The following is a 55,562-nucleotide window of genomic DNA, read 5'->3' on the forward strand; positions in this document are numbered from 1 at the left end:
CGACGGCGAGCCTTTGCCGGCAATCCACAGGGCCCAAAGGGTTGGCCAGAGCAGCAGATAAATGCCGATCGGCTTGTCCATCCGGGTCAACTGAATGAAGTCCCACGCGCGCGGGTTCAAGCGGTTAAGGGACTTGAGCAGGCTCTGATACATCAGCAGTTCTCCGGATGGGCGCGGGCGGCGCTCCACAGGCTCGGCAGGAAGATTTCCGCGACCAATACGCTCAGCGCGCCACGATCAAAACGCGAACGACGGCCCCACAGCTCAGGCGCCTTCACGTCTGGCGGCAACCATTGTTCAGGGTAGTGACAAACTTCGAGGGCGCGACGCTGGAACGCCTGATCGCAAAACAGCAATTCGCCCAGCGAACGGCTACCCAATTCATCCATGTGCAAGCCGTCGCCTTGCAAGGCGGCGCGCGACGCCACGCTGCGGGCAAACACCCAAGCCTCGCCGTGACCGCGCAAATACACCTCGCGCACCCAGCCTTCGCTGCCTTCGGCCAACTCCAGCGCCGCGCATTCGTCGGCGCGCAGAGTGTCCCAGCCTTCGAACAACGGCGTGACGCTGAAGCCATCATCGGACAGCCGGGTCAGTCGGCGGGTGAGGGAGCCTTCGTCGAACAGCCAGTCGAGGGTCACCGAGTCGGGGAGGGGCGTCAGTCGGCTTTGGGTCAGCCAGAGCGGGGCCGGGCAGGCATTTGAATGTTGCACAATGAGTCATTATTGGCCGCAAATGAGGCGGCGAGCTTACCATGGCGAGCTGCGATATTGATTGATCCGGGTCGCCGTTGCGCCGAACAGGCTTGCATCTGCCCGGCTCCATCAGTACAAAACGCCCTGAGCCGGATGGCAGCGCAACACCCATCGACCGTCCGCGCCGGCACCACGCCTGAACCCTGAGGAAGTACCTGAATGAAAAAGTGGCAATGCATCGTCTGTGGCCTGATCTACAACGAAGCCGAGGGTTGGCCGGATGACGGCATTGCGCCGGGCACCGCTTGGCAGGATGTACCGGCAGACTGGCTGTGCCCGGACTGCGGCGTCGGCAAGACGGACTTCGAAATGATCGAAATCAACTAAGCAAGAAAAACAAAGGAGTAAGGCATGAGCGCACCTGTCGTCATCGTTGGCACTGGCCTGGCGGGCTACAACCTGGCCCGCGAGTTTCGCAAGCTCGACAGCGAAACCCCGCTGTTGCTGATCACTGCTGATGACGGCCGCTCTTACTCCAAGCCGATGCTCTCCACCGGTTTCGGCAAGAACAAGGACGCCGACGGCCTGAGCATGGCCGAGCCGGGCACCATGGCCGAGCAGTTGAAGGCCGAAGTGCGCACGCACACGCGCATCAGCGGCATCGACGCTGGCCACAAGCGCCTGTGGATTGGCGAGGAGGCGGTCAGCTATCGCGACCTGATTCTCGCCTGGGGCGCGGAAACCGTGCGTGTGCCGATTGAAGGCGATGGCAGCGATCTGGTGTTCCCGATCAATGATCTCGAAGACTATGCGCGTTTCCGCGCCGCTGCGGCGGGCAAGCGTCGGGTGCTACTGCTCGGCGCTGGCCTGATCGGCTGTGAGTTTGCCAACGACCTGATACTTGGCGGCTACGAAGTGCAACTGGTGGCGCCGTGCGAACAAGTCATGCCGATGCTGCTGCACCCGGCCGCTGCGGCGGCGGTGCAGGCCGGGCTGGAAAGCCTTGGTGCGAAATTCCACCTCGGCCCGGTACTGACCCGCCTGCAAAAAGTCGCCGACGGCCTGGAAGCGCACCTGTCCGACGGCCAGGTCATTCCTTGCGACGTGGTGGTTTCGGCCATCGGCCTGCGCCCGCGTATCGATCTGGCGGCGGCTGCCGGCGTGCAGGTCAATCGCGGCGTCGTGGTCGACCGGCACCTGAAAACCTCCCACGCCAATATTTACGCCCTGGGCGACTGCGCCGAGGTCGACGGATTGAATCTGCTGTACGTGATGCCCCTGATGAGTTGCGCGCGCGCGCTGGCGCAAACCCTGACGGGTAACCCGACCGCCGTGAGCTACGGCCCGATGCCGATCACCGTGAAAACCCCGGTGTGTCCGCTGGTCGTATCGCCGCCGCCACGAGGCAGCGAAGGCGTCTGGACTGTAGAAGGGCAGGGCGCCGACATCAAAGTTCTGTGCCACAGCGCCGACGGCCAATTGCTCGGCTACGCGCTGACCGGCGCCGCGGTGATGGAAAAACTCGCCCTGAACAAACAGCTTCCGGCGCTGCTGGCGTAAATACCGGTCGTTCTGTCGGAATCACCCCGCTTTTGCCCCTACAAAGGTCGCGTGGAGACTGGCGCCGCCGGTATCCGCGTGCCATTCTCACTCCCGTCTGCCGCAGAGTAGAGCCTGCGGCGCCTTGGGCGCTGTTCCAACGAGAACAGCACGGACATAACAACAAAAAACCGTCAAAGGGGCTTCACTAATGCGTAAACCAGAACTCGCCGCTGCAATCGCTGAAAAAGCAGATCTGACCAAAGAACAGGCCAACCGCGTACTCAACGCCGTTCTCGAAGAAATCACCGGCGCTCTGCACCGCAAGGACAGCGTGACGCTGGTCGGCTTCGGCACCTTCCTGCAACGCCACCGCGGCGCCCGCACCGGCAAAAACCCGCAGACCGGCGAACCGGTTAAAATCAAGGCCAGCAACACTGTTGCGTTCAAGCCAGGCAAATCGTTGAAAGACAGCGTAAATCCTTAATTGCGGCGAACTCCTCGAATAACGGGGAGAACCGCTGAAAAAATGGGCACACCGATTGCGGTCGGGTGCCCATTTTTTATGCCTGCCTATTTGTTATGGCCTGCAGCAATAATAAAGCCACGTAATCAATTGCATTGGTTGGCTATCGATCTGCCTCACACTTAAATCAATACCCTATATATAAAAGCCATCATAGTGATGGCACTTTTGCCATTGTTGGTTGTCTCGCTGTGGATTGTTGAAACAACACTGAAATCTTTCGGAATCATCCTACATCCGTTTTTTTCAAAACCCGTCATGCTCCGCGCCATTGTCGTCGGCCCCGGTCTTCGGTGATCACCGCAGATTGGAACGATCGCTCTAAATCAGGGTTTTCAGGTGTTTCGTGCAGCTGCGTATATAAGAAGACGGCATCGGGGATTCCCTGACTGAATATAGGGAAACCTCCTACAACAAACAAAGAACAGTTCGTCTTGTTGTTTAATCAGATGCTTGCTAGTGGCCATCATAGTGATTACGATGCGCCCACTTGAAAGAGCACATCTCAATTGGATGAGTCGTTTCACCGCTCTTCGATACTGTCCCGCGCCGCGGTAACTCCAATAGGCGCCTGACTGTAATCCTTAATAAAGGCCATGGATGTCCTACTCAAGCAAACTTTCCGCCCATTACCTCGAACTCGCTAAAGTCTCTGTTTCCAAAGAGAATTTCGCGGGCGAAGACGTTCGTTTTTCGAGCGAATTCGAGGCCTTGGAAAGTGAGCTCGCCAAAGCCTCGTCGATGCACGAAAGCGGGCAGATCGACTGGCTGAAAATTCGCGAAAACAGCGAAAATCTGCTGCGTACCCAATCCAAGGATTTACGTGTCGGCGCCTGGCTGACCTGGTCGCTGTACCAGCGCGAATCCTTCCCCGGGCTGCTGGCCGGTCTCGGTCTGCTGCACCATCTGTCGGAAAACAACTGGGCCGACGTTCACCCGCTCAAACCCCGTACTCGTGCCGCCGCCATCGGCTGGCTGGTACCGCGTCTCGAGCAAGTCATCACCGAAAACATTGCGATCAAAGAGCAGTTGCCGATGTTCCGGCAGCTCTCCGAGCACCTGTCCGGCCTTGAAGCCGCGTGTGCCGAGCATCTGGGCGATGATTCGCCGTTGCTGCTGCCGATTTCCCGTCGCCTGAAAACCATGATCCAGCGCGCGGCCGACAACCAGCCGGCCCCCGGTGTAGTCGGTGCGGCGGTGGCGCAGGTCAAACAGGCCGCGAGCCAGTTGCTCACCCCCGGCGCACCGATCGACAACGAACGAGATGCGCACAAAGCCCTGCGCGCCCAACAGGAAAGTGCCCGCCCATTGTGTGCCTGGTGGCTCAAGCAGAAGGCTACCGACCTGCGCGCCCTGCGCCTCAATCGCACGTTGCTGTGGATGACCATCGACGCGGTGCCCGAGCGCAACGCCGAGCAGATCACCGTGCTGCGCGGTTTGCCGCTGGAAAAACTCAAGCTCTATCAGGACCGTTTCGATCAGGGCAAATACGCCGACCTGCTGGTGGAACTGGAGGCGAGCCTGGCGAAGGCGCCGTTCTGGTTCGATGGCCAGAGGATGGTCTGGGAATGTCTCCAGAACCTCAACGCCGAGCTGGCAATGCGCGAAGTGGAAATCCACTTCGCGCTTTTGGTTCAACGGCTGCCCGGCATTGTCGAGTTGCGCTTCCATGACGGCGCGCCGTTTGCCGATCCGTCCACCCGGGCGTGGATCGCCGCCAACGTCATGCCGCACCTGCAAAGCGCCAGTGCGCCGCGCAAGGTCGAAAGCGAAAACGTCGAAACCCAGCCAGCCTGGGAAAAGGCCCTCGAAGAAGTCCTGCCGCTGCTGCGCAAGGAAGGCCTGAAGCCTGCCGTGCAGACCCTCAAGCAGGGTTTGCAATCCGCTCACGGCGGCCGCGAACGTTTCTTCTGGCAGTTCGCCCTCGCGCGCCTGTGCTTCATGGCCAAGAAATACGAACTGGCCAAGAACCAGCTGGAAACCCTCGATCAGACATTACAGGACTCAGGCCTGCACGCCTGGGAGCCCGATCTTGCATTGGAAGTGCTGCATCTACTGCATAGCTGCTGCGAGTTGTTGCCGCAGAACCATGCCGTACGTGAACGCAAGGAAGAGATTTATCGCAGGCTGTGCCACCTCGACCTCGAAGTGGTACTCGAATAGGCCCCAGGGCCACAACCGCAAGGAGAAAAGCCATGGCCAAAGAAGGCTCGGTAGCCCCCAAGGAACGCATCAACGTCACCTTCAAACCCGCCACCGGCGGTGCTCAGGAAGAGATTGAACTGCCGCTGAAGCTGCTGGCAATCGGTGACTACACCCACCGCAAGGACGATCGCAAAATCGAAGATCGCAAGCCGATCAGCATCGACAAGATGACCTTCGACGAAGTGTTGGCCAAGCAAGAGCTGGGTCTGACGCTGAGCGTGCCGAACCGTCTGCAGGAAGATGGCGAGGCCGACGAGCTGGCTGTGCAACTGCGCGTCAATTCGATGAAGGACTTCAACCCGGCCAGCCTGGTCGAGCAAGTGCCTGAGCTGAAAAAACTGATGGAACTGCGCGATGCGCTGGTGGCCCTCAAAGGCCCGCTGGGTAACGCACCTGCGTTCCGTAAAGCGATCGAAGGCGTGCTCGCCGACGACGAATCCCGCGGTCGCGTACTCGGTGAGCTGGGCCTGAACGCCGCAGCCCCGGACGCCTGAGACTCCAGCCAAGGAAGCCAACACAATGAGCACTAGCGCAGCACAAGAGAAGAGCGCCGCCAGCGGCGAATACAGCATTCTCGACAGCATCATCGCCGAAACCCGTCTGACTCCGGACGACGAAGCCTACGACATCGCCAAGCGCGGTGTGTCGGCGTTCATCGAAGAACTGCTCAAGCCGCAGAACAACGGTGAGCCGGTCAAGAAGGCCATGGTTGACCGCATGATCGCCGAGATCGATGCCAAGCTCAGCCGTCAGATGGACGAGATCCTGCACCACCCGGATTTCCAGGCGCTGGAATCGTCGTGGCGTGGTCTGCAGTTGCTGGTTGACCGCACCAACTTCCGCGAAAACATCAAGATCGAAATCCTCAACGTCTCGAAAGAAGACCTGCTGGACGATTTCGAAGATTCGCCGGAAGTCATGCAGTCGGGCCTGTACAAGCACATCTACACCGCTGAATACGGCCAGTTCGGTGGTCAGCCGGTGGGCGCGATCATCGCTAACTACTACATGTCGCCAAGCTCGCCAGACGTGAAGCTGATGCAGTACGTGGCCAGCGTTTCGTGCATGTCGCACGCACCGTTCATCGCTGCCGCCGGCCCGAAATTCTTCGGTCTGGAAAGCTTCACCGGCCTGCCGGATCTGAAAGATCTGAAAGACCACTTCGAAGGCCCGCAATTCGCCAAATGGCAGAGCTTCCGTACTTCGGAAGACTCCCGCTACGTTGGCCTGACCGTGCCGCGTTTCCTGCTGCGTAACCCGTACGATCCGGAAGAAAACCCGGTCAAATCGTTCGTGTACAAGGAAACCGTTGCCAACAGCCACGAGCACTACCTGTGGGGCAACACTGCTTACGCGTTCGGCACCAAGCTGACCGACAGCTTCGCCAAATTCCGCTGGTGCCCGAACATCATCGGCCCACAAAGCGGTGGCGCGGTTGAAGACCTGCCTCTGCACCACTTCGAAAGCATGGGCGAAATCGAAACCAAGATCCCTACCGAGGTTCTGGTTTCCGACCGTCGTGAATACGAACTGGCCGAGGAAGGCTTCATCTCCCTGACCATGCGTAAAGGCTCCGACAACGCGGCGTTCTTCTCCGCCAGCTCGGTGCAGAAGCCGAAGTTCTTCGGCATCAGCGCAGAAGGCAAGGCCGCAGAGCTGAACTACAAGCTCGGCACCCAACTGCCGTACATGATGATCGTCAACCGCCTGGCTCACTACTTGAAAGTGCTGCAGCGCGAGCAACTCGGTTCGTGGAAAGAGCGTACCGACCTCGAGCTGGAACTGAACAAGTGGATCCGTCAGTACGTTGCCGACCAGGAAAACCCGAGCGCCGAAGTGCGTGGCCGTCGTCCCCTGCGCGCTGCGCAAGTGATCGTCAGCGACGTTGAAGGCGAGCCGGGCTGGTACCGCGTGAGCTTGAACGTGCGTCCGCACTTCAAGTACATGGGTGCCGATTTCACCCTGTCGCTGGTTGGCAAGCTGGACAAAGAGTAAGAGCGACTCATGGACGGATACGGCAGCCTGTTCGAACGCCTCAATGGCGACGCGCAACTACGCAAGGGCAACAGCCTTGAGGCTTGTGCCATGGCGTCAGTGGCTGCCCATCTGGCCAAAATGCTCAGCACCCGGGCCGGCAGCGTGCAAACGCTGTCCGACTACGGGTTGCCCGATCTCAATGACATGCGTCTGAGCCTGCACGACTCCCTGAGTCAGGCCCGTCTGGCCATCGAAAACTTCATCGAAGCCTACGAGCCGCGCCTGAGCAACGTGCGTGTCATTTCCCTGCCGCGTGACCACGATCAACTGCGTCTCGCCTTCAGCATCGAAGGCCTGCTGGAAGTTGAAGGGTTCAAGCGTCAGGTCAGTTTTTCCGCGCGCCTGGATGGCAGCGGTCAAGTGAAGGTGAATTAGGACCATGCGAGGGAGCGCCGTGAATTTAGGTCTTTTGGCAAAGTTGGGGCGTAGCGCTTTGCTGTTTCTAGCCCTGACGGCCACTGTCCTGATTTCAATTGCCTGTTACGTGAAAACGACGGCAGCACGGCTGGCTCACGAGTACTCGATTGTCTGGAACGGCAATGGTACGTGCTCCATCCGTTCCTACATTCCGCAGTACTCAGCCATCGGCATACCGGGAAAGCTTTTCAAGCTATTCGCCAGCGAAGCATTTTTCCGCGTTTACGCAAAAGACGGCACGCTGCTTAAGTCGTCCGAATGGCTGCTCTGGCAGAACGAGTTCACCACCGATGAACGCTCGCAGTGGGTATACGGTCACGCGATCTACCCGACAGCGACGGGTTACGAGGGCTGGAATATTCCGGCGTGTGCTCAAGAAATGAACAGTCATCAAGCCAAGGTCAACTAAGGAGAACCCCGATGTCTGGCAAACCCGCGGCACGTGTATCCGACCCCACCGCTTGCCCGCTCCCCGGTCACGGCACCAATCCGATCGCCGCCGGTTCCGGCGACGTGTTCTTCGACGGCCTCGCGGCCGCCCGCCAGGGCGATGCCTCGGCGTGTGGTGGTGCGATGTCGGGAGGTTTGGCGACCACTGTGTTGATCAACGGCAAACCTGCCGCGACGGTTGATTCGGTGGGTACGCATGGCAACAAGGTTACGGCTGGATCCGGGACGGTGATTATCGGGAATTCGCATTCGCCGGCGCCGTTTGTGCCGCCGTTACCGGTCATCATCCCTGGAATATTCAATCGTGTCTTTGAATTCAAAACCGCAGATGGAAGAACGGTTGAAAATTTAAACTACACCATGCGCTCTGATAGCGGGATTGAGAAAATAGGTTCAACGTCAACAGGCATGTCAGGTGGTTTTTCAACTGGAAAGACGGCAGAGCCTGTAACTATATACATTTCGGCGGACTAGTAGGTATGGAGACCATAATCAACATCGATGGTGTCGCTTACACCTTTGTGACTCAGGATCAGGTGACTACACTTAAAGTTCTTGCCGAAACAACTGAGAGCAAGGATACGAAGCCTAAGACAGTTGATCTTCCGTTGGCCTGGATTATTACGCGAAAAAGTGGAGTGCCTCTCTTCGCTTTGAAACCGGGTAAGGATGACTCTCCATTCAGAATCATCACCGCGGAGAAACTGTACGCAGAAAAGGGTCAGTGGTTCGAACCGTTAGCCAGATATTACAGAGAACTTATCTGGATCAATCCAGAAACAACGCAGGCCGGAACAGAGTCGAATACGGCTTATAAACATGTTACCTGGCAGGAGCTGATCGATTTTGCAATTGTTGACCGCTTTTCCTTCACGTTTCACTCCGGAATGCCGGGTGACTGGAAATTCCGTGCCGTGGGCGGTGCTGAGTTTTTGATGGTGTTCATGGAGGATAAACCCTATTGGACTGATGGCATTGGCCAGGTGCCGTTTGCGGTTAACACCTATAGAAAGTATCTGCGAGAAACAAAGCAGGTAGAGCTCGCAATAAAGATGGCTGGTGAAACCGGTGTGACTTGGGGCGACGGCAAAGCCTATACCGGAGCAGAGCGAGGACCGAAAGACGTCTACGATAACTTCATCATATTACGAGGGATATTGTGGGCAAAAGAAAACTGCAAGTTGGTTGTGAAAAAAGACACGGTATACGATAAAGGTATCCCGCACACAATTGAACTTACTGATGCACCCTATGTGCCAGTATCAAATGCGAAATTGATAAATCCAATTTCGCAAGGCGATATGGATCAGTACGGGACTTGGAATAAATGAAAGCTCGCCGCTTAATTGGCTGTATTCCGCATCTAATAGTGTGTGCTCTGTACGTTCCGCTGCATAACTACGGTGTCGACTTATATATCGGAGTGTATGGTGGATTGACATCGAGAGGTATCGGCATCGGTATGACGCCGGATCTAATGGTTCAGTATTTTGTGGTGATGAACGCTATAACTTTTTTTATCCCCAAGCTGAAATTAAAAGTCCTCTGTGTCTCATTTATGCTTGCGCTTATCTTGTACTATTTTTTGCCTCACTACCCCGTCCGCGCGATGGCTTACACATTGATGGGTGGTGTCCTGACTTTTGCGGCGATTTTCGCTGGTCAGTTAATCGATCGCCTTTTTTTTTCAAAAAGAGAAATTGAAGCATGACTGTCGGGCGTCATTGCCGACATTGCCCGCGGGGAGTTCCTAGCCCGCATGAACCGTTCTGCTGTTTTTTCAAATGAGTTCCACTACCAGGCAGGTAACCCGTGTCGTTTAACCACTACTACCAAAGCGAACTCACCGCACTGCGCCAACTCGGTCGCCGTTTCGCCGAGCGTAGTCCGGCGCTGGCGCCGTATCTGGGGCAGGCCGGGCGGGATCCGGATGTGGAGCGGTTGCTCGAAGGTTTTGCGTTCCTCACCGGGCGGCTGCGCCAGAAGCTCGATGACGAGCTGCCGGAACTCAGCCATTCGCTGATGCAGTTGCTCTGGCCGAACTACATGCGCCCGCTGCCGGCGTTCAGCATTTTGCAGTTCGATCCGCTCAAGCGTTCCGGGCCGGCGTTGCGCGTCGAGCGCGATACGCCGATTGAAAGCAAGCCGATCGAAGACGTGCGTTGCCGCTTCCGTACTTGTTACCCGACTGACGTGCTGCCGCTGGATCTGGCCGCGCTGAATTACTCGGTGAAGGGTGACGGCTCGCTGCTCAGCCTGCGTCTGGAAATGAGTGCCGACGGTCACCTCGGTGAGCTGGAACTGAGCAAACTGCGTCTGCACTTTGCCGGCGAGCGCTACATCAGCCAGATGCTCTACCTGAGTCTGCTGCGCAATCTCGAAGGCATCGAACTGATCCCGCTCGACGGTGCCGGCAAACCGATCGATGGCGTCAGCGGCAAGCCGATGGCGTTCAAGATTCCCGGTGATCGGGTCAAACCGGTGGGTTTTGCCGAAGAAGAAGCGTTGATCCCGTATCCCCTGAACACCTTCCGTGGTTATCGCTACCTGCAGGAATACTTCGCCTTCCAGGACAAATTCCTGTTCGTCGACGTCAACGGTCTGGACATCATCAACGCGCTGCCGGAGGACACCCTCAAGCAGATGCGCGGCCTCGAATTGCGCTTCGATATTCGCAAGAGCGGCATCATGCGCATGCGCCCGACGCTGGATAACGTGAAGCTGTTCTGCACGCCGATTGCCAACCTGTTCGCCCACGACGCTTTGCCGATTCGCCTCGACGGCAAGCAGGACGAATACCTGTTGCTGCCAGCGGAATACGATCTGGAAAACTGCGGCGTGTTTTCGGTGGAAACCGTGACCGGCTGGAAGCCCGGCGGCCTCGGTTATCAGGAGTACGTGCCGTTCGAATCCTTCGAGCACGACCCGAGTTTCGACGTGCCCAACAGCCGTCCGCATTACAGCATCCGCCAGCGTTCGTCCTTGCTGCACGACGGCCTCGACACCTACCTGAGCTTCGGTATTCGCCATACCGAAGCCCACGAAACCCTGTCGATCGAGCTGATGTGCACCAACCAGAACCTGCCGCGCAAGCTCAAGCTCGGCGACATCTGCATGGCCAGTGAAGAGACGCCGGAGTTCTTGAGCTTCCGCAACATTACCCCGGCCACTTCCAGCTTCGCGCCACCGCTGAACCGTGACTTCCTGTGGAAGCTGATCAGCAACATGTCGCTTAACTATCTGTCGCTGGCCGACGTCAATGCGTTGAAGGTGATTCTCGAAACCTACGACTTGCCGCGCTACTACGACCAGCACGCGGAGAAGGTCAGCAAACGCCTGCTCGGCGGCCTCAAGCACATCAAGCATCATCACGTCGACCGCTTGCACCGTGGGTTGCCGGTGCGCGGTTTGCGCACCGAACTGACCATCGACCCGGAAGGGTACATCGGCGAAGGCGACCTGTTCGTCTTCGCTTCGGTTCTTAACGAGTTTTTCGCGCTTTACGCCAGTCTCAACTCATTCCATGAGCTGCGCGTAAAAAGCACACAGGGAGAGGTGTACCAATGGACACCACGTATGGGCCTGCAGCCCCTGCTTTAAGCGGGCTGACCAAGGTAATACGCGAGTACTCGCTGTTTCAGGCCGTGCTGCTGGTGATCGACCGGCTGCGCGAGGCACACCCGCACCTGAGCGAAGACGATCTGTACGACCACGTGGAGTTTCAGGCCAACCCGAGCCTGGGCTTTCCGCGCAGCGACGTCGATCGTGTGGAGTTTTTCGAAGAGCACGGGCAGATGCGCGCGCGCATGCGTTTCAACCTGATCGGCCTGGTCGGCTCAGGTTCGCCGCTGCCGGCGTTCTACGGCGAACAAGCCCTGGGCGATAGCGAAGACGGCAACCCGACGCGCAACTTCCTCGACCTGTTCCACCATCGCCTGCAACGGCTGATGCTGCCGATCTGGCGCAAGTACCGCTACCGCGCAAGCTTCCAGAGTGGCGCGATCGACCCGTTCTCCTCGCAGCTGTTCGCCCTGATCGGCCTCGGTGGCGAAGAGATCCGCAAGGCCAAGGAACTCAACTGGAAACGCCTGCTGCCGTACCTCGGCCTGCTCAGCTTGCGGGCACACTCGGCGGCGCTGATCGAAGCCGTGCTGCGTTACTACTTCAAGCACGAAGACCTGGTCATCGAGCAGTGCATCGAGCGCCGCGTAGAAATTCTCGAAGAGCAGCGCAATCGTTTGGGTCGTGCCAACAGCATGCTCGGTGAAGACCTGGTGCTCGGCGAACACGTGCGCGACCGCAGCGGCAAATTCCGCATTCACATCACCGAACTCGACTGGCAGCGATTCCATGAATTCCTGCCGATCGGTTTCGGTTACCAGCCGCTCTGCGCGCTGGTGCGGTTCACCCTGCGTGACCCGCTCGATTACGACATTCGCCTGGTCCTGCGCCAGGAAGAAATCCGCGAACTGCGCATCGGTGAGCAGAACGCCTGTCGCCTCGGTTGGACCAGTTGGCTGGGCCGCGAAAAAGCGGACGGCGTGGTAACCCTGGGCAGCAAAATTCATTAAGGACGTGAGCCATGATCAACGTAGACCTGCAACAACTCATCCAGGCGCTGGACGCCGAAACCCGTCGTGATCTGGAACGTTCTGCTGAGCGTTGTGTGGCCCGTGGCGGCAGCAAGATCCTCGTCGAAGATTTGATGCTTGGCCTGCTCGAGCGCCCGAACGGCTTGCTGTCGCGTGCACTGCAGGATGCAGACGTCGACGCCGGTGAACTGAGCGCTGCGCTGCAATCGCGCGTCGAGCACAGTGCATCGCGCAATCCGGTGTTCGCCCCGGAACTGGTGCAGTGGCTGCAAGATGCGCTGCTGGTGGCCAACCTCGAACTGGGCCAGACCCAGGTCGAAGACGCGGCGCTGATCCTCGCGCTGCTGCGCAATCCGATGCGCTACGCCGGCAGCCGTTATCAGCCGCTGCTCGCCAAGCTGAACATCGATCGCCTGAAGGAATTTGCCCTGTCGCAACAGGAGCAACCGGCGGCCAACGGCAAACCAGCGGCGCAGGGCGAATCGCTGCTGCAGCGCTTCACCCACAACCTGACCCAACAGGCCCGCGACGGCAAACTCGACCCGGTGCTGTGCCGTGACGGCGCGATCCGGCAGATGGTCGACATCCTCGCCCGTCGCCGCAAGAACAACCCGATCGTCGTCGGTGAGGCCGGTGTCGGCAAGACCGCCATCGTCGAAGGATTGGCTTCGCGCATCGCCGCCGGTGAAGTGCCGCAAGTGCTCAAAGGCGTTGAACTGCTGTCGCTGGACATGGGCCTGCTGCAGGCTGGCGCCAGCGTCAAAGGTGAGTTCGAACGTCGTCTTAAAGGCGTGATCGACGAAGTCAAAGCTTCGCCAAAACCGATCATTCTGTTCATCGACGAAGCCCACACTTTGATCGGCGCTGGCGGCAACGCTGGCGGTTCCGACGCGGCCAACCTGCTGAAACCGGCACTGGCCCGTGGCGAACTGCGCACCATCGCCGCGACCACCTGGGCCGAGTACAAGAAATACTTCGAGAAAGACCCGGCGCTGGCCCGTCGTTTCCAGCCTGTGCAACTGCACGAACCGACTGTCAGTGAAGCGGTGACCATCCTCCGTGGTCTGGCCCAGGTTTACGAGAAGAGCCACGGCATCTATCTGCGTGATGACGCGGTGGTCTCGGCTGCTGAGCTGTCTGCGCGTTATCTGGCCGGTCGGCAACTGCCGGACAAAGCCGTCGACGTTCTCGACACCGCTTGCGCCCGCGTGCGCATCAGCCTCGCCGCTGCCCCGGAAAGCCTTGAGCGCCTGCGTGGCGAACTGGCTGAAGGTGGCCGTCAGCGTCAGGCCCTGCGCCGCGATGCCGAGGCCGGTCTGCTGATCGACCACGAAGCGCTGGATGCACTGGAAGCTCGTCTCGACGAAGCCGAAGACGAAATGGTCGCGCTGGAAACCCTGTGGACTGAACAGAAACAACTGGCCGAGCGCCTGCTGGAACTGCGTCAGCAACTGGCCAAGGCCCGCGAAGCCGCCGCCGTCGAGCCGACCGTCAACGTTGAAGAAGACGCTGAAGGCACGGTGATCGAAACCATCGCCGCTGAAGTTGAAGAAGGCCAAAGCGTCGAAGCGCTGGAAGCCCAGCTCAACGAAACCCACAGCGCCTTGACCGCCGCACAGGTCAAGGAGCGTCTGGTCAGCTTCGAAGTGTGCCCGCGCCTGGTTGCCGAAGTGATCAGCGCTTGGACCGGCGTGCCATTGGCGCAACTGGCTCGCGAACACAACGCCAAAGTCGCCAGTTTCGCCACTGACCTGCGCACGCGCATCCGTGGTCAGGAACAAGCCGTGCACGCCCTGGATCGCTCGATGCGCGCCACCGCTGCCGGCCTGAACAAACCTGACGCACCGGTGGGCGTGTTCCTGCTGGTCGGCCCGAGCGGCGTCGGTAAAACCGAAACCGCACTGGCCCTCGCTGACTTGCTGTACGGCGGTGATCGTTTCATCACCACCATCAACATGTCCGAGTTCCAGGAGAAGCACACCGTTTCGCGCCTGATCGGCGCGCCACCGGGCTACGTCGGTTACGGCGAGGGCGGCATGCTCACCGAAGCGGTGCGGCAGAAACCGTACTCGGTGGTGTTGCTCGATGAAGTCGAGAAGGCTGACCCGGACGTGCTCAATCTGTTCTACCAAATCTTCGACAAAGGCGTGGCCAACGACGGCGAAGGTCGCGAGATCGACTTCCGCAACACGTTGATCCTGATGACCTCGAACCTCGGCAGCGACCGCATCAGCGACCTCTGTGAAAACGGCGCGCGGCCAACCGCCGAAGTGCTCGAAGAAACCATTCGCCCGGTGCTCAGCAAACACTTCAAACCGGCGCTGCTGGCGCGGATGAAAGTAGTGCCGTACTACCCGGTCGGCGGCCCGGTATTGCGCGAGCTGATCGAGATCAAACTCGGTCGCCTCGGCGAGCGTCTCAATCGTCGTCAGCTGGATTTCAGCTGGTGCCAGAACCTTGTCGATCACCTGTCCGAGCGTTGCACGCAAAGCGACAGCGGTGCGCGCCTGATCGACCATCTGCTCGATCAGCACGTTTTGCCGCTGGTTGCGGATCGTCTGCTCGACGCCATGGCCACCGGTGAAAGCCTCAAGCGTGTGCATGCCACGCTCGACGGCGAGTCCAGCGTGACGTGCGAGTTCGCCTGAGGTGGGTGTGATGTTCACTCAGGTGCCGCAGCCACTGGTCTATGCCGAAGCGTTGCTGGCGCAGTTCGCCAGTCTGTCGCGGGCGGCGGACGGTGCTGCGTTGCTGGGTGACTTCGTGCGTGGGTTGGCCGAGTTGAGCGGTTGCGAATTGACGCAGCTGTATCTGCTCGACGCCACCCACACGTGTCTGGGGATGAACGCCGAATGCCTCGACGGCGCTCTGCAACCGCGTGAATCGGCGAGCCTGCCGGCGGATTACAACGGTGAACAACTGCTGCAGTTTGCCCTGTGCCAGAACCGCGTGGTGTGCCTCGACGACTTGAGCGGCAGCTTGCACGAAACCAGTTTCCTGCCGGCGGCGACCTCGCCGTGGCAGTCGCTGCTGTGCGTGCCGCTGGTCAATCAGCACAAGGCTGTCGAAGGTCTGCTGCTGTGCGCCAGCCGTCGTCGTACCAACCTGCAAGGCTTCGCCGATTCTCTCGGCCAGCTCGGCTCGTTCGTGCTGGGCCAGTTGCATTTGCTGCAACGCCTGCGTCAACCGCTGGCGGAATCGGCAACAGTGGCGCGCAGCGTGCCGAGCATCAGTGGCTATGGCTTGATCGGTAAAAGCGCGGCGATGCGCCAGACCCATTCGCTGATCAGCAAAGTCCTGCACAGCCCGTACACCGTGTTGTTGCGCGGTGAAACCGGCACCGGCAAGGAAGTCGTGGCGCGGGCGATTCACGATTGCGGCCCGCGTCGGTCTCAGGCGTTCATCGTGCAGAACTGCGCGGCGGTCCCGGAAAATCTGCTGGAAAGCGAGTTGTTCGGCTATCGCAAAGGCGCGTTCACCGGCGCCGATCGCGACCGCGCCGGCCTGTTCGATGCGGCCAATGGCGGCACGTTGTTGCTCGACGAGATCGGCGACATGCCGTTGTCGTTGCAGGCGAAGATCTTGCGCGTGTTGCAGGAAGGCGAGATTCGTCCGCTGGGCTCCAACGACACGCACAAAATCGATGTACGCATCATCGCCGCAACGCACCGCGATCTGTCGACGCTGGTCAGCGAGGGCAAATTCCGCGAGGACTTGTACTACCGCCTCGCGCAATTCCCGATCGAACTGCCGGCGCTGCGTCAGCGTGAAGGCGACATCCTCGAACTGGCCCAGCACTTCGCCGAGAAGACCTGCACGTATTTGCAGCGCGACCCGGTGCGCTGGTCGAGCGCGGCGCTGGAACACCTGTCCGGCTACAACTTCCCCGGCAACGTGCGTGAACTCAAGGCACTCGTTGAGCGCGCGGTGCTGTTGTGCGAAGGCGGCGAGTTGCTCGCCGAGCATTTCTCCCTGCGCATGGAGGCAATGCCGGAAGACAACAGCCACTTGAATTTGCGTGAACGCCTCGAGCAGGTCGAACGCACGTTATTGCTCGATTGCCTGCGCAAAAACGACGGCAACCAGACCCTCGCCGCCCGTGAACTGGGCTTGCCGCGACGCACGCTGCTGTATCGGCTCGGCCGTTTGAACATCAATCTGGGAGATTTCGATGGGTAGGCAAAACTTCATCGAAATCCCCACAAAAACCAATTTCAGCGCCGCCCGCAAGGGTCGGCGCTTTGTGCTTTGTCTACACCTGGAGACCCTCTGATGTCTGTTCGTCACTGGCACGCTGTCCTGCTGACCCTCGTCGTTCTATGCGGCCTTGGCGGCTGTAGCGGCAATTACAAATTCAACGACAACGACTATCGCCCGTTGGGTGATCCGCAAGCGGTCAATCGCGGCAAGTGACCGCAAGGAGCATCAAACATGGAATTGGTTTTCGAAATGCTGAACACCAAGCAGTTCGTGCCCACCGAGTTGTGCCAGAAGACCTTTAAACAGGCCGGCGGCGTGATCGGGCGGGGCGAGGACTGCGACTGGATCATCCCTGACCGCAAGCGTCATCTGTCCAATCACCACGCGATTGTCAGTTACCGCGAGGGCACGTTCTTCCTCACCGACACCAGCAGCAACGGTGTTCAGGACGGCGAGAGCGGTGCGCGTCTGCACAAGGGCGAACCGGTGCGCATCGAGCACGGCAGCACCTACGTGCTGGGTGATTTCGAAATTCGCGCGCGGCTGGTGCGCGACCCGGCGACCTTCGACGGTGAAGTCGGCCGTCCACGCGCTGCCGGCAGCATCATTCCCGATGACGCGTTTCTGGATCTCGATCCGCTCAATGCTCTCGAACAGCAAGAGCGTGTGTACTCGGAAATCGACGAACTGCTGGCGCCGAACACCAAGCCTGAGGATTCCCGTCAACGCGCCGACTACGCGCGCATCGACATGGAAAGCCTGATGGTGCCGGAGCTGATTGCAGCCCCCGTCGAACCTGAGCCCGCTCCGGCACCGAAAGCCGTTGAGCGTCAAAGCGAAGGTTTCTGGGATCATTTCGGTGCGGCGCTGGGTGTCGACGTCAAAGGCCTCAGCCACGACGAACGCGAAGCCCTGGCGTTGAACGCGGCGCGCTTGCTGCGCCAAAGCATCGGCGGTTTGCAGCAGAGCCTGCGCACCCGTTCGGAGCTGAAAAACGAACTGCGTCTGGCCCAGACCACCGTGCAAGGCACCAACAAGAATCCGCTGAAATTCGCCGTCGATCCGAGCGAAGCGCTGCAGATTCTGTTGCAGCCAAGCAAGCCCGGCCATCTGCCGGCCGAGCAAGCGGTCTCCCGTGCGTTCCGCGATCTGCAGGCGCATCAAGTTGCACTGCTGACCGCCAGCCGCGCCGCCGTACGCGGCACCCTGGAGCACTTCTCGCCGGAGCAACTGACCCTGCGTTTCGAGCGCGACAACAAGCCGTTGATCGCGACATCGGGCGGGCGCTGGAGAGCGTTCGGCCGCTATCACCAGGCGCTGCGTCAGGACGATGACTGGAGCGAGCGTCTGCTGGCCCGCGACTTCGCTCAGGCCTACGAAGAACAGATCCGCCTGATCTCCACCCTCCACACCGACCACCAAGGATGATGCGCATGTCTCGCCGCTCGACCGCTTTTTTCAAGACGCTGACTGCGCTCACCGTGCTGGTGCTGCTCGCCGGTTGCTCGTCGCTGTCGCCGTACTCGAAAGTGACCAAGATCAACCTGAAGCTGACCGGCAGCGATCAGCTCAACCCGGATCTCAACGGTCGGCCGTCGCCGATCGTCGTGCGCCTGTTCGAACTCAAGCACCCGGTGACCTTCGAGAACGCTGATTTCTTCAGCCTTTACGAACGCGCCAAGGAATCCCTCAACCCGGATCTGGTGGCCAGCGAAGAACTCGAATTGCGCCCGGGTGAAACCGTGGAGATGAAGCTCAAGGTGGAAGAGGGCAGCCTTTATGTGGGCGTCCTCGCCGCTTACCGCGACTTGCCGGACACCCAATGGCGCCACACCGTTCAGATCACTCCGCTGGAAGTCACCGAAGTCGATCTGACTCTGGACCAGACCGGCATCCGTAACACCAATCAAGTGCTCGCCAAGGCGGATGACTGATCATGAATACCCATAAAGTCATTTGGCAGGAAGGCATGCTGCTGCGGCCGCAGCACTTCCAGCACAACGATCGTTATTACGATCACCAGATGAAAACCCGCACGCAATTGCTGGGTGGCTACACCTGGGGTTTCCTCAATCTGGAGATCGACCTGCAGTTCCTCAACATGGGCAAACTGGTGATCAGTGAAGCCTCGGGGATTCTGCCGGACGGCAGCCTGTTCGAACTCGGTGGCAACACCGAGCCGCTGGCGCTGGACGTACCGCCGAACACCGGCAACACACCGATCTACCTGGCGCTGCCGCTGGTCACCGGTAACCACATCGAGTCGCGCCGTCCGGAGCAATCCGATGTGCTCGCGCGTTACACCGCGTACGACGCCGAAGTCGCTGATTCCAACGCCGGCGACGATTCCGCCAGCCAGGTCAGCTGCGGTCGCCCGGACTTCAAACTGTTGCTCGGCGAGCAGCAGAGCGATCAGGCCTACGTCAAGCTGAAGATCTGCGACGTGCTCGACACCACGCCGGACGGCGTGATCAGCCTCGACCCGGATTTCGTGCCGACCTACATTCAGGCCCACGCCTCCAGCTATCTGCTGTCGTGCCTGAAAGAAGTCATCAGCATGCTCAACCACCGTGGCGACACGATTGCCGAGCGCATCCGCTCCAACGGCAAGGTCGGCGGTGCCGAAGTCGGCGACTTCATGATGCTGCAACTGATCAACCGTACCGAACTGCTGCTGCGCCACTACCTCGGCCTGGAGCAGGTGCACCCGGAAGAGTTGTACCGCACGCTGCTGACCATGCTCGGCGATCTGGCGACCTTCTCCGGCGAAAGCAAACGCCCGCGTCTGGACAGCCGCTATTCCCACGCTGACCAGGGTGGGAGCTTCCGCAAACTGATGGAAGCGATTCGTCAGGTGCTGTCGATGGTGCTCGAACAGCACGCCATCGAACTGATCCTGCAAGCGCGTCAGTACGGCATCATCGTCTCGCCGTTGCACGACCACAAACTGCTCGGCTCGGCGTCGTTCGTGCTGGCAGCGAGTGCCAACTGCGACTCCGAAGAACTGCGCCATCGCTTGCCGGCGCACCTCAAGGTCGGCCCGGTGGAGCGTATCCGCCAACTGGTCAACCTGCACTTGCCGGGGATCAAGGTCAAACCGTTGCCGGTAGCACCGCGGCAGATCGCGTTCCACTCGAACAAAACCTATTTCATCCTCGAACTCAGTTCCGAAGACCTGGCACAACTCGAGCGCTCCGGCGGTTTCGCGTTCCATGTGTCCGGCGAATTCGCCGAGCTTGAACTGAAATTCTGGGCCATCAGGAACTGACCGACATGATCAAGGAAACGGATTACAACCAGGACGACAAAACCGTCCTGCTCGATCGTCAAGGCCACGGACCGGCAGCCAGTCCGCTGACCGACTTCGCCGCGCCGCCGCGTTTCGAGCAACTGGAAGAACGCATGATCTACGCCGCGCGCCTGCGCCCGGCAGAAGCGTTCAACATCAGCCTCAATTCGCTGGTCGCTGCTTCGTCCGAACTGCTTTCGGAAGTGGTGCGCCTCAAGCACAGCGAAACCCGCGAAGATTTGTACGCGCTCAACGAGCGCCTGACCGCCGGGCTCAAGCTGTTTGAAGTACGCGCCCTGCACAACGGTGCCGAAAGCAGCCAGGTGATGGCCGCGCGTTACGTGCTCTGCACTGTGGTCGACGAAGCTGTCGTGACCACACCGTGGGGCAACGAAAGCGAATGGTCGCAGATGAGTCTGCTGAGCAGCTTCCACAACGAGACCTTCGGTGGCGAGAAGTTCTTCCAGTTGCTCGATCGCCTGTCGAAAAACCCGGTCAAGCACTTGCCGATGCTCGAGCTGATGTACCTGTGCCTGTCCCTCGGTTTCGAGGGCAAGTACCGCGTGCAGGCACGCGGCATGCTCGAACTTGAAGGCATCCGCGATGCTCTGTATCGGCAGATCCGTCAGTTGCGTGGCGACGTGCCGCGCGAGTTGTCGCCGCACTGGGAAGGCTTGAACGATCAGCGTCGCAACCTGGTGCGCATCGTGCCGGCGTGGATGGTGGTGTTGTTCACTTTCGTCTGTCTGGTGGTGATGTATTCAGGCTTCGCCTGGGTCTTGGGCGAGCAGCGCGACACCGTTCTGCAACCATATCAGCCGCTTGATCCGGCCGCGGTGCAACCGCAGTCGCAGCCGTAAACAGGGACGTGTGATGAAAAAGTTTTTCAAGAAAGTCGGCGCCTTCCTGCGCCAGACCTGGGTCTGGACCTTGCTGCTGGTGCTGTTCGTGGCGCTGCTGGTGTGGTTCGTCGGCCCGTTGTTGGCGGTTGATGACTACAAGTTCTGGGAGAGTGCGACCGCGCGCTTGCTGACCATTGCCGTGCTGTTCCTGATCTGGGGCCTGACCATGGTCTTCGTCAGCTGGCGCGCGGGTATCCGCAAGAAAGCCGAGGAAGAAAGCGAGGACGGCCAGGACCGCATTCGCCGCGAAGAGCTGATCGACGAAGAACAGAAGGAGTTGAAGGCGCGCTTCAAAGACGCGCTGAAAACCCTGAAGACTTCCAGCTTGTATCGCGGCCGCAGCGAGCGCTGGCGCAGTGACTTGCCGTGGTACCTGCTGATCGGTCCGCAGGCCTCCGGCAAGACCAGCCTGCTGGACTTTTCCGGTCTGGAATTCCCGATCAACAAGATCGACCGCAAGCTGACCCGCGACACCCTCGGCACCCGTCATTGCGACTGGTACTTCGCCGATCACGGTGTGCTGATCGACACCGCCGGGCGCTACATGACCCAGCCTGACGCGGAAGTCGACGGCAGCGCCTGGACCACCTTGCTGGAACTGCTGCGCAAGCGCCGTCGCGGGCGTCCGTTGAACGGCGTGCTGGTGACCATTCCGGTGGAAACCCTGCTTGGCGGCAGTGAGCAGGACATCGATACCCTCGCACGCCAGGTTCGCGGCCGTCTGCAAGACGTGCATCAGAAACTGCACGTCGACGTGCCGGTGTACCTGGTCCTGAGCAAGGCTGACAAGCTGCTCGGCTTCGACGAGTTCTTCGATCAACTGACTCGCGAAGAAAGCGATCAAGTGCTCGGCACCAGTTTCCGCAAGGATCAGGTCGGCACCGACGTCGCTGTGCTGCGCAACGAGTTCGAAGAACTGCTGCGTCGCCTCAACAGCCAAGTGATCATGCGCATGCACTCCGAGCGCGATACCCAGCGCCGTGGCCGCATCCTCGACTTCCCGCATCAATTGGGGCAGATCGGCGAGCGCCTGTGCCTGTTCGTCGACATGGCGTTCACTGGCAACCGTTATCAGCGTGCCACGCAACTGCGTGGTTTCTACCTGACCAGCGCGCCGCACCTGACCCAAGAGATGGATGCCACCACCGCCGGCATCGGCGCCAGTCTCGGCATGAGCGCCGGCGTGCTGCCGACCCTGCGCAGCGGCCGTTCGCGTTTCATCCATCACTTGTTCAGCCAAGTGATTTTCCCCGAAGCCGATCTGGCCGGTCTGGACAAGCGCGAACGCAGCCGCATCCATTGGGGCCAGCGTGCGCTGTACGTCGGCGCACTCGCTTCGCTGGCGCTGTTCGGCATGCTCTGGGCCGGTGGTTTCTCGGCCAACTACGAGCGCCTGGAAAACCTGCGCAATCTGGCGCAGAACTGGACGCAGCAGCGCACGGCTTTGTCGCCGCGTGATGACGCCATGGGCGTACTGAAAACCCTCGACACCAGCTACGCCGCGACCCAGGTCTTCCCGAAAAAAGGTGACGTGTCGTATCACGAGCGCGGCGGTCTGTATCAGGGTGAAGACGTCAATCCAGTGGTCAAAGAGGCTTACGAGCGCGAGCTTGAAAAGCAACTGCTGCCACGGGTGGCGACCATGCTCGAAGGGCAGATCCGCGCCAATATGAAGGACCGCGACCGCCTGCTCAACAGCCTGCGTGCGTACCTGATGTTGAACATGAAGGATCGTCGCGATGCCGCGTGGCTCAAGGACTGGGTCGCTACTGACTGGTCGACGCGCTATACCGGCAACACCGCCGTACAGAACGGTTTGAGTGCGCACCTCGATCGCCTGCTGAAGCAGCCGTTTATCTACCCGCTGAACGACCAATTGGTCACTCAGGCGCGTCAGGTATTGCGTAGCGAATCGCTGGCCACGGTGGTTTACCGCATGCTCCGCGAGCAGGCGCGCAACCTGCCGGACTATCGCTTCAGCCAACACCTCGGTCCACAAGGCTCGCTGTTTATCGGCACCGAATACGTGATCCCGGGTTTCTACACGCAAACCGGTTATCAGCAGTATTTCTCGGTGCAGGGTTCGGCGCTGGTCACCGACATCCTGCGTGACAACTGGGTACTGGGCGAAGGCGCAGGCATCAGCGACATGGACTTGCGTCGCCTGATGGTCGAGCTGGAGCAGCTGTACTTCCGCGACTACGCCAACTACTGGAGCGAAGCCGTTGGCCAGGTTGCCCTGCCGCCGATCAGCGATGCCGGTGAAGGCGCCGAGCAACTGGCGGGCCTGACCTCGGCCAACTCGCCGGTGCTGGCATTGCTCACTGAAGTGCGTGAGAACACCCGCTTCCAGGCCGCTGCAGACCCTGTCGAAGAAGCTGGCGACGCTGCTGATGCGCTGGCTGGGCAGAAAGGCAAACTGGGTAAGGTTGGCAAACTTGCCGCCGCCGCCGCGGACAAGGCTTCGGCCCTGAACGTGGCGAAGACCCTGCCGGACACCGCGAAGAAGTCGCTGCAACGCCGCTTCGAACCGCTGCATCGCTTGCTCGATGACAACAACGGCCCGGCGGCGGACCTGACGCCTGCGCTGAGCGCGCTCAACGACCTGCAACTGCAACTCGCCGGTCTGGCCCGTTCCAGCACACCTGAACAAGCCGCGTTCGAAATGGCGAAAACCCGCATGAGCGGCCAGCGTGATGCGCTGACCAACCTGCGCAATGCCTCCGGTCGTTTGCCGCGTCCGCTCAGCGTGTGGTTCAACGTGCTGGCCGAAGACTCGTGGCGTCTGGTGCTTAACGATGCTTACCAATACCTGAACGGTCGTTATCAAAACGAGCTGTACAGCGTGTATGGCAAAACCATCAGCAAGCGTTATCCGTTCAGCGCCAGCAGCACCAGCGACGTAGCGATCAGCGATTTCCGTGAGTTCTTCCGCGCTCAAGGCACCGTCGACCGCTTCTTCGACAGCTACCTGCGTCCGTTCGTCAGCGGCGATCCGGGCAACTACCGCATGCGCAGCGTCGACGGTCACAGCTTGCCGGTATCGAAGATGTACCTGGACCAGATGGCAGCGGCGCTGACGATTCGTCAGAGCTTCTTCTCGATCAACCCGGCCGAGCCGACCGTGCAGTTCAAGCTTGAGCCGTACACCCTCGACCCGGCGGTCAGCCGTTCCGAGTTCAAGTTCGGCGACAAGACCATGGAATACCGCCACGGTCCGATCCTGCCAATGTCGTTCAAATGGCCGACCGATGCTGAAGACGGTCGTACCAGTCTGGTCATGGACAAAATGGCCGGGCGCCCGATCGGCATCGAGAAGAACTCCGGCCCATGGTCGCTGTTCCGCCTGTTCGACCTGATGCAGACCGAGTACCTGACCGGTCGCGACGTACTGGTGCTGAAAGCCGACGTAGGTGGCCTGCGCGCCAACTACCTGCTGACCAGCCAGCGCACGCCAAACCCGTTCGACATGGGCGTACTGCGCACCTTCCGTATGCCGGTGCAGCTCTGATGCTGGTGGCCAGTGCCTGGCGCAGCGCGGCGCGTACCGACCCGGGCAAGGTGCGGGCGCGCAACGAAGATGCCTTCCTCGACTCGCCACAGCAGGGGCTGTGGGTGGTCGCGGACGGCATGGGCGGTCATCAGGGTGGCGACATCGCCAGTCAGTTGATCGTCGCCAGCCTGGCTGAACTGCCGCAACACGAGGACTTCGACGAACGCCTCAAAGCCATCCGCCAGTGCCTGCACTGGTTGAACCGGCGTTTGGGGCAGGAGTTGACGGTCACCGCCGGGCGTCACGACAGCATCATGGGCAGCACCGTCGTCGCGCTGCTGGTGGAAGGCAATCGCGCAGCCTGCATCTGGGCCGGCGACAGCCGTTGCTACATGTGGCGTGGGCAGCGGTTGTATCAGCTGTCCAAGGATCATTCGCTGCAACAGCAATTGATCGACGAACAGCAAATGAGCGTCGAACAAGCGGCGGCACACCCGGCGGCTCAGGCGTTGACCCGAGCCGTCGGCGCCGCCGAACAACTGACCCTGGATGTCCTCGAACTCGAGGTTTATCCGGGCGATGCATTTTTGCTCTGCAGCGATGGTTTGTATCAGGGCCTGAGCAGCGATGCCCTCGGCAACGCCCTCAGCCTCAGCGCGCCGCAGGTGGCGCTGGAACGTTTGTTCGACGGCGCCCTGCGTGGCGCCGCGCGTGACAACCTGACAGCCGTGGTGATCCGCCAATGACTGAAATCGAATCCTCAGTCGATGAATTGCTGATGAGCGAAGAACAGGCCAACAACCTGACCTACTTCGCCTTCGCCAAGGAAAACAAGGCAGAGCCTTTGCTGGCGCCAACCAAGGCCAGCATCGGTGCACTGCCGGATGTACTCGCCGGTCGCTACCACCTCGAGCGTCTGCTCGGGGCCGGTGGCATGGGCGCCGTTTACCGGGCAAGGGATCTGCTGCACGAACAGTTCGGCGATCCCGATCCTTACCTTGCGCTGAAAATCCTCAGCGAAGAATTTGCCGAATCGCCGGACGCCAGTGCCTTGCTCTACAGCGAGTTCGCCCTGACCCGACGCCTGCGCCACGACAACGTCGTGCGTGCGCACACTTTTGAAGTCGACACCGACTGCCAGCGGGCCTTCATCACCATGGAATACATGCGTGGCCTGACCCTGGACAAATTGCTCTGCGAGCGGCCCCTCGGCCTGCCGTGGCAAGAACTGCGCGACATCGTCCTGCCGCTGCTCGACACGCTGGCCTACGCCCACGGTCGCGGCGTGCTGCACGGTGACATGAAACCGAGCAACGTCATGCTCAGCGAAGACGGCTTGCGCCTCTTTGACTTCGGCCTCGGTCAGGCAGAGGAGGGTGTGATGCCCGGCCTGCCGCATCTGAGTCGCGAACGCTTCAACGCCTGGACCCCGGGCTACGCCGCCCCCGAACTGCTTGAGGGCCAACCGTTGTCGGCCAGCGCGGACGTGTACGGCGTGGCCTGCGTGATCTACGAACTGGCGGGCGGCAAACACCCGTTCCGCCGCTTGCCCTCGACTCAGGCGCGCGATGAGCACCTGGAGCGCGAACTGCAAGCCCCGGCGAACTTACCGAAACACGGCTGGCCAGCGCTGCGAACCGCGCTGAGCTTCGACCCGGCAGAACGCACCATCACTGCCCAACAATTGCGTGACGCCTTGGGCGCCACTTCGTCCTGGCTGCAACGTCTGCGACTTCGGGCGTAACGGATGACATTCGAACAGGGAGCACTTTATGTTCAACCCAGCTAACGAAACCCACTTCAGCCTCAAGGTCGAAGACTACGTCGGCGACCTGCAAGTGCTGTCGTTCACCGGCACCGAAGGCATCAGCCAGCCGTTTCGTTTCGACCTCGAACTGGTCAGCGAAAACCCTGATCTGGACCTTGAGCAACTGCTGCACAAGCAGGCGTTTCTCGCATTCGATCCACAAGGCTCGGGCATCCACGGCCAGATCTATCGCGTCGCCCAAGGCGATGCCGGCAAGCGCCTGACTCGCTACAAAGTGTCGATGGTGCCGCAACTCCAATACCTGCATCACCGCACCAACCAGCGCATCTACCAGCAGATGTCGGCGCCGAAAATCATCGCGCTGATCCTTGAAGAGCACGGCATCAAAGGTAACGCCTACAGTTTCCAGCTGAGTCAGCCGTGCCCGGATCGCGACTACTGCGTGCAATACGACGAAACCGACCTGCACTTCGTCCAGCGCCTGTGCGAAGAGGAAGGCATTCACTACCACTTCCAGCACAGCGAAAAGGCCCACCTGCTGGTGTTCGGCGACGACCAGACCGTGTTCCCCGACCTCGGCCAGCCAACCGCGTACGTGCAGGGCAGCGGCATGGTCGCCGAAGAACCGGTGATCAAAGGCTTCAAACTGCGCCTGGAAACCCGCACCAGCCGCACCACGCGCCGCGACTACGACTTCGAAAAACCGCGCCTGCAAATGGAAGCGGCGTACAAACCCGAAGGCGAGAGCACTGAGCCAGATCTGGAAGACTACGACTACCCCGGCCGCTTCATCGACCGCGCGCGCGGTAAGTTCCTCAGCCAGCGCGCCCTCGAACGCCACCGCGCCGACTACCGTCAGGCCGAAGGTCGCGGCGACCAGACCAAACTGGTCAGCGGCCACTTCATGGCCATGTCCGACCACCCGCGCAGCGAGTGGAACGACCTGTGGCTGCTCACCGAACTCTTCCACGAAGGCAAACAACCGCAAGTCCTCGAAGAAGGCGTGACCAGCGACACCACCGACAACAAAGACGACTTCCACCAAGGCTACCGCAACACCTTCCTCGCCACCCCGTGGGACGTGTTCTACCGCCCGGCCCTCGAACACCCGAAACCGCGCGTACTCGGCAGCCAGACCGCCATGGTCACCGGCCCCAAAGGCGAAGAGATCCACTGCGACCAATACGGCCGCATCAAGGTGCAATTCCACTGGGACCGCGAAGGCCTCGCCGACGACAAAACCAGCTGCTGGCTGCGCGTCTCCAGTTCCTGGGCCGGCGACCGGTACGGCGCCATCAGCATCCCGCGCATCGGCATGGAAGTCCTCGTCACCTTTCTCGAAGGCGACCCCGACCAGCCCCTCGTCACCGGCTGCCTGTACCACAAGGAAAACCCGGTGCCTTACGCCTTGCCGGCGAACAAGACTCGCAGTGTGTTCAAAACGCTTAGCTCGCCGGGTGGCGGTGGGTACAACGAACTGCGCATTGAAGACAAGAAAGGTGCCGAGCAGATCTACATTCATGCGCAGCGGGATTGGGATGAGAACGTTGAGCATGACCAGAAGATTCGGGTCGGGAATGAACGTCACGATACGGTGGTTAAGAACACCTACACCGAGCTGAAGGCTGAAGAACACCGCACCACGATCTCCGACCGCAAGGTTGAAGCGAAGCTGGATGATCACCTGACGATTGGGCAGAACCAGCATGTGAAGTTGGGGACTGCGCAGCTGACGAGTGTGGGGAAAGAGATTCACCTTAAGGCAGGGGACAAGATCGTTATTGAGGCGGGGACGGAGCTGACCATTCTTGGGGGTGGGAGCTTTATCAAGCTCGATGGCGGTGGGGTGACGGTGGTTGGGCCGGTGATCAAGATCAATGCGGGTGGTTCTGCGGGATCGGGGACTGGCATTGGGATTAAACCGCCGGTGCTGCCGGGTGCGGCGGATAAGGATAAGGCGGGGAGTTTGATGGATCAGGCGATTGCGAACGCGCCAGAAGAGCCGAAACCTAAAACAAAGTACCTGTTATCGCTGTGACGTCAGCGCTCAATGGATTTGAAGAATTTATTAAATATGGATCACACCTATGTTGATTAGCCCTCCATTTCTTCCAGCTCCGACGGCCGGAGAGACTGACGAAGCGTATTTGAATCGAGCAATGCTGTGTGGAGAGCCGGGTGATGGCTTTTTCCCGATCAGCTTTGATTTGAATTGGCACGGGGGGACTCACCTAAAAGCGCCCCCTTTGGCTGGAAAAGTACTTCCGGTCCGGGCCATTGCTGACGGAAAGCTAGCCTATTTCCGTCAACCAACTCCGGTAGATACTGCCGACGATGCGCCTTTGAACTATGGCGGATGGACAGATAACGGCTGTATTGTCCTGCGACATGAAACAGAAATTGGCGAAGGTGAAAGTTCGAAGGTCGTTTTTTATTCAATTTACATGCATCTTTCGAAAATATCGTTGGTAAATCCAAAAGTTGATATGCGGGTTTATCGGAAAGATATTATTGGTGAGTCAGGAAAAATCTATGGCGTGCCAAACAAGATTCATTTTGAGATCATTGCGGATGATACTCAGATACCACATCTGTTCGGTCGAACTGAACGTGAGCTTATGTATCAAACCAAAGCTGGTCGCACAGATAGCTGCTGGGGCGATATGCATTTTTATTTACCGCCAGAAGTAATAGGCTATTCGCAGCCCGCAGCTAATTGGACTGATCAGAATAGTGCAGGCGATTGTCTGGCTCGGCCACCAGAAGACTTATTCGTACGTATGCATTACGAAAAAGGGCAATGCGTTTTGAGTACTTACACGCTTGAGGGTAAGTGTATTGGTGAACATAAAGAGAGCGAAGGCTTCGAATACGACCTGTTTGAAATTGCTGGCTCTCGTTACCCTGCTTGCCCAAGCGCAGGTTATGAAATGCTGCGATTCGGTCGAGTACTAGGTCCCGATTCCCTTACTCCAACCAATGCGGCACATTGGAGACAGGTAGCACTACCAACAGGGGTGGCTTGGTTCAACTTAAACGCTAGCACTGTAACCTGTTTCAGCGACGCGGATTTTCCGCATTGGCTAGGTTGGATATTAATTGATGACGATACCGATGAAGACAGCCACTGTCAGTCGCCCTATCTAAGAGCATTGTTGAAGCTAGATGAGGATCCGCTATTTCCCCCATCTCGTAGTATTGTGGAAATTTCCAAGTCGCCAGATTTTAAACATGCACCAGCAAAGCCAGAAGAAGAGCACGTTTATAGTAAGAGTTTTAGGATTAAAAAGCACAACCAAGAAATAATTCAAAAGGAAGAGTCTCGAAAACAATTGGAAAAATGCATTTTTAAGTTTCCAAGCGAGTGGGGGCGTGAAAATTTTGATACTCGATATGGCTGGCTTTTGAGCGACTCCGAGCTAGGGCCAGCGATGCCTAAAATTGATTACAATCAGTTAAAGGAGCATCAAAAGGCGATGGCCTTCTGGGAGGATGCAGGCCTGAAGGATATTAAGGCAAAGCACTGGCACTTCCCTCCAAAGGAATTTATTCATGTGTTTAGGAAATGCGGTTGGTTGAGTGGTGAGGAACTAACTCAATTGCTTCCGACTAGCGCTCTGCGGATAAAGGATTCAAACTTGGTTTCAGAAGGCGTTACGTTGAGTGCAGTAGCGCAACAAAATATTGGGGATCTGAAACGTCCTTTAAATAAGGCTTTGCAGAAGTTTTTGGTTGCCAATAGTACATTGCGGATGGCTGCTTTTTTTGGGAATGCCACTCAAGAAACCCAATGGCTAGGGAAAATGCATGAAAATAATAGTAGCGCGAAATATTTTCCTTGGGATGGTCGTGGGTTACTGCAGTTAACATGGCCTGGAAACTATGTAAAGTATTGGAAGTTCCGTGGTCGCAAAGTGCCCTCTCCATTAGTAAGCGCGCTTACAGCCGCGCATAAGTCTGCGGATAACACCGGTAGTAACAGCCACCTTGCTGATAGTCAGCTGACGCCCAAAGGGCTGACTGCAGAAATGATTCGTTGGCGTGACGATGTAGAAAAGAAACCAGTTGATGCTACCAACAGTGCGGGAGCTTATTGGGCTTGGACGCAGGCAGCCAAATTGGCTGATAAAAGTCCTGTGATGGAACGAGTTGTTAGAGAATCCGGCGGGAAACAATTTGTGTACTATAGTTGTGAGGTTTTTGGACAGGTTGCCGCAACTGTGAATTTTGGTAGTCCGGTTCATGATGTAACTAAAATCAACAAAGTAAACGGAATAATTGCCCGCAACCAAGCGTATACCAACGCTTTGGTGGTTTTAACTGAGCAGATGAACTTTCCAGACGCTAGTGGAAAAATTAGTGAGCTCCCAGATCCGTTTAAGGCGAGGAGACAGTGATGAAGGTTTGGTTGATTGTTTTGGTTCTTTCATTTTCGTCGATCTCGTTCGCTAATGAAGCAAATGTGAAGTCGTCGGTCATATTTGCAGATCTCAATGTGTGCAAATTTAAAATGAATAATTTGTACGGAGGTGATTATGAGGTGGATAAGGAAGAAGTGCCTGCGCTCTTATTTTATTCGAAAGTTATTAAGCCTAATTCTAGGCGGCCGATAAAAGTCGATTTGAAATTTCGATGTGTGGATCCCGCCGATGCCCAAACTTTTGCTAACTTTTCGGGTGGGAAAATGACTGACAAAGGATGGGTCATGAGTTTGGATCCAGATGTTGCGGCTGACACGTCCATGCATAATACTTTTTATGTATTAAAAGGGAAGAACTGGGAAGGTCCAGCGATATCTCAGGACGTTACAAATGGTGAAGAGGAGGACCGAACGCGTGGGTTTGGATTCTGCATCCCCCATGGATCTGCTGCACTTTGTGGAGGTGGAAATGTGGCCTACTTGAATGATCTAAATGGCTCTGCGTTGAAGGAGGTCATTAAGATGGTTGAAACTATTGAGTTTGTTGAGTGAGGATCTAAGGTAGAGGAAGGATTTGTTTGCAGTTGAATTTGATAGGAAAGAATTTCGGAAATGGGGACAGACCACGGTTTTAGTAATTGCCCGAAAAATTTGGTCTGTCCCCTTTTCTATGGATGTGTAACTTATGAAATATTTTTTGCTGTTGATTGGTTTGCTACCCGGAATTGCATGGTCTTCTGTGGGAGATATCTGTAATCCAGAACAAGACTCGAAAAGTTTTATTTCTGATTGGAATCTTGGTAATAGTAAGACAAAAGTATTGTCAATGCAGGATGGAAAAGACTTTTTAGTTGATCACGGCAGTATTGTATATGCCGGTGACTTGAATAATGACGGTAATGACGATTTTATTTTTGAAGCGTCAACAGGCGTTGGTTCAAGTGGTGATCGAGTGTTTAGCTTCCTGCTTCAATGTCATGGCTATCTTAAACCACTCGGTGCTTCGTACTTTGCCAAAGTTGAAGTCCTGGAGCCGGAAAGTGAGCAAAAAAACGTATTTAAAGACATAAAAATTTATTCTTATAAACGAAACTCAAACGGGAGTATCCAGCGAAAAGGTGGTGAGCCTCTGATGACACCTCATATTTGGCACTTCAATCCTGATTCTCAAAAGTATGAGGGGGAGTCTGAATAAGGTAGAGGTATTCTGAAACCAAAAAAGGGAGCAGGTTTATTTTAATGCGCTCAGCGGCTTTGATTTTGGTGAGATGTTTAAATAAATCCCTCCCGTTATGGATAGTTTAAATGAGATTTTTCTGGGTGCTCGCGTTTTTTGCGAATACTGCCAACGCTGCCCCTGTAGATGTATGTGCTCCGGCAGATGGTGCTAAATATTTTTTATCCCAGTGGACGGAAGGTGTACGTGATTTTGATTTGCTTTCTCGAATTGAAGATGAAAAATTTTCAATTGAGGAAGGAAAGGTTGTCACTAGTGAAGATATCAATGGTGACGGAGTGAAAGATTTTATTTTTCTTTCATATTCAAGTGCCGGGTCGAGCGGTGATTTTATTTATGAATTTCTAATTCAATGTCGTGGCTTTTTAAGAAACGTTGGTGGTGAGTATTTTGCTGATGTGAAGGTTCTCGATACTCATCCAAAAGATAGTCTATTTAGAGATATTAAAATCTACTCTTATAATAGGGATAAGCAAGATCAAATTATGCACAGGGATGGTAAGCCACTAACAACCTCTCACATTTGGCATTTTAACCCGGAAACTAAGCTGTATGAAGGTGAGTCACGGTAGCGCATAGAGAAAATGGACTGTTGTATTCTATGTAAATAGTTTGAATAAATTCGATAGATTTGTTTGTCGAGTGAAAAGCAGTGAAAAAAATGAGGGATCTAATCGTCCCTCTTTTTGCTGCATAAATAAATTTGTCCGCTCGTTGATAACAACTCTGCATTTTTTACTTGAGAGGTCGTTCATCGTTAACGAGTTTTGATAAATATGAAAAGTCATGTTTTTGTTTTTTGCGTTATTCCCTTTCGCCGTCCACAGCGCAGTCACCAGCGAATCACTCTGCTTCGAACTATCCGTGTGGGAAATGGGGACATGGGAAATGGGGACAGACCACGGTTTTAGTAATGACCCGAAAACGTGGTCTGTCCCCTTTTTTTTGCTCATCGACAAAAAAATGAACGGACTTCCCGCGCGCAGAGACGTTTTTACTAATGTTCAAGCTGTAGTTATGAATCTATTATATGAAAACGCTGATGCTGGAGAAGAGTTGTTGCCAATGCCATCATTTGTAAAAAGGCAGAAAAAATGAATAAATTTATTTTTTTGTATCTGTTAAGTTCGTTTTTGTTTGTGCATGCTAGTGATAGCGTAGTTGTGCAAAGTAAAGGTTGTGTCATGGAGGTAAATGAATCTCCTGGTGTTTTGTTTTTCAAGACTGATGATGATATTTCATTTGTTAAGTACAAATATAAAGATGGTAGAACAGAAAATGTACAGATGAACTGCGTAGCGATGAGTTTTCCAGACGCGGTAGCTAGCGGCTTTGTACAGGAGGCCGACGGATTGAAGATTGGTACGGGAATGCAGCCGCTGTCAAAGGCTAGTCGTGTTTCTGGGGTTAATTGGTCCGGCTGGGAAGGAATATATTATTCTAACTCATACTGCTTTACTGCCGTATTGGAGGCTGGCACTGATCATGTTTTTATGATAGAGGCCTGTGGCGACGAAGAAGATGTTAAAACTACCAGAAAGCGTATGTTGTCGTTACTTAAAGGCTCAAAAACTTATCATGTTGAATATGAAGGTGGATAGGTAATGAGTGATACAGGGGCAGACTACGTTTTAGTGTTGGACAGTGAATCATGGTCTATCCCTATTTTTGCTTTTGGATTATTTTTAATGTCGGTTTTTTCGATGGCTCAGTCACAGCCTTTAAATATATGTGGAGTTTCAATTCCAGATATCCCAGGTTTTAAATTGAACGTTAAACTTGAAGATGGTATTTGCTATGGAGAACTGGTCTCGAACGTAAGCTTAAGGCCAGATATTTTGACAGAGGAGAATGTTTTTTTAATTGAGCCTGTGGAGTTTGAGAAAAGCCTGGCTGCATCTGGCCGCTTTGATAGCAATGGTAAATATAAATACAGCTATGCTGCTGATGACGCTTTGCAACAAGGGTCAGAAACGGGAGAGGTGGATCTTGCTCATTCGTCAGCGTCGGGCTCCGCCGCAGTCAGAGTATTAATGTCCCCTTTTATGCTTTGGGACTCTGAAAAAGACAGAGCTGCAGCTGAGAGTAAGTACTCGGTGAGAAAAAAGGGGCTGTGGTTCGACTGTTTCTATGGGTTAAAAGGCGTGAAAGATGCAACTGTCAAGTTTTCTGCATGTGTGCCTAGGTCGAACCTGAAAAGTGATCCTAAGTTATCTGATATTAGATCTTCATTTGAGGCTATGACACCGAGCAAAAATTAGTAGATACAGGGGGGTAGGGGGACGAACTGTCAACTTAATCCGTCCCCCTCGTTCCGGTTACGTTTTCGCTTCCTGCCTCGCCGCTATCAACTCTTCCATGTGAGAGGGGACGGATTTATTTGTTGCGCCAAAATTCTTTGATTTTGAGGCGGATCGTAAACGTATCCGTTTCGATGGTGGGAAAATTTCTTCGATGGCTGATTCAATGAAAAATATATATTCGCTCCTTGGCTTTTTACCGTTAGCCTTTTTGCTTTTCAGTTCGGTGGCATTTTCTGCGAGTTTCGACTGTGGCAAAGCTTCGACGGACGTAGAAAGGAAAATTTGTAGTTCTCCTTCTTTGTCCGCAATGGACGAAAAGCTCAGTGAGGTCTTCAAACCGATAAAAAATCGGCGAGCTTTACAAATAATCGAAAGTGATTGGCTTGAGTCAGAGCGTAATTCTTGTGAGTCAGTCGAGTGTTTAGAGGAAGCTTATGTTCAGCAGATAAGCTTTCTCACACCGGTTTCTATTGCGCCTAGGCCGACTCAGAAAGATATTAAGTTAATGTTGGGTGATAAGCCGTACACACAGTTTGAGCGCTCATGGAAGGTCATTGATTTAGCATGGATTCCCAATGAAAAAGGGGCTGTCGAACGATTTTTGATCTCCGCTGAAACAATTTCAGGCATGTTGCATGTCATCGTGTTTGAAGGGCATTTTGATGCGGCGATGATTGCGTACCGGGGTAATCTATATGAGTACGTTGATCGCAACGACAGGCCGGTATTGCACACGATTGCGAAAGATATCGGTTTTGATGGTGCTCTGAGTTTGGGTTCAAACGACGAAGGGAAAAGGTTCGCGGGAATCATGGATGGGGCGTTTTACTATCGACAGCAGCTCTCCAAGAATCAGCTGCGGGGGATGGTTTATAAGCTCGGTTCAAAATCCCCGCCAGTGGAAAGCAGTTTGCTGTTCCAGCAGTGGCCAAATACTGATGAAAATGCTGTTAGTGGTTTGACATTCGGTTGGGGTGGTGAGTATGGAAAATTGCAAGCGTACTACTCGCACACTTCAGGGTATGAAACGATAGCGCAGGCTGGTCGGCCCGAGGCCGGTTGGAATATATATGCTCCGATTTGGAGCAAGTCACGGCCGACGTTCTATTTCAAGAATGGTGATGAAACTATTTGGCGTGCCAATGTTGCGGATAAGACGTTAACAAAAATTGCGAAGGCTAGTGATGAAGGAATGATCCAGAATCCTACCCCTGTCGATATTAATGGGCGCGAAGCAGTCGTTTATCTGAATGGATCTACTCTGAAAATGGCTATCTCCCTTGAAGAATAAGCACGACTTAAAAATACACTTTCGCAAAATATTGTTGGAATTTGCCTTGAGTAAATATCTTATTCCGGTGCTGCCCGCCGTGCTGATTGGTGGTTTATCTCTGTTGGGGGGACATGCATTTGCTGACGATGCATGTGCCGATATCACTACGAGCTCTCAGAGGGAAAGATGTTCTGTGAGTGCCAAGGTTGCTGCAGATAAGCAGTTGAATACCAGTTATCAAGAACTGATGGTTCGGCTCGAGGGTGGGTATCAAACTGATCCAGTTCTTGCGGCGAGCCAAAAGGCAACGGTTCAGGAGGCTCAGCGCGCCTGGATCAAACTGCGCGATACCGATTGCCAGGTCGATGCGTTGGAGACGGAACCGGGCTCTTCGGCGCATGTGGCAGCGGTGAACAATTGCATCGCCAGCATGAGTCGTGATCGGTCAGCGTTTCTGGACAATATCGCGTCCGATACCGGGGGTGGCCCGACAATTGGACGTGGCTCGTGCCCTACGCAAGACTTTGCACAGTTTCTTCCAGCATTCTCCGCTAATGCCGAATCGCAGAAGCGACTAACTGCGCAGGCCGTGAAGCTGCTGGTATTAAAGGGGACGTCGGATATAGGGCGGATTGTGACTTACGTTACTGCGGAGGTGGGGCGCGATATGGCGTTTCCCTTAATGGTGGCCGTGCCCGATGGGAAAGTGGAAGGAATAGAGATCGAGAAGGTGGATGACCGCCACGTTAACGTTGTGGATAAACGCGCTGGCAACAGCAATATCAAGATTTTCAACTTTTCGCGGAAGTCCTGCTGGACGCTTGATGGGGTTGAGGACTGGTCGATTCCTGAAAAAGAGCTTTCTGTAGCCAGCACGCGGAAAATGAGTCGTGCAGAGAATTTCTGTTGGCAGCGCGGACAAGGATTTGCTGGCTTGGGCGGCCTTGAGCAATACCGGCTGACAGGAGAACTTTTTGAGGCGACTTTGGAAAATTACCTGTGCGCGGCCGCTTCAGGCGATCCTATATCTAGTTCGGCTGCGGCCGGGCTGAGTCTGTCGGGTATGGCCCCGCAATTGGAATACGGCAAAGTTGAGGCTCTTTTCAAAGCAGCGGCCGTTGATTCGCCGAGCGGTGCTGAGTCGTTGGCTGGCTTCTATTGTTTTGGCAATGAATTGGCCGGTTCAGGACCCTGCCAGCGCCCGCTGGACGTTGAAAAAGAGTTGATTCGTGCTACCACCATGGGATCAACGCATGCATTCGTTTCGTTAGGCGATTATTGGAAAAGCGGCGATCTAGGAAAGAAAGATACTCCTCGCGCCTTGGCCTGTTATCAGCTTGCTGCCGACAAAGGTAACGACTCGGGTATCAATGCGATTAAGCGACTTCAGTCCGAAGTGGCCGAACCGATAGTGGCCAGCAGCTGCTTTTAGTGCGGTTAAGTGAAGAAGGGCGTTTACAGCGCCCGACGCCTTTTCACCGCGATGTGATCAAACGCGTTCCGCCATCATGGCTAACGCGTTTTCATATGCGCTGAGCCAGAATCCGCAGCGCTTAAACGTTTAATACTTGAGCATCTGACGACCGCGATTTTCCTTTAAACTCCCCACCCCCAAGGAATGCGCTCAGGACACGGAATGCCAGCCCCCTCGAACTCCCTTCGCCCAGCGTTAGTGCTCTGGCTATACGCCGCCGCAATCGTGCACATTCTCGCCGGTCTCACCCTGACCTGGGCCGGGCATTCCGGTTTACTCGACGGCTACCTGCACACCCTCGAACTCGCATTCTGGGGCGCCGACGCAGTACCCACCGCAGGCCACGAACAACAAGTATGGTGGCTCGCGCTGTTCGGCGCGACGCTGCAAAGTTATTCGTTGTACATGCTCGCGTTGGTGCACCTGGGCAATCGCTTGAAAACCCCGGCAGTCTGGGGCTGGTTGAGCGCCGGCATCCTGTTATGGGCGCCGCAGGACATGTGGCTCTCAGCGCAACAACAGGTTTGGTCGCATCTATGGCTAGATGGTTTTGCATTGCTGGTGTTGTTGCCGCCACTGTTTTGGCTGTATCGGCATGACCGCCGGAAATCTCCTTCAGTAAAGACTCCGAGCCAATCCAACCCGTTTGCCGGCGGCGCTTTCAAGCGTGTTCTGATCACTGGCGGCACCGGGTTCATCGGCGAAGCCTTGGTCAATCGATTACTCGACGCGGGCCATTCGGTCAGCGTACTGACACGCGATCCGTTGAGCGCAGCCAATCTATTCAACGGCCGCGTCCGCTGCGTACACTCGCTCAGCGAACTCAGCCACGACGAAGCCTTCGACGTAGTGATCAATCTCGCCGGCGCTCCCGTCGCCGGCCCACGCTGGACTCCCAAGCGTCAGGCGCAGCTGCTCGCCAGCCGAGTCGGCACCACCGAAGCGTTGATGACCTGGCTGAAGAACACCAAGCACAAACCAGCGCTATGGATTCAAGCCTCGGCCATCGGCTACTACGGCGTGCGCGATGCCAGCGAAAGCCTCGACGAACACGCCAGCAAGGGCGACGGCTTCATGGCTGAACTCTGCGCGCGTTGGGAAGCTGCCGCACAACCAGCCACTGAGTTTGGCGTGCGTCAGGTGGTGCTGCGTCTCGGTGTGGTGTTCGGCCCGGGCGGTGCGTTGACGCCGTTGCTGCTGCCATTCCGCATGGGGTTCGGCGGGCGCATGGGCGACGGTCAGCAGATCATGAGCTGGGTGCATCGTGACGATGTGCTTCAGGTAATCGCCCTGGCCTTCGACGATGAAAGTTTGCGCGGCACCTACAACATGGTCGCGCCGGAAACGGTCAGTCAGGCCGCGTTCGCCGAGCAGGCCGGCAAGGTCCTCGAGCGCCCGGTGTGGTTGCACATTCCCGCCGCGCCAGTGCGTGCAATGGCGGGGGAGATGGCGCAGCTGTTCTTCGACGGTCAGCGCGTGGTGCCGCAGCGTTTGACCGAGGCCGGCTACACATTCCGCTATCCAACCCTCGACGCCGCTCTGCGCGATCTGACCTGAGGATCGCTCATGAGCAAGCCCTTGATGTACCTGCTGGCCGGCAACGGCAGCGCTGCCGATTGGTGGGACGACGCACTGCCGCACTTCCAGCGCTACGACGTGGTGCCGCTGGAGTTGCCGGGCTTCGGCGCCAATCCGCAGCCACCCTGCGAAGATCTGGCGGACTACGCGCAGACCTTGTTGGCGATGACGCAGAAGGGCAGCGCGATCATGGCAGTCGGGGTCAATGCGTTGCTGGTGCTGCACGCGTTGCAGCGTCGGCCCGGGCACTTTTCGCGCAGTGTTCTGTTGGCGCCGGTTGGGGCATTTTTGTGGCAGCGTCGATTGCCGGCACTGATGTCGCCGCTGCCGATCCGCAAGACCATCCACTGGCTGCTGTCGAACAAGCCCACGCTGTTCGCCCGCAAGTTCTCCAACCAGACCTGGACGCCTGCGCAGTACCAGCGCATGGGCGCCGGCTATGCGCGCTGCCGTGCGTTTGTGCCGCACTGGGATCTGATTCGCGCCGATACCGCGTTGCCGCTGCTGGAGTGGATCACCGATCCGGTCGAGCTGGTTTGGGGCGATCAGGACGCGGTGCTCGGCATCGAGCAAGCGGCGGCATGGTCGGCGATTCTCGCCCGCGCCGACCTGACCATCAGCCTCAAACCCGGTTGGGGTCATTACCCGTGGATCGACTCGCCCGCGCAGTTCGCGCAGTGGCTGGAGTCGGGCGAGCGCGGGTTTGTCGCGCACACCAAGGGCGGGCGTTTGCGCCTGGCTGAACTGGCCCGGCAAGCGGTGCCGGCGGCACTGACGCTCAACGATTGCACCGATCCGCGTCTGCCGACGTTTCTCGCCGCCCAACCTGATGTGACCTGGGCGGTGCGCTCCTCCAGTTATGGCGAGGATCAGGCCGATTCGGCGAATGCCGGTTTGAGCACGACCTATCTGCGCGAGCCGTCCGCCAATGTGCCGAAACGCATCGCCGAACTGACGGCCGAAGGCGTCGAGGAAGTGGTGGTGCAGCGCTTCATCACGCCGGTCGTTTCCGGGATCGCTTTTGTGCGCCATCTCTCGGTAGAACTGGAGTGGGTTGAAGGTCATCTCGAATCGCTGGCCGACGGTCACGTCAGCCCCTCGCAGGCAACGCTTTCGCGGCTCGGCGATGCCTGGCGCAGCGGCACGTTCACGCCGTCCCACGGTTTGACCGAAGACCTGCTCTGGCGTTTTCTGCAAGACGTGTTGCGCGTGTTCCATTACGTGCCCGGCGATGTCGAATGGGCCTGGGACGGCTCACAACTGTGGCTGCTGCAATACCGGCCGATCAGCGACTACGGCTGGCGCCGACACCTGACCGCCGCCAACATCGCCGAGATCCTGCCGCCGCAACCGAGCGTACTGGTGGAATACGCCCAACGCCGAGCCGCCGCGAGTATTCCGGCGATCATGGCGCGCTGGGATGCGCGAGTGTTGCAGGACAACGAGCCGTTCACCGCCGTGTTCGGCGGTGCGTCCTACATCAACAACGATCTGTTCCTCGCCCGACTCGCCGACTGGGGCATCAGCGCGAGTAACTACGCTGGTGAAGTCGGTGGCGCGACTCCGCATCTGCCGTGGCAACCGCTGAAGATGCTGCGTTCGTTGCCGCTGTTTTTGCGTATGCAACGCAAGGCTCGCAGCCATTTGCTGAACCTTGAAAATGGTTTGCAGCGCTTTGATCGGGAGCTGGCCGAACTCGTCGCCCAAGCTGCCGATGGTCAGCAATTGGCGGACTGGTTCACCCGGTTTTACGTGTTCGTAGTGCAAGGTAATCTGTGCATCGCCACAGCGCTGGCCAGCAGTGGCGGTGATTGGCTTGGGCGCCCGCCGACCGCGTACGACAACCTTGAAAACAGTCCGCATCGATTGCCTTGGGAAACCGATCCGGCCACCCCTCGACTCACGTCGAGTGAGCTGCCTTTACAACCATTCCCGCAATGGTCAGGGCTGATCCGCCTCGCGCATTCGACCGGCCTACCGGGCCTGCGCGGTTACTACCTGCAAGTGCGCGAGTGGTACCGCGACAACCTCATGCGCATCTTCTTCCGTCTGCATCACGCCATGCCGCTGGCGGATCGCGAGCACTGGTTTGCACCGCACCCCGATGTGCGCACCCGCGATGGCAGCTTTTGGCAGGACGGTCGCGAAGGTGCGGAGCAGGCCACCGGGTTCATGATTTATCCGGGGCAGGTGCGGGGCATCCTCGGCGCCGACATCCTGCTCGAAGACACCCTTGATCCGGGGCGGCATGCGCACTATCAAGCGGCGCGGGCGGTGATTGCGCGGATGGGTGGGCGCTTGTCGCATGGCTCGACGTTGTTGCGCGAATTGCGCAAGCCGTCGGCGGTGATGCCACAGGTGGATCCCGCGTGGGTGGGGTGTGAGGTGTTGTATCGGGATGGTGAGTTGGAATTGATCAATTCGAAGGATGCGAAGTGAAACTACGATACCTCCGCGAATTGATCTTTGGTCTGGTCGCGTTTTTACAGGTGGATTATGTGACTGCCGCAGGTCCTGTATTGGTCGGTAACGAGCCCGGCCATTCGCCGGTTGCGCAAGGCCCGACCGAGACAGTTGTAGATATGGGTTCGTGTCGGTTCTCCATGCCGCTGCTGCAGAACCAATGGCTGAAGTTCGACGATTTCTATTCGGTATTTATCGCAGCCAAACAACTGCCCAAACCGTCCAGCGCCCCCAGCTTGTGGCAAGCGCAGACGTCGAGTGGTGCCGACTGGCACTTCGAGAAACACGGTGACCTGAGCCTGCCGTGGTTTGGTTTGATGTGTGAAAACTCGGAGAACTTTTCGCTTCTCACCGACTGGAAACCCCCGGTAGACGATGTGTTTGCGGTGCAAGTCCTGCGTGACGACAACGACCGCAGGTGTCCGGCGACTCGTACCGATCAGGGCTGGGTGCCCAACTCTCTGGCGGGTCGTGCGAATACCTACACCTTCGAACAATGGGGAGGGGAGAATTCTTCGGGGTTCATCTTCGGTTTCCACGACAAATCACGACGGCACATTACCCGCATCGCTTTTTGCCTGCTGAGGGGCCAAGACGTGCTGATCGGCTCGGCGGAATCGGGTTCATCCACCTCATTGGCGATCAGCAACGAAGGATTCGAGCAAATCAAGAAAGCGGTGCGCGGCATTGCCTTCGAATGAACACACCCACAATGACTTGCGTCGATGGAGTTACAGCGTGAAAGGATTTTCAGTTCTTCTCGGCAGCTTGATATTGGCTGCCGCGTCCATGGCATTCGCTGCCGATCCAACCTTCAAGGATTACACCATCACGCCAGTTTTCACCGGCCCCAACCATAAGCTGGTGCCGCAAGAAAACAGCAGCCCAATGATGGATCAGGCACGGGTGCAAGCCCTGAAAGGCAAGGTCAACTTCGCCGGCCATTACATCCTTCACAGGCTCGGCTGTGGCGGCAGCGCCATTTGTGGCGAAGTGCTGGACGCCCAGACCGGTGAGGTTGTTGGTGGTCTGCCGAATGCTTACGACGGCAGCACGTTCGGCATGGTTTACCAGCCCGACAGCCGTTTGATCATCGTCTCCGGCATCACGCTCGACGGCGAAGAAGATGCGCAGGGGAATGCTTTGGAAAGCGGCAACCGGGACCGTTACTACGAATTTGTGAACAATGAGTTTCGGCTGCTGAGCATGACCGACATGGAATCGTCGCCGATGGATGAGGAGTGAGTGGATGAACCGGTTTTTCATTCGGTCTGCGCTGATTGCGCTTTCGCTATTACCTCATTCACTGTCCGCGACTGCCAGCGAAGGGAGTTGCTACGGCTACCTTACTGAGCTTGTCAGGAGCAGCGATTTTCCGTTTCGTTATGTCGGCAAGGACAAGGTCAATTTGCTGATCGACGAGGACGACGGTGAAGTAGTGCGCGCTCAGCTGTTTTTCGACACCGACGGCACCGGCACGATCGGCTGGATCAAATACACCCCGGCTACCCGTGTATTGCTCAATAGCTCGGCGGAGTTGGAGAAGCCGGTGGCATTGTCATTCGACGCCAAGTTTGCGGACGGCTATGCAAAGTGCCTGACAAAACAAAAGGCCGGCTAACGGCGAAAAGGATTTGCTATGACCAGCCTTAAGTGGGTGTTGATGATCGGCGGTTTGTTCAGCGCTACCAATGTCTTTGCCGTTGACCCGCCAATAGTGGGAGCCGCCGGAAACACAGTGATGTTCCGGGCTAAAAAATGGACGTCACCCGTCGTGGAATCTACCACTGCCTGGTTCACCGCGAATGGAAAAACGTTCCCGTTGTTCCATGCCGGCATTGCTGCCCAGGCTTATCCTGAGTGGCTCAGCCCTGACCAAAAATTTCTACTGGCGACTGCGGTGGAGTACGGCGTAGTCATAGGTGAGAACGGTGAGGAAATAGCGACATCACAAGGGCATTGCGATGTGATCTCGATGGAAACCGGTTGCGTGCTTGCTGAGAGTTACGAGCGGTTTTGTGAGGGAAAATGGGTAGGCAAGCAATGGGTTTCCGAAGAGGGCGGGGTGCTCAATCCTGTCTTGGAGACTAAGTCACCCAAGGACCTGCTGAAATATGCTTCGAGTATCGAGCCGGTACAGTCCCGAGCAGAGTCCATCGAATGGAGCCTGAGCTTTTTAAGCCCGGAATCCTACATGGCGTGTCATCCCCCGGCGCAAAGTGTTCAGACTTACAACGACCTCGGTTTCTACTTGGCCGAGGGCGGCAACGATGAGTTGGCGCTGAAGTTTTATCGAGGCGTTGAAGCTGTCGGCAAACGCACAGTGCTGATGCTGAACATGGCTGATTCACTCTGGCGACTTGATCGGCAAGAAGAAGCGCAGCGTTATTACCGCGAATACCGCGACGCGATGAGTGCCGCCGGTAAAGCGCAGAAGATTCCGCAACGCGTCGTTGAGCGATCTGAAATTAAGGGACTGAAACAGTGAATATGTTCTTCCGCTTTATCGTGTTGAGCCTTGGGCTGCTAACCACTTCATGCGCACTCGCTGCCCCACAAGTCCTGAAGGAAATTCCGGCTAGCTTGCTGGGTGATGCATCACGGCAAAACGTATTTGTTCTGGCAGGGGATGCGGACGAGGCCTCCAACCGGTTGTTGATTGCGCCGGAACAAGCGCGTGACGAGGACATCTTGCTCGATACGTCGAAGGCGCTGCCTCTGATCAAGAGTCAGTACTCGTCTGCGCTTCAGGGTGTATTCAGCGTCCATGTACTCAGAGGTCGCCCTGGCGTCATGACTGTCATTGATCCGCAGGCTGAGGAAGCTGTGGTCAAGCAGCCGTTCGTTGAGGCAGGGGATTACATCGCGCTGGTAACCAGCGAGGAAGATAACGCGGTTTACAACTTCAACCTGTTGTTCGCCTTCAACAGAGGTTCAAAGCAGTTTGAGCTGAAAGCTCTGCTGGAAGTGGCGAACAACGACTCATGTGACCGGTCGCTTGTCAGCGTAGTGCAGTTGCCGGTGCAGACATTGGGCCCAATCACTCTGGCCTCTTTCGATGGGCGTGAGGCGCTGCAGAAGCTGCAGGTTGCTCGTACTGGCAGTATTGAGGGCGTTAGAAAGAAATTGATGACCGTCAATTCGGCTGATTTGCTGGATATGGCGCTGGCAGCCTACCGAAAGGGTGATGACTCTTCCTTCAAGGATACGATGAGCTACGCGTTGATGGGCGGTGGCTCGCATGACACTTGTCCCCCGGATAGCTATATCGCCGCAAAGTACTACTACCCGCAGCGTCCCGGCTGGTCCAACGACCTCGGTTTTCTGCTCGGCGAGGCGGGTTACTACGCTGAGTCGATTGAGCTGCTCAATGCAGTGATTGCTAACCACCCAAACAGGACGGTTGCTTACCTGAATCTCGCTGACAGTTATTGGGCCGTGAACGATAAAGAGCGGGCGGTGGCGGCGTACAAGCAATACGCATCGCGAATGTCTGAAGGGGGAAAAGCTTCGAAAATCCCGGCGAGGGTGGGTGAGCGCAGCGCTGTGGTGCCCGAGGCATGACAAGAGCTCGTTGAGTTGCTGTAACTGTGTGTTCTGTACCCATGAACCGCTAAAGGAATATTCGGTTTGAAATTTTCGTCTGCATTGTTTTCCGCGTTGCTCGTTTTCGTTCCTCTGGCGGCTCATAGCGAGGTCACGACCGAGGTTTTTTGCTTCCGCTCCTACGAAGGCAACCCCATAAATTTTGAATTCAGAACCTATTACGACTCTGTCGCCAAATGGAGCGGTGCTGGCGTCAAGTACAGCAAGTCAAAAAAGGCTATTGGGCTGGTTCATCGCAGTACTGAACAAGAAGAGCTCGTGTATGGCCGGCCCTACCAGTACACGACAACTTGGGTTGAAGTAGTTGATGGCGCACTGACAGGTGAGTATCAGATGGTCACTCAGGGTGGCCGGGTTGATGCGATGTCGTATACGAATTACAAATCCGCAAAGAAGTATTCGTTTGAAAACGATTACAACGTGGATTCGAAACCTGAAACAGGTTGCCAATGGTGAAGCAGGGAATATTCAGAAAGGGGACTTAACGTCCCCTTTTTTCATCCGCAAATCTCGCTACGGCTTGGCCGCCACGCTTCGCACTTCAATCTGGTCGAGCGTCCCTTCCACCATCAATCTCACCCCATCCGCCATCCTGCTCAGGGCCAGTGCCACCGAGCGGCGGGAGCCGTGGAGGTCGTCGGCGAGGTCGCAGGCGATGACGCTGATGGACAGGAGGTCTTCGGAGGCGTTGGCCATGAGGGCTTCGGCGTCGGTACCGGGGGAGAGTTTGAAGAGGCCGTTCTCACGTTTGGGGTGTGGATCGACGGCTGGTTTGAAGTGGTGGTCGAGGGCGCGTTCGGCGGCTTCGTGGAATTTCTTCGAATTGGGGGATTCGTAGGGCGAGGTTGCTTCCGCGCTGAATGTTTCATCGGTCATCGGTGTAAATCCTGAGCAGTTAATTGATTTCCCCGAGTTCGGACTTGCACATCCGGCCACCGATTTTGCGGCGACCCACAGAGCCTATCCCCACCGCACCAACTCGCCTAGTTCATGGACAGCACCGCACTTTGCAGGAAATTTCCCATAGATTCGCGGGCCGGAAGATCAAAAGATCGCAGGCTTCGCCAGCTCCTACAGGGATGTGTTTCAACAGGTGTAGGACGTTGCCTGCGGAATCGTGACTTGGCGGTCATCGTGCGGGAAAAAGTCCGCATCCTCTTCCAACAGCGTCAGATACTGGCGTTATCGTCCGAATCCCTTACACTGCCCCGGCCGTTCATTTTCTTTTTGAGGCTGTGCGCATGAAATTTCGTTTTCTTCTGTGGATGATGGGTTTGTTGATGGGTAAGGCCAGCCGGACAAATCCTGCGTTCCAGCAGCAGTTGGGTGACAAGGATCTGGTATTTCAGCTACAGACGCTGGACGGGAAAGTGGCGCGGCATTTTGTGGTCAAGGATCAGCGCATCACCAGCAAGTCTGGCGTGGTCGCAGAGCCGGCGTTTGCGATTGCGTTTAAAGATGCCGGTTATGGCTTTGCGACGATGCAGGCGAAGAACAAGCAGTTGGCGTTTATGCAGGGCATTCAGGACAAGTCGATCCAGCTTAAGGGCAACCCTGCGCTAGTGATGTGGTTTCAAGGGTTGATGAAGTATTTGAAACCAAGAAAGGCGAAGGCTAAAGCTTAGGAAGTCGCTGGCTAGAACAAACCCATGCACGCGCACTGAATAACGGTGCGCTTGTCTTGTAAGGCCATCATTGTGGCTCGCAAAGACGGCGGGACTGTCATTTCTATCAGGTGTTTCGTGCACAGTCGCGATGTTCTACTCAAGTTCCAGTTCCGGCATTAAGGGACTTAACTGACTTGATGGAGCAAGCTCATGACGCAGACACACAGTATTTCGATCCCTGGGTCTCTCGATCCGACATTTGCTCAGGATGGCGTGCTGACCTTACCGATACCTGGTATCGCGGGCGACGAAGCGGCGGCGGTCCTGGCGCTCCCCGATGCAAAATTACTCGTTGCGATACCTTTAACGGGAGCGAATGCCCCGGTTGCCATTGCGATGCTGAATGACGACGGTTCGCTGGACGAAACCTTTGGTCCCGCGCGCAGAGGTTTTGTTGAAATAGCGTTGGAAGGTGCTCGGATCAGCTATGTATCCGGTCTCGATGCGCTTGAGGATGATGGTTGGCTGATACACCTTCAATATTCCTCGACTACCTCCAATGACGTTGGCCTTGCACTGGTCCGCCTGAAAAATACCGGTGAACTGAACGAATCGTTCGGCACCAACGGCATGCGGTTTATCTCCCATTACGGCAATCCCCATCCCGCTAGCGTGCCGCGTGAGGCAAGTCACCCGAACTCCGGATCCTCACAGACTGCCCACCTCCCATCACGATCAACGGCCCGGCAGGTGGATGGCAAAATCGTCCTGCTCCATTTAGTGTTTTTTGATGATGCACCACTGCCAGCGGGTGTTGTGATTCGTCTGCTAGCGGATGGCTCACTCGATCAATCATTCAACGGTTCGGGCTATGTGGTTGTGGATGTCGCCACATCGAATAACGTCTACGGCATCGCCATTCAAGCCGATGGCAAGGTGCTGGTCTGCGGTTCATACCAGGACGGATCGGGAGGTCGTGGAGTTTTTCTGACGCGTCTGGACGCCAGTGGCGCGCCGGACAGTCAATTCAACAACGGTGTGGCCGTGTTGATGCCCGATGATGAAGGCGAGAGTTTTCTGCAGTCGATTTCGGTACGTGAAGGCGATGGCAGGATTATCGTCGCGGGCCAAGCCCAGCGTGGTGGTCTCGACGGTGGGTTGATCGTTGCATTCACGACCAGCGGCGCGCCCAACCTTGTGTTCAATGGGGGCAAGCCGCTGTTTTCCCCGTTAATAAAAGGGTTGGCGTGGACGCATACCTCGCAGGTGGGTGGTTCGATCGCTGTTGTCGGTCAGGGTGAATCAGCCATGGTGACGGCGCGTTTCCTTGCTGATGGAAAACCGGATACGGCTTTCAACGGTACGGGTCATGCGTTGTTTGAAGACAGCGCAGGGGCAGCCTTTGCGCGAGGTGTCACCGTTATGACGGACGGCCGGATCGTGGTGTGCATCGAGCTCTCCGTCTTCGCTGATCCTTCCAAAGTCCCTGGCCGTATCGTGCGCTATCTGGCGGGTGCGCCGTCTTTGAATAACGATCCGGCTTTTGGCGATGGCGGCATCCTCAGATTTCCATTCCCCGGATTCTCGGGATATGACGTCAGGGCGCTGCTGGCGCTGCCGCAAAACAAATTGCTGGTTGCCGTTCGCCTTTCAACGCCCGGTGCACCTACGCGGATCGTTCGTCTGCTTGAAGACGGTGCTCTCGACTCAGCTTTCGGTGGAGAAGGCTCCGGCTACGTCGAGATCAGGCTGAAAGAAAATTTTTACATGAGCCGGATCCTCGGGTTTACACCGCTGAGCGATGGCGGCTGGCTGGTTCGTGCTCAGTACACGGAAGAGGGCGCGAATAACTCGACGGGCCTGGTGCTGGTCAGACAGCGCGAGGACGGGCAACTGCAGACGTCTTTCGGGGAACAAGGTGTGCTCTATCTTCCCTACGCGAAGATGGGCGGCGGCGGATATACCGGGGTGGTGCAAGCGTCTGCCAGCGGTGCCGCAGGGAATGGCGCAGCAGGGATGGTCGCTCAACAACTGGACGAAAAAATCGTCGTGGTCAGTAACGTTGAGGATGCTTCCCGCCGGACAAAAGGTATCGTTCTGAGGTTCGAGCCGAATGGCTCACCCGATACGACCTTCAACGGCACGGGCTTTGCGTTCGTAGAGCTTGCAGATATTTCGCCTTTGGACATCGTTGCGCAGGCGGCCGCGACCCAGGCTGACGGCGCCGTGGTGATCTGCGGCAATTACTTTGCGGTGAGTGCGCATGGCGCCTTCGTTACTCGTTTCGACGCTACGGGTAAGGTTGACACAGGTTTTGGAATCAAAGGCGCGGTGGACGTGCCCCACGATCAATGGATAAGCCTGGACGTTGCGGCAATCGTCGACGACAAGATTGTTGTGGCCGGCGGTGCGGCGGTGGAGGGCGTCTCTCAGGGCTTGATTGCGGTGCTCAATCTCAGCGGCTCCTACAATCGGGTGTTCAATGATGGTCAACCACTGATTTCGTCACCTGTGTCCCAAGGCGTCAGATGGTTGCATTGTGTGCCGCGTACGGACGGTTCAGTCATCGTTTGCGGTAACAGTGGCACTGGCGCGCTTGATGAGAATCTCAGCGCGGTCACCGCACGCTTTCTGGCGGATGGTTCTCCAGACTCCTCTTTCTTTGGTACAGGATTTACCGTTTTCAATGAAAGCGCGGGTTTCGAATACCCCCACGGCATGGCGGTAATGGACGATGGGCGCATCGTGGTGGGCGGAGTGTATTTCACCGACTCTGGATACGATAAAGGCTGGGTGATCCGTTACCTGGACAAGTCGGCTTAAGCCGTGGAGGTCGTCGGCCCAGGTCGCAGGCGATGACGCTGATGGACAGGAGATCTTCCGAGGCGTTGACCATGAGGGCTTCGGCGTCGGTGCCGGGGGAGAGTTTGAAGAGGCCGTTCTCACGTTTGGGATGTGGATCGAGGGCTGGTTTGAAATGGTGGTCGAGGGCGCGTTTGGCGGCTTCGTGGAATTCCTTTGATTCCAAACCGGCGCTGGTGTTGTGGTTTCAGGAATTGATGAAGTATTTGAAGCCGAGGAAGGCCAAGCCAAAACCGTGATGTCTGGTTGGCATGTCCAGGCTGTTTTTCAAAGCCAGGGCGGGTAATTGAGTGACTCGTAAACCCTCTTCAAAACTCTTAAGTACTCGAACACACCTGTCAGGTCTGACAGGTGTGTTCGAGTACTTGTTGGTGTTTCACTGTGAGCAGTGTCCATTGGTGGGCGCATGGAAATCACAGGGAGTTCGATGATGAAGAGGATTGAAGCGCTATCTGCCGAAGGAAAGCTTGACCTGAATTTTGGTGACCAGGGCGTGGTGAGCTTTCCACGTCCCGAAATTTCAGCGATGACACCTGATGCGATCCTGGAACTAACTGACAACAAGCTGTTGGTTGCCATGGTGGAACTTGGTGTGGATGCCAACCTTGTTTTAATGCGCCTGAATGAGGACGGAGCACTCGACAAGAGTTTTGGCGAGCGCAAACTGGGCTTCGTTGAAATCCAGTTCGACGATGGATTTCAAGTGACGGTTTCTGGCCTGACTGCGCTGGTGGACGGTGGGTGGTTAGTGTTTGGCCTGTACATGGTTTTCGTAGGCGACGACATTTCCGAGACTGGGTTGTTTGTTGTGCGTCAGTCTGCAAACGGCAGGCTTGATGAGTCTTTTGCTGAGCGCGGCGTTCTTTTAATCAATCGACGGGATATTGGTTACCCTGACGATAAGAGCATGGCACTTGGCTGCGCTTCTCAATTGGATGGCCGTAACCGTAGAGGCGCTAGCCTTGGTGTCAATGCCGTTGCTGCCGAGCAAGCCGACGGCAAGATCTTTTTGCTAACCAGCGTTTCGGTGGGTTGGCGGCAGGCACGAAGTCTTGTCTTGAGTTTCAATGCGGATGGTTCGAAAAATAGCTCTTTCAATGGTGGGTCTGCGAGGGTGGAGCTACCGGGCGTTACTCATGCGTCTAATTCAGGTGGGGCGATTGCACTTCAAGCGGACGGGAAAGTGCTAGTCGGAGGGTATTACTCTGACGATAGTCTTAAAGTTCTTGGAGCCTATGTGGCGCGCCTTGGCCCAGATGGTCAGGTGGATGCCGGGTTCAACGGTGGCATCGCTGTGACCATTCCTCATACTGGTTATATCCAGGTGCACGGCCTGAAGATCCGGTCGGAAGACGGCGCAATCGTTGGGATAGGGGAGGCTCATCGCGGTGTGCGTAGCGGGTTGATCTTCATGTTGAACGCTAGTGGTTCATTCAATCGCATATTCAATGGTGGCAACCCACTGTTTTCTCTCTTGGTGCCGCAGGGTCTCGGGTGGGGAGGCTGCACTTCTCAAGAAGATAGTTCGATTGTTGTGTTCGGCAATACTGGCATTGGCCTTCTGACGGAGGAGCTCAGAACGATAACGGCGCGCTACCTCGCAACAGGTGAACTGGATACCAAATATGGTAATGGCAAAGGCTATGTCATATTCGAGGATGAGTATTGGTGCAACAGTGCCTATGACATGGTGCTGATGCGGGATAAACGTATTGTAATGTGCGGTAGTTCATATAAAGAGGCTGAGCCTTTTCCTGTCGCTACGAAGGGCTGGGTTGCACGTTACGTGTGAGGCGGGTCTTGGCTGAAATGCATTTATCGCAAGCAAGCTCACTCCCCACAGGGATTTGTGTAAATCCTGGGGGGAGCGGGCCTGTTTGCGTTTAGGCCTGGCTGAACTGCGAGGCCAGTTCGCGCAGCAGCACTTCAGCCTCAAGCACTTTGCTGACGACGTCGTTGGCTTTGTCGCGGGTCAGACCGACGCGTTCGAGCAGGGCATCCGGAATATCTTCATCCGGGCCGGAGCCAATCCCACGGCTGCGCAGCAGGCGCACGGCCAGGCAAACGAGGTTCGGGTATTCGGCGTAGGCACCGTCATAGCTTGGGTCGTGCTGGAAGCGCAGGGCGGTGGCCAGCTCATCCGGCATGTCCCAGTAGCGCATCAGCCACGAGCCGATCTGTTCACGGCTGATACCGAGCAGATGTTGCTCGATGTAGCTGTGGCACAGGTGCGGGTTGACCTCCAGGTGGCGGCAGATCAGCGAGAAGTGCGGCGGAAAGACGTGGGCCAGCAGCAGGTAACCGAAGTTGTGCAGCAAGCCAGCCAAGTAGGTCAGGCCGGCTTCCGGGCGCTGGGCGCGCGGCATGGCGCGGGTCAGGCCTTCGATGACGGCGGCGGTGTAGATCGACTGCTGCCAGTACGGCGTGGTGTGTTGCGGGTGGTCTTTGGGCAGGCTCAGGGTCTTGCCGAGGGCCAGGCCCAGCGCCAGATTGATCACCAGATCGAAGCCCAACACGCGAACGATCGCGTCTTCCACCGAACGAATCTTGCCCGGCGAGGCGTAGTACGGCGACGCCGCCCAGCTCACCACTTGCGCGGCCAGCGCCGGGTCGGTTTCAACGACGCCGGTGATGTCGTCGATAGTGGCGTTGGGGTCAACGCGCAGCTTGATGATTTTTTGTGCGGTTTCGGCCAGCGGCGGAATCTCGATGGTCGCTTCCAGACGCTGCTGAATCCGCCGCGCGGTGAACGCTTGCACGGCCTGGGTGATTTCCTCGCGGTCATCGTCCGGGCGATCAAGGTTCGGGCGGATGCTGCTCAGGGCTTCGCCGAAGTTGGCGGCGCTGGCTTTGGTCAGCATGGTCTTGAAGTCTTCGCTGGCGATTTCCAGCAGCAGGCCCGGCTCGCCGGAGTTGATCAGCAGCTTCGGTTCGCGCAGCAGGCTTTCTTCGTAGAGGCACGGCGAACTGGTCAGCGCCGGCAGGCCTGGCAGCAGGCTGAGGCTGTGTTTGCCGAGCATCTTTTCCAGGCGCTCGGTGGACACTGCAGTCAGACGCCGGCCGGTGAGTTCGGCGAGGCGATTGAGATCGAGCAATTGGCTCTGCGGAAACAGCACCATCAGCGCGCCAACGGCGTCGTCCAGCAACACGGCTTGTACCTTGCGCGATGCATTGAGGCCGTGGTGGTCGAGCACTTCTTCGTAGGCGATGCCCAGCTTGCCTAGCAGCAGCCGAATGACAGACGGCGCGTGCGGGGATTCGGGGGCGAGAGCGGCTTCGGTCATGGTCTGTATCCGTTTTTGAAACAATGGCAGGAGTATAACCAGCTTGGTCGGAACGATCTGTCAGAAACTGCGACGGTGCTCACACTTGGCCGTATTGCTGCCCGTGGCGCAGCCAGCGATCGAGTAATGGGCTGACGTGGGTTGGCCAGCGTTCCAGCAAGGCTTGCGCGGCGTCGCGGACGGCGGGCAGCAGGTCGGCGTCGCGCATCAGGTCGGCGACCTTGAATTGCAGCAGACCGGTCTGGCGGGTGCCGAGCATTTCCCCGGGGCCGCGCAGTTCGAGGTCTTTTTCGGCGATGACGAAACCGTCGTTGGTCTCGCGCATGATGCCCAGGCGCTGGCGACCGATCTGCGACAGCGGCGGATGGTAGAGCAGTACACAATGGCTGGCGGCGCTGCCCCGGCCAACGCGCCCGCGCAATTGGTGCAGTTGCGCGAGACCGAGGCGCTCGGGGTTTTCGATGATCATCAGGCTGGCGTTGGGTACGTCGACGCCGACTTCGATCACTGTGGTCGCGACCAGCAGTTGCAGGTTGCCGGCCTTGAACTCGGCCATGACGGCGGCCTTCTCGACGGGTTTCATGCGCCCGTGAATCAGCCCGACTTTCAGTTCGCCGAGGGCTAGAGTGAGGTCTTCGAACGTGGTTTCGGCGGCCTGACAGGTCAGCTCTTCGGATTCTTCGATCAGCGTGCACACCCAATAGGCCTGACGACCTTCGGCGCAGGCGCTGCGCACGCGCTCGATGACTTCGACGCGGCGGGTGTCGGTGACCAGCACGGTGTTGACCGGGGTGCGCCCGGGCGGCAGTTCGTCGAGGATCGAGGTGTCGAGGTCGGCGTAGGCACTCATCGCCAGCGTGCGCGGAATCGGTGTGGCGGTCATGATCAGTTGATGCGGGCACATGCGTCCGCCGACGCCTTTCTGCCGCAGCGCCAGACGTTGCTGCACGCCGAAGCGATGCTGTTCGTCGATGATCACCAGCGCGAGGTTCTTGAACTGCACTTCGTCCTGGAACAGCGCGTGGGTACCGACCACCATCGGTGTACCGCTGGCGATTTGTTCCAGCGCAGCGACACGGTTCTTGCCCTTGAGCTTGCCGGCCAGCCAAGCGACGTCAATGCCCAGCGGTTCGAGCCAGCGCTTGAAGGTGATGAAGTGCTGTTCGGCGAGGATCTCGGTCGGCGCCATCAGCGCAACTTGATAACCGGCCTCCAGCGCCTGTAATGCAGCGAGAGCCGCGACCACAGTTTTACCGGCGCCGACGTCGCCCTGAATCAGGCGCAGCATCGGTTCGTGCTGGCTGAGGTCGTAGGCGATTTCGTTGCCGACGCGCTGTTGGGCGCCGGTCGGGTTGAAGCCAAGATTCGCCAGATATTTCGGCGGCAGCTTCGTCGCTTTCGGCATCGCTGGCGCGCGCAGCGAACGCATGCTTTCGCGCAGACGCTGCTGCGACAGTTGATGCGTCAGCAGTTCTTCGAAAGCGAGGCGATGTTGCGCCCAGTGATGACCGAGGGCGAGTTCGTCGACGTCGGCATCCGCGGGCGGGTTGTGCAGGTAGCGGATCGCATCGGCCAGCGGCGCCAGTTGGTAGTCGCGGGCCAGTTCGGTCGGCAACCAGTCGGGCAGGGTGTCTGGCTTGAGCATGGTCAGCGTTTGCATGCACAACTGACGCAGACGTGCTTGGGTCAGGCCTTCGGTGAGCGGATAGACCGGGGTCAGGGTTTCATCCACGGGCGGCGGTTCGTCACCGGTAATGGCGCGATATTCCGGGTGGTAGATTTCCAGGCCGGACGCACCGGGCCGGGCTTCGCCGTAGCAGCGAACCCGCGTGCCGCGCTTGAGGCCTTCTTTCTGTGCGTTGCTGAAATGGTAGAAGCGCAGGCTGAGTCCGCCAGTGCCGTCCTGCAGGCGTACGACCAGGCTGCGGCGTCGGCCCATGACCACATCGGCGCCGCTGACGGTGCCTTCGACCACGGCGTCCTGTCCCGGTCGCAACGCGCCGATCGGCACCACACGGGTGCGATCCTGATAGCGCAGCGGCAGGTGAAACAGCACGTCCTGCAGATTCTCCAGGCCGACCTTGGCCAATTTCTCGGCCATGGCTTCGCCGACACCCTTGAGTGCCGTCACCGACACTTGCGACAACTCCGTCATGACGCTCGCTTAACCGGCCGTAACCGGTGCCGCTGGCTTGGCCACCGAACACAGGCGAATGGAGTCGGCGAGGATCTCGATGGCTTTCGGTCGTGGGAAACTCGCGCGCCAGGCGATGGCCACGGTGCGGAACGGCACTGGCGGCGACAGCGGACGCACTTCGATCACGCCTGGGGCGTAGTGATGGCTGTCGACCGCCGACAACGGCAGGATCGAGATGCCCAGACCGGACGCGACCATATGGCGGATGGTTTCCAGCGAGCTGGATTCGACCGTGGTGTGTTTGGCGCCGTCGTTGCCCTTGGTCAGCGTCGGACAGGCTTCCAGCACTTGATCGCGGAAGCAGTGGCCTTCGCCGAGCAGCAGCAGGCTCTTGTCGTTGAGCAGGCCGGCGTCGATGGTTTCTTTTTGCGTCCACGGGTGCTGGGCCGGCATCAGGACGTAGAACGGCTCGTCGTACAGCGGCAGGGTCAGCACGTCGGCTTCGTTGAACGGCAGGGCGATGATGATCGCGTCGAGCTCGCCGTTGCGCAGTTTGTCGCGCAGCACGTGGGTGAAGTTTTCTTCGATGTACAACGGCATCTGCGGGGCGACCCGGTGCAGTTGCGGAATCAGATGCGGGAACAGGTAAGGACCGACGGTGTAGATCGCGCCGACTTTCAGCGGCGCGGTCAGCTGGTTCTTGCCGGCCTGGGCCAGTTCACGGATGCCTTGCGCTTGTTCGAGGACTTTCTGCGCCTGGGCGACGATGCCTTCGCCGACCGGGGTCAGGCGCACGGCACTTTTGCTGCGCTCGAAAATCAGCACACCGAGTTCGTCTTCAAGCTTTTTCACGCCCACCGACAGGGTCGGCTGGCTGACGTGGCAACGTTCGGCGGCGTGGCCGAAATGCTGCTCTTGGGCGAGGGTAACGATGTAGCGTAATTCTGTGAGGGTCATAGCAAGCGTCCATGAAGATGCGGGCCAAGCATACCGACTGCAATCGATAGACGCACGTTATCAGACTGAGTGTGGAATGCGACACCGGGCAATGTCGGTTTGCCGCGCGCAGATACGCAAAAGGCACCTTTCGGTGCCTTTTTGGCTTGGTTCTCTCGGTTGGCGGAGAACCCTTGTAGGAGTGAGCCTGCTCGCGATAGCGGTGTATCAGTCAGAAAATCATCGTCTGACACACCGCTATCGCGAGC

The 55,562-nt window shown here is 57.3% G+C and carries 50 protein-coding genes and 1 pseudogene (1 of these 51 running past the window's edge); 44 read left to right on the top strand and 7 right to left on the bottom strand.

The annotated features are described in order from the left end of the window. A protein-coding gene (ubiA, locus tag AC0ZWN_RS09780; RefSeq protein ID WP_093429631.1) for a 4-hydroxybenzoate octaprenyltransferase crosses the window boundary here: on the bottom strand, positions 1 to 153 show its 5' end (the start). It extends 738 nt beyond the left edge of the window; the window shows 153 of its 891 coding nt (coding positions 1-153); its start codon is at positions 151 to 153; its stop codon lies beyond the left edge, outside the window. Further along, entirely contained in the window at positions 153 to 713 is a 561-nt protein-coding gene (locus tag AC0ZWN_RS09785; RefSeq protein ID WP_476334885.1) for a chorismate--pyruvate lyase family protein, read from the bottom strand. Before AC0ZWN_RS09785 ends, ubiA begins: the two co-directional genes overlap by 1 nt. A gap of 201 nt (positions 714 to 914) precedes the next feature. On the opposite strand from AC0ZWN_RS09785, the gene AC0ZWN_RS09790 reads away from it, so the two are divergent. The 41 genes from AC0ZWN_RS09790 (at position 915) to AC0ZWN_RS09990 (ending at position 44,923) form a co-directional block, all read left to right on the top strand. Continuing rightward, the gene (locus AC0ZWN_RS09790; RefSeq protein ID WP_095049651.1) at positions 915 to 1,082 is read left to right on the top strand and encodes a rubredoxin; all 168 of its coding nucleotides are present in this window, start codon (positions 915 to 917) and stop codon (positions 1,080 to 1,082) included. 24 nt (positions 1,083 to 1,106) lie between these two features. Further along, entirely contained in the window at positions 1,107 to 2,255 is a 1,149-nt protein-coding gene (locus tag AC0ZWN_RS09795) for an NAD(P)/FAD-dependent oxidoreductase (protein ID WP_476334887.1), read from the top strand. A gap of 190 nt (positions 2,256 to 2,445) precedes the next feature. Continuing rightward, on the top strand, positions 2,446 to 2,721 hold the full coding sequence (locus AC0ZWN_RS09800; RefSeq protein ID WP_003213368.1) for an HU family DNA-binding protein: 276 nt from the start codon (positions 2,446 to 2,448) through the stop codon (positions 2,719 to 2,721). Positions 2,722 to 3,360: 639 nt separating this feature from the next. After that, entirely contained in the window at positions 3,361 to 4,923 is a 1,563-nt protein-coding gene (tssA, locus tag AC0ZWN_RS09805) for a type VI secretion system protein TssA (protein ID WP_007920270.1), read from the top strand. A 32-nt stretch (positions 4,924 to 4,955) separates the two neighbouring features. Further along, positions 4,956 to 5,459 (top strand): type VI secretion system contractile sheath small subunit, encoded by a 504-nt coding sequence (tssB, locus tag AC0ZWN_RS09810; protein WP_003229587.1) that lies wholly within the window; start codon positions 4,956 to 4,958, stop codon positions 5,457 to 5,459. 25 nt (positions 5,460 to 5,484) lie between these two features. After that, positions 5,485 to 6,960, top strand: coding sequence for a type VI secretion system contractile sheath large subunit (tssC, locus tag AC0ZWN_RS09815; protein ID WP_016772499.1), 1,476 nt, complete (start codon positions 5,485 to 5,487; stop codon positions 6,958 to 6,960). 9 nt (positions 6,961 to 6,969) lie between these two features. Next, complete coding sequence (gene tssE, locus AC0ZWN_RS09820) at positions 6,970 to 7,377, top strand: type VI secretion system baseplate subunit TssE (protein ID WP_093429635.1); 408 nt, start codon at positions 6,970 to 6,972, stop codon at positions 7,375 to 7,377. 19 nt (positions 7,378 to 7,396) lie between these two features. After that, complete coding sequence (locus AC0ZWN_RS09825) at positions 7,397 to 7,828, top strand: hypothetical protein (RefSeq protein WP_476334890.1); 432 nt, start codon at positions 7,397 to 7,399, stop codon at positions 7,826 to 7,828. A gap of 11 nt (positions 7,829 to 7,839) precedes the next feature. Further along, positions 7,840 to 8,343, top strand: a complete 504-nt coding sequence (locus AC0ZWN_RS09830; protein ID WP_122604598.1) for a PAAR domain-containing protein — start codon at positions 7,840 to 7,842, stop codon at positions 8,341 to 8,343. 5 nt (positions 8,344 to 8,348) lie between these two features. Then, on the top strand, positions 8,349 to 9,200 hold the full coding sequence (locus AC0ZWN_RS09835) for a hypothetical protein (protein ID WP_122604597.1): 852 nt from the start codon (positions 8,349 to 8,351) through the stop codon (positions 9,198 to 9,200). After that, a complete protein-coding gene (locus AC0ZWN_RS09840; protein WP_447787466.1) occupies positions 9,197 to 9,580 on the top strand; it encodes a hypothetical protein in 384 nt (127 codons plus the stop codon). The genes AC0ZWN_RS09835 and AC0ZWN_RS09840 overlap by 4 nt, the downstream gene beginning before the upstream one ends. Before the next feature lie 101 nt (positions 9,581 to 9,681). Continuing rightward, the gene (gene tssF / locus AC0ZWN_RS09845; protein ID WP_093429639.1) at positions 9,682 to 11,469 is read left to right on the top strand and encodes a type VI secretion system baseplate subunit TssF; all 1,788 of its coding nucleotides are present in this window, start codon (positions 9,682 to 9,684) and stop codon (positions 11,467 to 11,469) included. Further along, complete coding sequence (tssG, locus tag AC0ZWN_RS09850) at positions 11,433 to 12,440, top strand: type VI secretion system baseplate subunit TssG (RefSeq protein ID WP_460130423.1); 1,008 nt, start codon at positions 11,433 to 11,435, stop codon at positions 12,438 to 12,440. Before tssF ends, tssG begins: the two co-directional genes overlap by 37 nt. An 11-nt stretch (positions 12,441 to 12,451) precedes the next feature. Then, positions 12,452 to 15,109 (top strand): type VI secretion system ATPase TssH, encoded by a 2,658-nt coding sequence (gene tssH, locus AC0ZWN_RS09855; RefSeq protein ID WP_476334893.1) that lies wholly within the window; start codon positions 12,452 to 12,454, stop codon positions 15,107 to 15,109. A 10-nt stretch (positions 15,110 to 15,119) separates the two neighbouring features. Further along, entirely contained in the window at positions 15,120 to 16,640 is a 1,521-nt protein-coding gene (locus AC0ZWN_RS09860) for a sigma-54 interaction domain-containing protein (protein ID WP_476334895.1), read from the top strand. Positions 16,641 to 16,733: 93 nt separating this feature from the next. Then, on the top strand, positions 16,734 to 16,874 hold the full coding sequence (locus AC0ZWN_RS09865) for a hypothetical protein (RefSeq protein ID WP_003229566.1): 141 nt from the start codon (positions 16,734 to 16,736) through the stop codon (positions 16,872 to 16,874). An 18-nt stretch (positions 16,875 to 16,892) separates the two neighbouring features. Continuing rightward, positions 16,893 to 18,089, top strand: coding sequence for a type VI secretion system-associated FHA domain protein TagH (gene tagH / locus AC0ZWN_RS09870; protein ID WP_476334896.1), 1,197 nt, complete (start codon positions 16,893 to 16,895; stop codon positions 18,087 to 18,089). 5 nt (positions 18,090 to 18,094) lie between these two features. Continuing rightward, positions 18,095 to 18,595, top strand: a complete 501-nt coding sequence (gene tssJ, locus AC0ZWN_RS09875; protein WP_007920299.1) for a type VI secretion system lipoprotein TssJ — start codon at positions 18,095 to 18,097, stop codon at positions 18,593 to 18,595. A 2-nt stretch (positions 18,596 to 18,597) separates the two neighbouring features. After that, complete coding sequence (gene tssK / locus AC0ZWN_RS09880; RefSeq protein WP_007920300.1) at positions 18,598 to 19,929, top strand: type VI secretion system baseplate subunit TssK; 1,332 nt, start codon at positions 18,598 to 18,600, stop codon at positions 19,927 to 19,929. 5 nt (positions 19,930 to 19,934) lie between these two features. After that, positions 19,935 to 20,810 carry a type IVB secretion system protein IcmH/DotU gene (gene icmH / locus AC0ZWN_RS09885; protein ID WP_095187890.1) on the top strand — a complete coding sequence of 292 codons (876 nt, stop codon included), beginning with the start codon at positions 19,935 to 19,937 and terminating at the stop codon, positions 20,808 to 20,810. 13 nt (positions 20,811 to 20,823) lie between these two features. Next, positions 20,824 to 24,363 carry a type VI secretion system membrane subunit TssM gene (gene tssM, locus AC0ZWN_RS09890; protein ID WP_476334897.1) on the top strand — a complete coding sequence of 1,180 codons (3,540 nt, stop codon included), beginning with the start codon at positions 20,824 to 20,826 and terminating at the stop codon, positions 24,361 to 24,363. Beyond that, positions 24,363 to 25,091, top strand: a complete 729-nt coding sequence (locus AC0ZWN_RS09895; RefSeq protein WP_476334899.1) for a PP2C family protein-serine/threonine phosphatase — start codon at positions 24,363 to 24,365, stop codon at positions 25,089 to 25,091. The genes tssM and AC0ZWN_RS09895 overlap by 1 nt, the downstream gene beginning before the upstream one ends. After that, complete coding sequence (locus AC0ZWN_RS09900; RefSeq protein ID WP_476334901.1) at positions 25,088 to 26,089, top strand: serine/threonine-protein kinase; 1,002 nt, start codon at positions 25,088 to 25,090, stop codon at positions 26,087 to 26,089. The genes AC0ZWN_RS09895 and AC0ZWN_RS09900 overlap by 4 nt, the downstream gene beginning before the upstream one ends. 28 nt (positions 26,090 to 26,117) lie before the next feature. Then, the gene (locus tag AC0ZWN_RS09905) at positions 26,118 to 28,151 is read left to right on the top strand and encodes a type VI secretion system Vgr family protein (protein WP_476334902.1); all 2,034 of its coding nucleotides are present in this window, start codon (positions 26,118 to 26,120) and stop codon (positions 28,149 to 28,151) included. A gap of 49 nt (positions 28,152 to 28,200) precedes the next feature. Beyond that, a complete protein-coding gene (locus tag AC0ZWN_RS09910; protein WP_476334904.1) occupies positions 28,201 to 30,510 on the top strand; it encodes a hypothetical protein in 2,310 nt (769 codons plus the stop codon). Next, positions 30,510 to 31,085: a hypothetical protein gene (locus AC0ZWN_RS09915; RefSeq protein ID WP_476334905.1), complete on the top strand. Its 576-nt coding sequence runs from the start codon at positions 30,510 to 30,512 to the stop codon at positions 31,083 to 31,085. The genes AC0ZWN_RS09910 and AC0ZWN_RS09915 overlap by 1 nt, the downstream gene beginning before the upstream one ends. Positions 31,086 to 31,218: 133 nt before the next feature. Then, positions 31,219 to 31,728 carry a hypothetical protein gene (locus AC0ZWN_RS09920; protein ID WP_476334907.1) on the top strand — a complete coding sequence of 170 codons (510 nt, stop codon included), beginning with the start codon at positions 31,219 to 31,221 and terminating at the stop codon, positions 31,726 to 31,728. A gap of 110 nt (positions 31,729 to 31,838) precedes the next feature. After that, entirely contained in the window at positions 31,839 to 32,342 is a 504-nt protein-coding gene (locus AC0ZWN_RS09925) for a hypothetical protein (RefSeq protein WP_476334908.1), read from the top strand. Positions 32,343 to 32,556: 214 nt separating this feature from the next. Then, the gene (locus AC0ZWN_RS09930) at positions 32,557 to 32,868 is read left to right on the top strand and encodes a hypothetical protein (RefSeq protein ID WP_476334910.1); all 312 of its coding nucleotides are present in this window, start codon (positions 32,557 to 32,559) and stop codon (positions 32,866 to 32,868) included. Next, positions 32,865 to 33,371: a hypothetical protein gene (locus AC0ZWN_RS09935; RefSeq protein WP_250605650.1), complete on the top strand. Its 507-nt coding sequence runs from the start codon at positions 32,865 to 32,867 to the stop codon at positions 33,369 to 33,371. The genes AC0ZWN_RS09930 and AC0ZWN_RS09935 overlap by 4 nt, the downstream gene beginning before the upstream one ends. Positions 33,372 to 33,374: 3 nt before the next feature. Next, positions 33,375 to 34,031, top strand: a complete 657-nt coding sequence (locus AC0ZWN_RS09940) for a hypothetical protein (protein ID WP_476334911.1) — start codon at positions 33,375 to 33,377, stop codon at positions 34,029 to 34,031. A gap of 193 nt (positions 34,032 to 34,224) precedes the next feature. Continuing rightward, positions 34,225 to 35,364, top strand: a complete 1,140-nt coding sequence (locus tag AC0ZWN_RS09945; RefSeq protein ID WP_476334913.1) for a lysozyme inhibitor LprI family protein — start codon at positions 34,225 to 34,227, stop codon at positions 35,362 to 35,364. Positions 35,365 to 35,410: 46 nt separating this feature from the next. Further along, entirely contained in the window at positions 35,411 to 36,778 is a 1,368-nt protein-coding gene (locus AC0ZWN_RS09950) for a lysozyme inhibitor LprI family protein (protein ID WP_476334930.1), read from the top strand. A gap of 204 nt (positions 36,779 to 36,982) precedes the next feature. Next, entirely contained in the window at positions 36,983 to 38,377 is a 1,395-nt protein-coding gene (locus AC0ZWN_RS09955; protein WP_476334914.1) for a TIGR01777 family oxidoreductase, read from the top strand. Between the two features lie 9 nt (positions 38,378 to 38,386). Further along, positions 38,387 to 40,837: an alpha/beta hydrolase gene (locus tag AC0ZWN_RS09960; RefSeq protein ID WP_476334915.1), complete on the top strand. Its 2,451-nt coding sequence runs from the start codon at positions 38,387 to 38,389 to the stop codon at positions 40,835 to 40,837. Further along, positions 40,834 to 41,562, top strand: a complete 729-nt coding sequence (locus tag AC0ZWN_RS09965; RefSeq protein ID WP_476334917.1) for a hypothetical protein — start codon at positions 40,834 to 40,836, stop codon at positions 41,560 to 41,562. The genes AC0ZWN_RS09960 and AC0ZWN_RS09965 overlap by 4 nt, the downstream gene beginning before the upstream one ends. Positions 41,563 to 41,650: 88 nt before the next feature. Next, positions 41,651 to 42,106 (top strand): hypothetical protein, encoded by a 456-nt coding sequence (locus tag AC0ZWN_RS09970; protein WP_476334931.1) that lies wholly within the window; start codon positions 41,651 to 41,653, stop codon positions 42,104 to 42,106. A 4-nt stretch (positions 42,107 to 42,110) separates the two neighbouring features. Further along, positions 42,111 to 42,482, top strand: coding sequence for a hypothetical protein (locus AC0ZWN_RS09975; protein ID WP_476334918.1), 372 nt, complete (start codon positions 42,111 to 42,113; stop codon positions 42,480 to 42,482). An 18-nt stretch (positions 42,483 to 42,500) separates the two neighbouring features. Then, the gene (locus AC0ZWN_RS09980; RefSeq protein WP_476334919.1) at positions 42,501 to 43,349 is read left to right on the top strand and encodes a tetratricopeptide repeat protein; all 849 of its coding nucleotides are present in this window, start codon (positions 42,501 to 42,503) and stop codon (positions 43,347 to 43,349) included. A 2-nt stretch (positions 43,350 to 43,351) separates the two neighbouring features. Continuing rightward, a complete protein-coding gene (locus AC0ZWN_RS09985) occupies positions 43,352 to 44,425 on the top strand; it encodes a tetratricopeptide repeat protein (protein ID WP_476334932.1) in 1,074 nt (357 codons plus the stop codon). Positions 44,426 to 44,491: 66 nt separating this feature from the next. Next, on the top strand, positions 44,492 to 44,923 hold the full coding sequence (locus AC0ZWN_RS09990) for a hypothetical protein (RefSeq protein WP_476334920.1): 432 nt from the start codon (positions 44,492 to 44,494) through the stop codon (positions 44,921 to 44,923). Between the two features lie 57 nt (positions 44,924 to 44,980). Here AC0ZWN_RS09990 and AC0ZWN_RS09995 read toward each other — a convergent pair whose 3' ends face one another. Then, on the bottom strand, positions 44,981 to 45,343 hold the full coding sequence (locus AC0ZWN_RS09995) for a DUF6124 family protein (protein WP_093429654.1): 363 nt from the start codon (positions 45,341 to 45,343) through the stop codon (positions 44,981 to 44,983). Between the two features lie 365 nt (positions 45,344 to 45,708). On the opposite strand from AC0ZWN_RS09995, the gene AC0ZWN_RS10000 reads away from it, so the two are divergent. Then, positions 45,709 to 46,092 carry a hypothetical protein gene (locus tag AC0ZWN_RS10000; RefSeq protein WP_007920327.1) on the top strand — a complete coding sequence of 128 codons (384 nt, stop codon included), beginning with the start codon at positions 45,709 to 45,711 and terminating at the stop codon, positions 46,090 to 46,092. A 192-nt stretch (positions 46,093 to 46,284) separates the two neighbouring features. Beyond that, positions 46,285 to 48,897, top strand: coding sequence for a hypothetical protein (locus tag AC0ZWN_RS10005; RefSeq protein ID WP_476334922.1), 2,613 nt, complete (start codon positions 46,285 to 46,287; stop codon positions 48,895 to 48,897). Here AC0ZWN_RS10005 and AC0ZWN_RS10010 read toward each other — a convergent pair. Continuing rightward, a pseudogene (locus AC0ZWN_RS10010) lies at positions 48,883 to 49,102 on the bottom strand (DUF6124 family protein); the annotation flags it as partial. The gene AC0ZWN_RS10005 and the pseudogene AC0ZWN_RS10010 sit on opposite strands and share 15 nt — an antisense overlap. A gap of 264 nt (positions 49,103 to 49,366) precedes the next feature. Between AC0ZWN_RS10010 and AC0ZWN_RS10015 the strand changes: the two are divergent. Then, positions 49,367 to 50,728, top strand: coding sequence for an NHL repeat-containing protein (locus tag AC0ZWN_RS10015; protein ID WP_476334923.1), 1,362 nt, complete (start codon positions 49,367 to 49,369; stop codon positions 50,726 to 50,728). Between the two features lie 91 nt (positions 50,729 to 50,819). Here the strand turns inward: AC0ZWN_RS10015 and AC0ZWN_RS10020 are convergent, their stop codons facing one another. The 3 genes from AC0ZWN_RS10020 to AC0ZWN_RS10030 all read right to left on the bottom strand — a co-directional run bounded on the left by AC0ZWN_RS10020 (position 50,820) and on the right by AC0ZWN_RS10030 (position 55,314). Then, positions 50,820 to 52,220 (bottom strand): aminoacyl-tRNA deacylase and HDOD domain-containing protein, encoded by a 1,401-nt coding sequence (locus tag AC0ZWN_RS10020; RefSeq protein WP_016985804.1) that lies wholly within the window; start codon positions 52,218 to 52,220, stop codon positions 50,820 to 50,822. 79 nt (positions 52,221 to 52,299) lie between these two features. Further along, complete coding sequence (gene recG, locus AC0ZWN_RS10025; protein WP_476334925.1) at positions 52,300 to 54,375, bottom strand: ATP-dependent DNA helicase RecG; 2,076 nt, start codon at positions 54,373 to 54,375, stop codon at positions 52,300 to 52,302. Positions 54,376 to 54,384: 9 nt separating this feature from the next. Then, a complete protein-coding gene (locus tag AC0ZWN_RS10030) occupies positions 54,385 to 55,314 on the bottom strand; it encodes a hydrogen peroxide-inducible genes activator (RefSeq protein WP_007920331.1) in 930 nt (309 codons plus the stop codon). Positions 55,315 to 55,562: the final 248 nt, after the last annotated feature.

It is taken from the genome of Pseudomonas sp. 3B-A001-10F (assembly GCF_056313565.1).

What these genes read in the sequence shown, in the direction of transcription:
- AC0ZWN_RS09945 (WP_476334913.1), top strand. Translation starts at nt 34,225, where the DNA reads ATGGCTGATTCAATGAAAAATATATATTCGCTCCTTGGCTTTTTACCG.
- tssJ (WP_007920299.1), top strand. Translation starts at nt 18,095, where the DNA reads ATGTCTCGCCGCTCGACCGCTTTTTTCAAGACGCTGACTGCGCTCACC.
- AC0ZWN_RS10005 (WP_476334922.1), top strand. Translation starts at nt 46,285, where the DNA reads ATGACGCAGACACACAGTATTTCGATCCCTGGGTCTCTCGATCCGACA.
- AC0ZWN_RS09800 (WP_003213368.1), top strand. Translation starts at nt 2,446, where the DNA reads ATGCGTAAACCAGAACTCGCCGCTGCAATCGCTGAAAAAGCAGATCTG.
- AC0ZWN_RS09925 (WP_476334908.1), top strand. Translation starts at nt 31,839, where the DNA reads ATGAGATTTTTCTGGGTGCTCGCGTTTTTTGCGAATACTGCCAACGCT.
- AC0ZWN_RS09920 (WP_476334907.1), top strand. Translation starts at nt 31,219, where the DNA reads ATGAAATATTTTTTGCTGTTGATTGGTTTGCTACCCGGAATTGCATGG.
- AC0ZWN_RS09985 (WP_476334932.1), top strand. Translation starts at nt 43,352, where the DNA reads ATGTTCTTCCGCTTTATCGTGTTGAGCCTTGGGCTGCTAACCACTTCA.
- tssA (WP_007920270.1), top strand. Translation starts at nt 3,361, where the DNA reads ATGTCCTACTCAAGCAAACTTTCCGCCCATTACCTCGAACTCGCTAAA.
- AC0ZWN_RS09960 (WP_476334915.1), top strand. Translation starts at nt 38,387, where the DNA reads ATGAGCAAGCCCTTGATGTACCTGCTGGCCGGCAACGGCAGCGCTGCC.
- AC0ZWN_RS10020 (WP_016985804.1), bottom strand. Translation starts at nt 52,220, where the DNA reads ATGACCGAAGCCGCTCTCGCCCCCGAATCCCCGCACGCGCCGTCTGTC.
- tssM (WP_476334897.1), top strand. Translation starts at nt 20,824, where the DNA reads ATGAAAAAGTTTTTCAAGAAAGTCGGCGCCTTCCTGCGCCAGACCTGG.
- AC0ZWN_RS09940 (WP_476334911.1), top strand. Translation starts at nt 33,375, where the DNA reads ATGAGTGATACAGGGGCAGACTACGTTTTAGTGTTGGACAGTGAATCA.
- tssE (WP_093429635.1), top strand. Translation starts at nt 6,970, where the DNA reads ATGGACGGATACGGCAGCCTGTTCGAACGCCTCAATGGCGACGCGCAA.
- AC0ZWN_RS09970 (WP_476334931.1), top strand. Translation starts at nt 41,651, where the DNA reads ATGGCATTCGCTGCCGATCCAACCTTCAAGGATTACACCATCACGCCA.
- AC0ZWN_RS10015 (WP_476334923.1), top strand. Translation starts at nt 49,367, where the DNA reads ATGAAGAGGATTGAAGCGCTATCTGCCGAAGGAAAGCTTGACCTGAAT.
- AC0ZWN_RS09935 (WP_250605650.1), top strand. Translation starts at nt 32,865, where the DNA reads ATGAATAAATTTATTTTTTTGTATCTGTTAAGTTCGTTTTTGTTTGTG.
- icmH (WP_095187890.1), top strand. Translation starts at nt 19,935, where the DNA reads ATGATCAAGGAAACGGATTACAACCAGGACGACAAAACCGTCCTGCTC.
- AC0ZWN_RS09995 (WP_093429654.1), bottom strand. Translation starts at nt 45,343, where the DNA reads ATGACCGATGAAACATTCAGCGCGGAAGCAACCTCGCCCTACGAATCC.
- AC0ZWN_RS09915 (WP_476334905.1), top strand. Translation starts at nt 30,510, where the DNA reads ATGAAGGTTTGGTTGATTGTTTTGGTTCTTTCATTTTCGTCGATCTCG.
- AC0ZWN_RS09830 (WP_122604598.1), top strand. Translation starts at nt 7,840, where the DNA reads ATGTCTGGCAAACCCGCGGCACGTGTATCCGACCCCACCGCTTGCCCG.
- tssG (WP_460130423.1), top strand. Translation starts at nt 11,433, where the DNA reads ATGGACACCACGTATGGGCCTGCAGCCCCTGCTTTAAGCGGGCTGACC.
- tssC (WP_016772499.1), top strand. Translation starts at nt 5,485, where the DNA reads ATGAGCACTAGCGCAGCACAAGAGAAGAGCGCCGCCAGCGGCGAATAC.
- tssB (WP_003229587.1), top strand. Translation starts at nt 4,956, where the DNA reads ATGGCCAAAGAAGGCTCGGTAGCCCCCAAGGAACGCATCAACGTCACC.
- AC0ZWN_RS09795 (WP_476334887.1), top strand. Translation starts at nt 1,107, where the DNA reads ATGAGCGCACCTGTCGTCATCGTTGGCACTGGCCTGGCGGGCTACAAC.
- recG (WP_476334925.1), bottom strand. Translation starts at nt 54,375, where the DNA reads ATGACGGAGTTGTCGCAAGTGTCGGTGACGGCACTCAAGGGTGTCGGC.
- AC0ZWN_RS09955 (WP_476334914.1), top strand. Translation starts at nt 36,983, where the DNA reads ATGCCAGCCCCCTCGAACTCCCTTCGCCCAGCGTTAGTGCTCTGGCTA.
- AC0ZWN_RS09910 (WP_476334904.1), top strand. Translation starts at nt 28,201, where the DNA reads ATGTTGATTAGCCCTCCATTTCTTCCAGCTCCGACGGCCGGAGAGACT.
- AC0ZWN_RS09975 (WP_476334918.1), top strand. Translation starts at nt 42,111, where the DNA reads ATGAACCGGTTTTTCATTCGGTCTGCGCTGATTGCGCTTTCGCTATTA.
- tssH (WP_476334893.1), top strand. Translation starts at nt 12,452, where the DNA reads ATGATCAACGTAGACCTGCAACAACTCATCCAGGCGCTGGACGCCGAA.
- AC0ZWN_RS09905 (WP_476334902.1), top strand. Translation starts at nt 26,118, where the DNA reads ATGTTCAACCCAGCTAACGAAACCCACTTCAGCCTCAAGGTCGAAGAC.
- AC0ZWN_RS10030 (WP_007920331.1), bottom strand. Translation starts at nt 55,314, where the DNA reads ATGACCCTCACAGAATTACGCTACATCGTTACCCTCGCCCAAGAGCAG.
- AC0ZWN_RS10000 (WP_007920327.1), top strand. Translation starts at nt 45,709, where the DNA reads ATGAAATTTCGTTTTCTTCTGTGGATGATGGGTTTGTTGATGGGTAAG.
- tagH (WP_476334896.1), top strand. Translation starts at nt 16,893, where the DNA reads ATGGAATTGGTTTTCGAAATGCTGAACACCAAGCAGTTCGTGCCCACC.
- AC0ZWN_RS09930 (WP_476334910.1), top strand. Translation starts at nt 32,557, where the DNA reads ATGTTTTTGTTTTTTGCGTTATTCCCTTTCGCCGTCCACAGCGCAGTC.
- AC0ZWN_RS09790 (WP_095049651.1), top strand. Translation starts at nt 915, where the DNA reads ATGAAAAAGTGGCAATGCATCGTCTGTGGCCTGATCTACAACGAAGCC.
- AC0ZWN_RS09980 (WP_476334919.1), top strand. Translation starts at nt 42,501, where the DNA reads ATGACCAGCCTTAAGTGGGTGTTGATGATCGGCGGTTTGTTCAGCGCT.
- AC0ZWN_RS09900 (WP_476334901.1), top strand. Translation starts at nt 25,088, where the DNA reads ATGACTGAAATCGAATCCTCAGTCGATGAATTGCTGATGAGCGAAGAA.
- AC0ZWN_RS09840 (WP_447787466.1), top strand. Translation starts at nt 9,197, where the DNA reads ATGAAAGCTCGCCGCTTAATTGGCTGTATTCCGCATCTAATAGTGTGT.
- AC0ZWN_RS09835 (WP_122604597.1), top strand. Translation starts at nt 8,349, where the DNA reads ATGGAGACCATAATCAACATCGATGGTGTCGCTTACACCTTTGTGACT.
- AC0ZWN_RS09895 (WP_476334899.1), top strand. Translation starts at nt 24,363, where the DNA reads ATGCTGGTGGCCAGTGCCTGGCGCAGCGCGGCGCGTACCGACCCGGGC.
- tssK (WP_007920300.1), top strand. Translation starts at nt 18,598, where the DNA reads ATGAATACCCATAAAGTCATTTGGCAGGAAGGCATGCTGCTGCGGCCG.
- AC0ZWN_RS09860 (WP_476334895.1), top strand. Translation starts at nt 15,120, where the DNA reads ATGTTCACTCAGGTGCCGCAGCCACTGGTCTATGCCGAAGCGTTGCTG.
- AC0ZWN_RS09865 (WP_003229566.1), top strand. Translation starts at nt 16,734, where the DNA reads ATGTCTGTTCGTCACTGGCACGCTGTCCTGCTGACCCTCGTCGTTCTA.